This window comes from Nonomuraea polychroma (assembly GCF_004011505.1).
GTDB lineage: Bacteria > Actinomycetota > Actinomycetes > Streptosporangiales > Streptosporangiaceae > Nonomuraea > Nonomuraea polychroma.
In genome coordinates this window covers 9830577-9886155 of the sequence record NZ_SAUN01000001.1, presented here as the reverse complement: position 1 = coordinate 9886155, position 55579 = coordinate 9830577, and the positions used below count along the sequence as shown (strand labels likewise).

General features: G+C 66.3%; 58 protein-coding genes, 1 tRNA gene and 3 pseudogenes (2 of these 62 only partly in view). 32 read left to right on the top strand and 30 right to left on the bottom strand.

Annotated elements, in window-relative coordinates; genetic code table 11:
* Positions 1–66, top strand: a tRNA-Pro gene (locus EDD27_RS45775) (it extends 8 nt beyond the left edge of the window).
* A 134-nt stretch (positions 67–200) separates the two neighbouring features.
* Here the strand turns inward: EDD27_RS45775 and EDD27_RS56095 are convergent.
* Positions 201–458: a tyrosine-type recombinase/integrase gene (locus EDD27_RS56095; protein WP_206641953.1), complete on the bottom strand. Its 258-nt coding sequence runs from the start codon at positions 456–458 to the stop codon at positions 201–203.
* 15 nt (positions 459–473) lie between these two features.
* A complete protein-coding gene (locus tag EDD27_RS56090; protein WP_206641952.1) occupies positions 474–659 on the bottom strand; it encodes a hypothetical protein in 186 nt (61 codons plus the stop codon).
* Positions 660–786: 127 nt separating this feature from the next.
* Here EDD27_RS56090 and EDD27_RS45765 point away from each other — a divergent pair, with 127 nt between their 5' ends.
* From EDD27_RS45765 to EDD27_RS45735, 7 genes are all read left to right on the top strand, one after another.
* The gene (locus EDD27_RS45765; RefSeq protein ID WP_127938663.1) at positions 787–999 is read left to right on the top strand and encodes a hypothetical protein; all 213 of its coding nucleotides are present in this window, start codon (positions 787–789) and stop codon (positions 997–999) included.
* 370 nt (positions 1000–1369) lie between these two features.
* The gene (locus EDD27_RS45760; RefSeq protein ID WP_127938660.1) at positions 1370–1819 is read left to right on the top strand and encodes a hypothetical protein; all 450 of its coding nucleotides are present in this window, start codon (positions 1370–1372) and stop codon (positions 1817–1819) included.
* Between the two features lie 6 nt (positions 1820–1825).
* The gene (locus EDD27_RS45755; RefSeq protein ID WP_127938656.1) at positions 1826–2752 is read left to right on the top strand and encodes a hypothetical protein; all 927 of its coding nucleotides are present in this window, start codon (positions 1826–1828) and stop codon (positions 2750–2752) included.
* Between the two features lie 284 nt (positions 2753–3036).
* Positions 3037–3297 carry a recombinase family protein gene (locus tag EDD27_RS58140; protein ID WP_277750805.1) on the top strand — a complete coding sequence of 87 codons (261 nt, stop codon included), beginning with the start codon at positions 3037–3039 and terminating at the stop codon, positions 3295–3297.
* A 102-nt stretch (positions 3298–3399) separates the two neighbouring features.
* Complete coding sequence (locus tag EDD27_RS45745) at positions 3400–4707, top strand: MFS transporter (protein WP_127938653.1); 1308 nt, start codon at positions 3400–3402, stop codon at positions 4705–4707.
* A complete protein-coding gene (locus EDD27_RS45740) occupies positions 4704–5111 on the top strand; it encodes an aminoglycoside phosphotransferase/kinase family protein (RefSeq protein ID WP_127938650.1) in 408 nt (135 codons plus the stop codon). The genes EDD27_RS45745 and EDD27_RS45740 overlap by 4 nt, the downstream gene beginning before the upstream one ends.
* A gap of 214 nt (positions 5112–5325) precedes the next feature.
* Positions 5326–6297: an ISL3 family transposase gene (locus EDD27_RS45735; RefSeq protein ID WP_241564924.1), complete on the top strand. Its 972-nt coding sequence runs from the start codon at positions 5326–5328 to the stop codon at positions 6295–6297.
* Between the two features lie 141 nt (positions 6298–6438).
* Here EDD27_RS45735 and EDD27_RS45730 read toward each other — a convergent pair.
* A pseudogene (locus tag EDD27_RS45730) lies at positions 6439–7329 on the bottom strand (IS1380 family transposase); the annotation flags it as partial.
* 671 nt (positions 7330–8000) lie between these two features.
* Here EDD27_RS45730 and EDD27_RS45720 point away from each other — a divergent pair.
* The gene (locus EDD27_RS45720; protein ID WP_127938638.1) at positions 8001–8561 is read left to right on the top strand and encodes an SMI1/KNR4 family protein; all 561 of its coding nucleotides are present in this window, start codon (positions 8001–8003) and stop codon (positions 8559–8561) included.
* A 25-nt stretch (positions 8562–8586) separates the two neighbouring features.
* Here EDD27_RS45720 and EDD27_RS45715 read toward each other — a convergent pair.
* From EDD27_RS45715 to EDD27_RS45700, 4 genes and pseudogenes are all read right to left on the bottom strand, one after another.
* A pseudogene (locus EDD27_RS45715) lies at positions 8587–9814 on the bottom strand (ISL3 family transposase); the annotation flags it as partial.
* Between the two features lie 138 nt (positions 9815–9952).
* A complete protein-coding gene (locus EDD27_RS45710) occupies positions 9953–10339 on the bottom strand; it encodes a hypothetical protein (RefSeq protein ID WP_127938635.1) in 387 nt (128 codons plus the stop codon).
* Positions 10340–10399: 60 nt separating this feature from the next.
* Complete coding sequence (locus tag EDD27_RS45705) at positions 10400–11086, bottom strand: hypothetical protein (RefSeq protein WP_127938632.1); 687 nt, start codon at positions 11084–11086, stop codon at positions 10400–10402.
* Positions 11083–12093: a 2-hydroxyacid dehydrogenase gene (locus EDD27_RS45700; RefSeq protein WP_127938630.1), complete on the bottom strand. Its 1011-nt coding sequence runs from the start codon at positions 12091–12093 to the stop codon at positions 11083–11085. The genes EDD27_RS45705 and EDD27_RS45700 overlap by 4 nt, the downstream gene beginning before the upstream one ends.
* A 1736-nt stretch (positions 12094–13829) precedes the next feature.
* Between EDD27_RS45700 and EDD27_RS45695 the strand changes: the two genes are divergently transcribed.
* The gene (locus EDD27_RS45695; protein WP_127938627.1) at positions 13830–14009 is read left to right on the top strand and encodes a hypothetical protein; all 180 of its coding nucleotides are present in this window, start codon (positions 13830–13832) and stop codon (positions 14007–14009) included.
* A gap of 23 nt (positions 14010–14032) precedes the next feature.
* Here EDD27_RS45695 and EDD27_RS45690 read toward each other — a convergent pair whose 3' ends face one another.
* The 7 genes from EDD27_RS45690 to EDD27_RS55035 all read right to left on the bottom strand — a co-directional run bounded on the left by EDD27_RS45690 (position 14033) and on the right by EDD27_RS55035 (position 22969).
* Entirely contained in the window at positions 14033–14947 is a 915-nt protein-coding gene (locus EDD27_RS45690) for an IS982 family transposase (RefSeq protein WP_127938624.1), read from the bottom strand.
* 437 nt (positions 14948–15384) lie between these two features.
* Positions 15385–15867: a hypothetical protein gene (locus tag EDD27_RS45685; RefSeq protein ID WP_127938622.1), complete on the bottom strand. Its 483-nt coding sequence runs from the start codon at positions 15865–15867 to the stop codon at positions 15385–15387.
* Between the two features lie 634 nt (positions 15868–16501).
* Positions 16502–19108, bottom strand: coding sequence for a glycoside hydrolase family 2 protein (locus EDD27_RS45680; RefSeq protein ID WP_164904086.1), 2607 nt, complete (start codon positions 19106–19108; stop codon positions 16502–16504).
* A gap of 41 nt (positions 19109–19149) precedes the next feature.
* On the bottom strand, positions 19150–20985 hold the full coding sequence (locus tag EDD27_RS57440; protein WP_241564605.1) for a galactose-binding domain-containing protein: 1836 nt from the start codon (positions 20983–20985) through the stop codon (positions 19150–19152).
* Between the two features lie 273 nt (positions 20986–21258).
* Positions 21259–21696 carry a hypothetical protein gene (locus tag EDD27_RS45670; RefSeq protein ID WP_127938617.1) on the bottom strand — a complete coding sequence of 146 codons (438 nt, stop codon included), beginning with the start codon at positions 21694–21696 and terminating at the stop codon, positions 21259–21261.
* Between the two features lie 829 nt (positions 21697–22525).
* Complete coding sequence (locus tag EDD27_RS45665) at positions 22526–22750, bottom strand: hypothetical protein (protein ID WP_127938614.1); 225 nt, start codon at positions 22748–22750, stop codon at positions 22526–22528.
* 48 nt (positions 22751–22798) lie between these two features.
* Positions 22799–22969 carry a hypothetical protein gene (locus EDD27_RS55035; protein ID WP_164904085.1) on the bottom strand — a complete coding sequence of 57 codons (171 nt, stop codon included), beginning with the start codon at positions 22967–22969 and terminating at the stop codon, positions 22799–22801.
* Between the two features lie 396 nt (positions 22970–23365).
* Between EDD27_RS55035 and EDD27_RS45660 the strand changes: the two genes are divergently transcribed.
* Positions 23366–24253, top strand: coding sequence for a hypothetical protein (locus EDD27_RS45660; protein WP_127938611.1), 888 nt, complete (start codon positions 23366–23368; stop codon positions 24251–24253).
* Between the two features lie 76 nt (positions 24254–24329).
* Here EDD27_RS45660 and EDD27_RS45655 read toward each other — a convergent pair whose 3' ends face one another.
* Positions 24330–24767 carry a transposase gene (locus EDD27_RS45655; protein ID WP_127938608.1) on the bottom strand — a complete coding sequence of 146 codons (438 nt, stop codon included), beginning with the start codon at positions 24765–24767 and terminating at the stop codon, positions 24330–24332.
* Here EDD27_RS45655 and EDD27_RS45650 point away from each other — a divergent pair.
* The 7 genes and pseudogenes from EDD27_RS45650 to EDD27_RS45620 all read left to right on the top strand — a co-directional run bounded on the left by EDD27_RS45650 (position 24766) and on the right by EDD27_RS45620 (position 30180).
* Positions 24766–25092, top strand: coding sequence for a transposase (locus tag EDD27_RS45650; RefSeq protein WP_127938606.1), 327 nt, complete (start codon positions 24766–24768; stop codon positions 25090–25092). The genes EDD27_RS45655 and EDD27_RS45650 overlap by 2 nt on opposite strands.
* Positions 25089–25781 (top strand): IS3 family transposase, encoded by a 693-nt coding sequence (locus EDD27_RS45645; protein WP_127938604.1) that lies wholly within the window; start codon positions 25089–25091, stop codon positions 25779–25781. Before EDD27_RS45650 ends, EDD27_RS45645 begins: the two co-directional genes overlap by 4 nt.
* A gap of 91 nt (positions 25782–25872) precedes the next feature.
* Positions 25873–26958, top strand: coding sequence for a tyrosine-type recombinase/integrase (locus EDD27_RS45640; protein WP_127938282.1), 1086 nt, complete (start codon positions 25873–25875; stop codon positions 26956–26958).
* Entirely contained in the window at positions 26924–28828 is a 1905-nt protein-coding gene (locus tag EDD27_RS45635) for a tyrosine-type recombinase/integrase (protein WP_127938284.1), read from the top strand. Before EDD27_RS45640 ends, EDD27_RS45635 begins: the two co-directional genes overlap by 35 nt.
* Complete coding sequence (locus EDD27_RS45630) at positions 28825–29124, top strand: hypothetical protein (RefSeq protein WP_127934058.1); 300 nt, start codon at positions 28825–28827, stop codon at positions 29122–29124. Before EDD27_RS45635 ends, EDD27_RS45630 begins: the two co-directional genes overlap by 4 nt.
* 53 nt (positions 29125–29177) lie before the next feature.
* Positions 29178–29405, top strand: a pseudogene (locus EDD27_RS45625) (integrase core domain-containing protein); the annotation flags it as partial.
* Positions 29406–29520: 115 nt separating this feature from the next.
* On the top strand, positions 29521–30180 hold the full coding sequence (locus tag EDD27_RS45620; RefSeq protein ID WP_127938599.1) for a DUF6461 domain-containing protein: 660 nt from the start codon (positions 29521–29523) through the stop codon (positions 30178–30180).
* 318 nt (positions 30181–30498) lie between these two features.
* On the opposite strand, the gene EDD27_RS45615 is transcribed toward EDD27_RS45620, so the two are convergent.
* Positions 30499–31206 carry a hypothetical protein gene (locus EDD27_RS45615; protein WP_127938596.1) on the bottom strand — a complete coding sequence of 236 codons (708 nt, stop codon included), beginning with the start codon at positions 31204–31206 and terminating at the stop codon, positions 30499–30501.
* Between the two features lie 1042 nt (positions 31207–32248).
* Positions 32249–32806 carry a hypothetical protein gene (locus EDD27_RS45610; protein WP_127938593.1) on the bottom strand — a complete coding sequence of 186 codons (558 nt, stop codon included), beginning with the start codon at positions 32804–32806 and terminating at the stop codon, positions 32249–32251.
* A 202-nt stretch (positions 32807–33008) separates the two neighbouring features.
* Here EDD27_RS45610 and EDD27_RS57435 point away from each other — a divergent pair, with 202 nt between their 5' ends.
* The 5 genes from EDD27_RS57435 (at position 33009) to EDD27_RS45575 (ending at position 36827) form a co-directional block, all read left to right on the top strand.
* Complete coding sequence (locus EDD27_RS57435; protein WP_241564604.1) at positions 33009–33359, top strand: FAD-dependent monooxygenase family protein; 351 nt, start codon at positions 33009–33011, stop codon at positions 33357–33359.
* Between the two features lie 630 nt (positions 33360–33989).
* On the top strand, positions 33990–34139 hold the full coding sequence (locus EDD27_RS55030) for a hypothetical protein (protein WP_164904084.1): 150 nt from the start codon (positions 33990–33992) through the stop codon (positions 34137–34139).
* A gap of 257 nt (positions 34140–34396) precedes the next feature.
* Positions 34397–34912, top strand: coding sequence for an RNA polymerase sigma factor (locus EDD27_RS45595; RefSeq protein WP_164904083.1), 516 nt, complete (start codon positions 34397–34399; stop codon positions 34910–34912).
* The gene (locus EDD27_RS45590; RefSeq protein ID WP_127938588.1) at positions 34912–35553 is read left to right on the top strand and encodes a hypothetical protein; all 642 of its coding nucleotides are present in this window, start codon (positions 34912–34914) and stop codon (positions 35551–35553) included. The genes EDD27_RS45595 and EDD27_RS45590 overlap by 1 nt, the downstream gene beginning before the upstream one ends.
* Positions 35554–36620: 1067 nt before the next feature.
* Positions 36621–36827, top strand: coding sequence for a hypothetical protein (locus EDD27_RS45575; RefSeq protein WP_127938583.1), 207 nt, complete (start codon positions 36621–36623; stop codon positions 36825–36827).
* 113 nt (positions 36828–36940) lie between these two features.
* Here the strand turns inward: EDD27_RS45575 and EDD27_RS57430 are convergent, their stop codons facing one another.
* Entirely contained in the window at positions 36941–37936 is a 996-nt protein-coding gene (locus tag EDD27_RS57430; protein WP_127938581.1) for an AraC family transcriptional regulator, read from the bottom strand.
* An 828-nt stretch (positions 37937–38764) separates the two neighbouring features.
* Positions 38765–39715 carry a serine hydrolase domain-containing protein gene (locus EDD27_RS45560; RefSeq protein WP_206641951.1) on the bottom strand — a complete coding sequence of 317 codons (951 nt, stop codon included), beginning with the start codon at positions 39713–39715 and terminating at the stop codon, positions 38765–38767.
* 210 nt (positions 39716–39925) lie between these two features.
* Between EDD27_RS45560 and EDD27_RS45555 the strand changes: the two genes are divergently transcribed.
* Positions 39926–40429 carry a hypothetical protein gene (locus EDD27_RS45555; protein ID WP_127938578.1) on the top strand — a complete coding sequence of 168 codons (504 nt, stop codon included), beginning with the start codon at positions 39926–39928 and terminating at the stop codon, positions 40427–40429.
* A 312-nt stretch (positions 40430–40741) separates the two neighbouring features.
* Here the strand turns inward: EDD27_RS45555 and EDD27_RS45550 are convergent, their stop codons facing one another.
* The 4 genes from EDD27_RS45550 to EDD27_RS55025 form a co-directional block, all read right to left on the bottom strand.
* The gene (locus tag EDD27_RS45550; RefSeq protein ID WP_127938577.1) at positions 40742–41008 is read right to left on the bottom strand and encodes a hypothetical protein; all 267 of its coding nucleotides are present in this window, start codon (positions 41006–41008) and stop codon (positions 40742–40744) included.
* Positions 41005–42060, bottom strand: coding sequence for a winged helix DNA-binding domain-containing protein (locus EDD27_RS45545; protein ID WP_206641950.1), 1056 nt, complete (start codon positions 42058–42060; stop codon positions 41005–41007). Before EDD27_RS45545 ends, EDD27_RS45550 begins: the two co-directional genes overlap by 4 nt.
* Entirely contained in the window at positions 42057–43169 is a 1113-nt protein-coding gene (locus EDD27_RS45540; protein ID WP_127938575.1) for an epoxide hydrolase family protein, read from the bottom strand. Before EDD27_RS45540 ends, EDD27_RS45545 begins: the two co-directional genes overlap by 4 nt.
* Positions 43170–43725: 556 nt before the next feature.
* Positions 43726–43944, bottom strand: coding sequence for a hypothetical protein (locus tag EDD27_RS55025; RefSeq protein ID WP_164904082.1), 219 nt, complete (start codon positions 43942–43944; stop codon positions 43726–43728).
* A 595-nt stretch (positions 43945–44539) separates the two neighbouring features.
* On the opposite strand from EDD27_RS55025, the gene EDD27_RS55020 reads away from it, so the two are divergent.
* The 4 genes from EDD27_RS55020 to EDD27_RS45525 all read left to right on the top strand — a co-directional run bounded on the left by EDD27_RS55020 (position 44540) and on the right by EDD27_RS45525 (position 48260).
* Complete coding sequence (locus EDD27_RS55020; RefSeq protein WP_164904081.1) at positions 44540–45055, top strand: DUF5825 family protein; 516 nt, start codon at positions 44540–44542, stop codon at positions 45053–45055.
* An 11-nt stretch (positions 45056–45066) separates the two neighbouring features.
* Positions 45067–46113: a methyltransferase gene (locus EDD27_RS45530; protein ID WP_164904080.1), complete on the top strand. Its 1047-nt coding sequence runs from the start codon at positions 45067–45069 to the stop codon at positions 46111–46113.
* A complete protein-coding gene (locus EDD27_RS55015) occupies positions 46110–46253 on the top strand; it encodes a hypothetical protein (protein WP_164904079.1) in 144 nt (47 codons plus the stop codon). Before EDD27_RS45530 ends, EDD27_RS55015 begins: the two co-directional genes overlap by 4 nt.
* 144 nt (positions 46254–46397) lie before the next feature.
* A complete protein-coding gene (locus EDD27_RS45525; RefSeq protein ID WP_127938568.1) occupies positions 46398–48260 on the top strand; it encodes a RiPP maturation radical SAM C-methyltransferase in 1863 nt (620 codons plus the stop codon).
* A 454-nt stretch (positions 48261–48714) separates the two neighbouring features.
* On the opposite strand, the gene EDD27_RS58135 is transcribed toward EDD27_RS45525, so the two are convergent.
* Positions 48715–48942 carry a hypothetical protein gene (locus EDD27_RS58135; RefSeq protein ID WP_277750804.1) on the bottom strand — a complete coding sequence of 76 codons (228 nt, stop codon included), beginning with the start codon at positions 48940–48942 and terminating at the stop codon, positions 48715–48717.
* 56 nt (positions 48943–48998) lie between these two features.
* Here EDD27_RS58135 and EDD27_RS45515 point away from each other — a divergent pair, with 56 nt between their 5' ends.
* On the top strand, positions 48999–49331 hold the full coding sequence (locus tag EDD27_RS45515; protein WP_127938565.1) for a hypothetical protein: 333 nt from the start codon (positions 48999–49001) through the stop codon (positions 49329–49331).
* A gap of 438 nt (positions 49332–49769) precedes the next feature.
* On the opposite strand, the gene EDD27_RS45510 is transcribed toward EDD27_RS45515, so the two are convergent.
* Both EDD27_RS45510 and EDD27_RS45505 read right to left on the bottom strand, forming a co-directional pair.
* Complete coding sequence (locus tag EDD27_RS45510; RefSeq protein WP_127938561.1) at positions 49770–50669, bottom strand: aminoglycoside phosphotransferase family protein; 900 nt, start codon at positions 50667–50669, stop codon at positions 49770–49772.
* Between the two features lie 343 nt (positions 50670–51012).
* Positions 51013–51243, bottom strand: coding sequence for a hypothetical protein (locus tag EDD27_RS45505; RefSeq protein WP_127938559.1), 231 nt, complete (start codon positions 51241–51243; stop codon positions 51013–51015).
* A 171-nt stretch (positions 51244–51414) separates the two neighbouring features.
* On the opposite strand from EDD27_RS45505, the gene EDD27_RS45500 reads away from it, so the two are divergent.
* Positions 51415–52074: a response regulator transcription factor gene (locus tag EDD27_RS45500; RefSeq protein WP_127938556.1), complete on the top strand. Its 660-nt coding sequence runs from the start codon at positions 51415–51417 to the stop codon at positions 52072–52074.
* The gene (locus tag EDD27_RS45495) at positions 52074–53192 is read left to right on the top strand and encodes a sensor histidine kinase (RefSeq protein ID WP_127938553.1); all 1119 of its coding nucleotides are present in this window, start codon (positions 52074–52076) and stop codon (positions 53190–53192) included. Before EDD27_RS45500 ends, EDD27_RS45495 begins: the two co-directional genes overlap by 1 nt.
* Positions 53193–53233: 41 nt before the next feature.
* Here the strand turns inward: EDD27_RS45495 and EDD27_RS45490 are convergent, their stop codons facing one another.
* Entirely contained in the window at positions 53234–53428 is a 195-nt protein-coding gene (locus tag EDD27_RS45490) for a hypothetical protein (protein WP_127938550.1), read from the bottom strand.
* Positions 53429–53542: 114 nt separating this feature from the next.
* Here EDD27_RS45490 and EDD27_RS45485 point away from each other — a divergent pair, with 114 nt between their 5' ends.
* Positions 53543–53920, top strand: a complete 378-nt coding sequence (locus EDD27_RS45485; protein ID WP_127938548.1) for a VOC family protein — start codon at positions 53543–53545, stop codon at positions 53918–53920.
* A gap of 376 nt (positions 53921–54296) precedes the next feature.
* Here EDD27_RS45485 and EDD27_RS55010 read toward each other — a convergent pair whose 3' ends face one another.
* The 3 genes from EDD27_RS55010 to EDD27_RS45475 form a co-directional block, all read right to left on the bottom strand.
* On the bottom strand, positions 54297–54464 hold the full coding sequence (locus EDD27_RS55010; protein ID WP_164904078.1) for a hypothetical protein: 168 nt from the start codon (positions 54462–54464) through the stop codon (positions 54297–54299).
* A gap of 1 nt (position 54465) precedes the next feature.
* On the bottom strand, positions 54466–54888 hold the full coding sequence (locus EDD27_RS45480; protein ID WP_127938546.1) for an organic hydroperoxide resistance protein: 423 nt from the start codon (positions 54886–54888) through the stop codon (positions 54466–54468).
* A 599-nt stretch (positions 54889–55487) separates the two neighbouring features.
* Positions 55488–55579: the final stretch of a helix-turn-helix transcriptional regulator gene (locus EDD27_RS45475; RefSeq protein ID WP_127938544.1), read on the bottom strand. The gene runs 730 nt beyond the window's last position; 92 of the gene's 822 nt are visible here — the last part of the coding sequence; the start codon falls outside the window, past its right edge — the gene reads right to left on this strand; its stop codon occupies positions 55488–55490.

The window sequence follows — 55579 nt, the reverse complement described above, 5'->3', positions numbered from 1 at the left end:
AGCGCAGCTTGGCAGCGCGCTTCGTTCGGGACGAAGAGGTCGTGGGTTCAAATCCCGCCACCCCGACGCCGTTTGACCGGGTAGAGGGCTTGATCTGCTAAGCGGGTCGGGCCCTTTTCCGTTTCTGGAAGTCGATGGGAGCCAATCGGGGAGCCAACTCACTCGGACTCAACCCGTCGGCTTGTCGCCGAAGATTGTGTTCATGGTGTGGCGCCCTTGGTGATCACCGGCTTGAGCTGGTGCCGGTAGACCGCTTCCGTGACGCTGGTGCCCGCGTGCCCGACGAGATCGGCGATGGTCTCGATGGGTACGCCCTGGTCACTCATGATCGAGACGAACGAGTGACGCAGTTCGCGAGGTGTCCGGTCGGTTCCGATGCCTGCGTTCTTCGTGATCTGCCGGAACGCCCGTCGAACGTTCGCCGCGTCGAGCGGGGTGCCGACGTTCGTGCAGAACACCAGGTTGTGATCTTGTCATGCCTCACCCGCCTTGAGCTTGTGGGCGGCCTGGCGCGTGTGGTGTTGCCGGAGTGCCTCAGCGGCGAGCTCGGCCAGTTCCAGCGTGCGACGTGACTTGCGGGTCTTGGTGTCACCTCCTGCTCGGTCGGCTCGCCACACGTAGATGGCGAACCTGGTGTGCTTGAACCCTGCCTCGGTCACCGGTTGCCATGCCTTGAGGCTGGGGATCCAGGCGACGACGTGATCCCAGCGCAGTGCACGGGCTTCCTCGGTACGGACGCTGCACGTACTCCCCGCCGGCTCTGAGACGTGGCAGACCCTGGCCTGGGTGCTCGGCAAGCACGGCGCCGACCGGATCGCGGCCGCTCTGGGCGTCGGGGCGGCCGATGGCCCCTACCCGTGGGGCTTCGTGTCCGGGCCCAGTGAGAGCATCGTCCGCGACGGCGTCCGGCTCGACAGCGGCCGCTACCCGCCCCGAGGCCAGGGCGAGCCGTTCCGAGGCTGCGGCTACACCGCCGAACTGGACGACGAAGACGCTTAACCACCAGCTCCCCTTGTGGTCCTGGGATTGAAAGGTCGCTGACACTCCGGGCCGAACGCTCGCCTCTCGGGTAGGGGCGGGCTTGGTAGGGCGGATCACTACGAGCCGCCCTACCAAGCGAACGCTCCAGATCCCGGGTCGCAGGGGGCGCCCGTCGCAGTCGTGTACTCGCCCGAACCCCGCACGTGCGGCACGCCCGCGACTTCCAGGCAAGGCCACATATAGACAAGACGCCCGGGAGGCGATGAACGGTTGGGGCATTCCCGAAATCCGTACAGACATGATCATCTACGGCCGAGCATACCGCCGATATACCACCGCTCCCTACGATCCTTTGACGGATGCAAGTCAAGGTAACGGAAAGGGCATCATGCGACTGAGCACCATACTTCGGCATGCGGCGATCGTGGGGACCGCGGGACTGACGTTGTCGATCGTCGGCGCCGGCGGCGCTTCCGCCTCTGCGTCGGCTGACAAGACTCTCAGCGGCAGTTGCTCGTCGGACCCCAAGGGTTACAGCGGCTCGGCGCGCTACTACTACAACAGCGCAGGGGGTGACGTCTTCACCAAGTTCACGTACACGATTGGCGGTCGCGCTGGATCGAAGACCGACGTGGCCATCGATGTCTATTCGGACAAGAACAACGCGGTCGACAAGTGGCACGGCGGTTGGGGCACCGACAGCGCCAAGGTGGGCACGAAGAGCACGACCGTCCACATCATCAGCCCGGCGAAGGACAAGGTCTACGTGAAATTCTGGGTGCGCTGGGACCTTCCGGGCCTCGACCCCACGTGCAGCTTCCAGACCAAGCGGATCTAGCGGCCGATGAACCACCGCGCACTTGTCGCGTCCCTGCTGGCGCTGGTGGCGGTCACGTCGTGTTCCACCGGCGGTGAGCAGGAAATTCCACCGGTCTTCGTCGCCGCCTCCTCGACCGGGGCGATCGTGTACGACCCGCAGACCGAATCGCACCTCGGGTACGCCTCGGACGGGCGGCACGTGTGGACGGACAAGCAGGCTGCCGTCTGCGCGGCCCGGTGTCCTGAAGCGGCCTTCTCCACCGCTACCCGGAAGGTGCTGAGCCGGCGGGGCGATGCGGACACGGTCGTCGCCGAGGGAGGCACGCTCCAGATCCAGCGTTCGGACGGCAAGAAGGAGAGCCATCAGGTCGCCGGCGCGGAGAACGTCCTCTGGCGGGAGAGCCCCGACCGGACGACGGCTCTGCTGCTCTACGCCGACCCCACGCTGCCCGGCGGTGAGATCCTGCGCTTCCAGCGCGACGCTCACGGATGGAGGGCTACAGGGGAGCGCGTGCCCGCTGGGGGGTTCTGGGGTGGCTGCGTCGGCGGAGACTGGGCGGTCCTGACCGGCGAGCGCGGAGGGATACTCAAGGACGGGACCGTCGTTCCCCTTCAGGTCAATCTCGACCAGCCCGGGGAATGCGTGGCCGGTACGCGAGGGGGCGCGGTGGTGTCCCGCTACGTCGACCAGCGCGGAACCCATCACACCGAGGTTCGCGGCATCGACCCGAGCGGGCGGCAGACGTGGTCGCGCGATGTCGCCGCTCGGGCCGGTGTGATCGCCGATCCGTCCGGTACGGCGGTCGGCCTGGTCCACGATGGTGAGCTGGAATTGCTCGACGTCAAGGGGGAGGTCCGCGAGCGGCGCGAGGACGTCGTCGCGGCCAGCTTCACTGAGACGGGCCGCCTGGTGACGGTGAACGCCGACGGCAAGGTCACCTGGGCTGCATAGAGCTCACTCATCCGCGTGTCACACGGCGTGTACGCCTGTGCGAACGTGCCGGACCAGTTCGGCCAGCCCACAAGCCTCATCGCTGTGCAGCGAGATCTCATCGGCGTGACGATCCCAGCGCTGTAGCACCCACACCACCTGGGGCGGCGCATCGTTCGGAGGGCCCTGAGGGGCGCTCGCTTCGGTCGACGGCCTCAGGGCCGTCACCTCAGCGCGAACCTGACCCATCCACTGGCCAAGCTCCTCCGGGTCAACGAAGATCACGACCCCGGCGGTGGCTCGTGGTGAACACCACCGCCAAGAACCTCGCGCTTCCCCAAGGTTCGCTGCTGGAGGGATCTCTCGGCGAGGACCCGCTGGCGGCCGAACCCGCGGGCCCCTCGAGAGCGCTCGTCGGCTACGCCCGCGTCTCCACCCGCGGCCAACTCCTGGACCGCCAGATGGCCGCCCTCACCACGGCGGGCTGTATCCGCATCTTCGCCGACAAGAGCTTCCGTTCGCCCCTTGGTGACCGCAGTCGCAGGCTTGTAACGCCGCGCGTGTAGCAGCAAAATCAGCACACATCCCGGTCGCCGGGGCGAGGTGACACGTGTCACCGGCCCTTGGCGCTGTTTGGCGTCTCCGTTCGCCTTTCCGGGAGTTCTGCTGTGTCCGCTCGTCATTCTTCACTGCTCCGTGTACGTGTCCTGGTTGGACGCCTGATCGCTGCCCCGTTCGGCAGGAAATCTCAACGGTCGAGGTCAGCTCCGCCTGCTCCGAACTCCGCTGATCAGACTGTCAACCGGAATGTCCGCCTGCTGAGCTGGCTCAACTTCTTCGGCGACTTCCGCATGTACGGGCCGATTATGGTCATCTACTTCGCGCAAGTCACCGGCTCGTACACCGCCGCCGCCAGCCTCCTGGCGGTGAAGATGCTGTCTTCGGCAGCGTTCGAAGTCCCTACCGGGGTGCTCTCCGACCGCCTCGGCCGACGCGGCACGATGATCGCCGGTGCCGTCGTCATGGTGGCCGCCCATCTCGGGTACGCCGGCGCTTCGGGCTACGGCCTCCTCCTTGCAGCTGTTGTGCTGGAGGGATTGGCGACCTCACTGTGGAGCGGCAACAACGAGTCTCTGCTCTACGACACGTTGCTCGAAGCCGGCCGGGAGGAGGAGTTCCCCCGGCACTCGGGCCGGGTGAACTCGATGTTCCAGATCGCGCTCGCACTGGCGGCAGCCATAGGTGGCGTGGTCGCCGGCGCGTGGTCGCTGCGTGTGGTGGTCGCGCTGTCGGTCGTGCCGCAGGTGCTGTGCGTGCTCATCGCCTTGCGGGTCCGGGAACCGCGGGTGCAAGGCGCGCTGGAATCGAACGTGCTGGTGCATCTCGGATCGGCCCTGCGCGGCATCCGCCGTAATCCGGTGCTCCGCCGGATGACTCTGGTGTCGGCGCTTCGTTACAGCAGCGAAAGCGCGGCCCAGTTGTCGCCTGTCTTCGTGGCAGGGCTGTGGCCGCTCTGGGCGCTGGGCCTATGGCGCACCTTCGGCCATGGCGTGGCCTTCGTCGGCTTCCGCGTCAGTGGTTGGATGATCGGCCGGGTGGGCGCGGCCCGCACTCTGCTGTTCGGTGAGCTGTTCGACAACGTGGCGAACCTCGTGGCGCTGGTCAAGCCGACGGTATTTTCGCCCGTGCTGCTTGGGTCACCGGCCTACGGCATGTCGACAATCGCCCAGCAGACGTTGCTGCAGCGCGAGTTCACCGACCGGGAACGCGCGACGATGGGTTCGCTTGCGTCGCTGCTCGGCAGAGTGCTCTACGCGCTCGTCGCCCTGGGAGCCGGCCTGGTGGCAGACCGTTGGGGCATCGTTCCGGCGTTGCTCGCGATCCAGGCGGTGGTGCTGATCGCACTTCCGCTCGCCTGGTGGGTGCACGCGCGCGCTTCTTCGCTTGCCGCGGGCGCTGGGACGGTGACGGGATGAGCGCCTTCTCGGCCCCGGCCAGGCCTGCTGTCGATGTCGCAGTGCTGCAAGGTGAGATCGAAGCGATTTTCGGCTTCCGCTGCTCGGTGCCCTCTTTCGTCGCCGGCGGGCAGGACACTGATGCCTCGGTCCTGCGAGCCACGACGACAGAGGGCCAGGAGGTCGCCGTGAAGGTATCCCGCCGCGCAGGGCGTCCGGGCGGCCTGCTGATGTCAGACCATCTCGCCGAGCTGGGGCTACCGGAAATCCCGGCCCCTTACCGGTCCCGCAGTGGAGTGCCGTACAGCGACTGCCACGCGGGCCGGTTATCCGTGATCCCTTGGATACCTGGCCGCGCCGGCGCCGCAGGCATGACCCACGCTGCTCAACGTCCCATAACTGCGCCGATGTATGCGGCCATCTAAAGCTGGCTCTGGCACAAAGATCGTGAAGAGGTGACCGATCGTGATCGGAGTCGCGATTCCGTAACCAGCCAGGCATGGATGCGGCCGCATTGCCAAGATCAGGTTCGATCAAGAATCCGATCACCAACGAGCGGCCGCGAGGGCTATTGTGCTGCATCGCCCGGCAGGCGTGGAGGCCTGCTGCCTCGAACTTCTCGGGCAGTTCTTCCCGCACATGGACAACGTGCACGTCCAGACCGTCTCCCGTGCTGGGAGCGAGATTCTCATCCAGGCCCGTACGCGAGACGGTGAGGCGGAGTGTCCCTCGTGCGCCACGCGGACCCAGCGGGTGCACAGTCGCTATCGACGCCGTCTCAGCGATGTGACCTGCGGTGGCTTGCCAGTAGTGATCGAGTTGGAGTCTCGCAGGCTGTTTTGCCCCAATGTCGGCTGCGCCGCCGAGACCTTCGCCGAACAGGTGCCCGGCTTAACACAGCGGCATGCGCGGCGCACCCCGGCACTCAAGCTGGCACTGGAGCACATAGCGCTTGCCTTAGCCGGTCGAGCCGGGGCCAGACTCGCCGCCAAGCTCGGCATCACGGTGTCCCGCTCGCTGCTGATCCGGCTGCTGCGTGCTCTACCCGATCCCGAGATCGACCAGGTCCGCGTGCTGGGAGTGGACGACTTCGCCAAACGCCGAGGTCACTCCTACGCCACAAGCCTGGTCGACCTGGAGGCCGGTAACCCCATCGACGTGCTGGACGATCGCCAGGGCGACACGCTCGCCGCCTGGCTCCGGCAGCATCCCGGAGTGGAGGTCATCTGCCGTGATCGCGCCGGATCCTACGCCGAAGGCGCCGCGGCTGGCGCTCCTGAAGCGATCCAGGTCGCTGATCGTTTCCATCTGTGGAAGAACCTTTGCGACGTCATCGTGGCCACGGTCCGCGCCCACCGCTCGGACCTGCGAGAGTCCACCCCCTCTGCCGACGCCCGCGAGCATGATGAGCTCGACGTCGAGTCTCGCCCTGCCGTTACGGCATTGCCGGAGTCCCACACCGCGGTGCGCACCCGGGAACGGCACGCCGCCGTCCACGACCTGCTCGCGTGCTGTGGTCAGCATGCTGGCCCGGCTGTCGCGTCGGGTGGGCGGGGTTCCACGGGCCCACGGGTGTTCCCTTTCTTGGTCGCAGGGACAGCCTGTGGCTGATCAGGTCGGGGCCAGCAGGGCTTGCAGGCGGCTAAGGGCGGTGAGGATGTCGCCGGCCCAGGGCCATCGTGCGGCAAGGCGCAGGCGCAGACGGCGGCCACCGCGCACCAGCAGTCCGGCCACCGCGAACAGTCGCAGGCGCTTGCGGGCGATGACGCGCATGCCCTTGGGCCAGCCGGACAACTCCAGCAGGCCGGTGAGTTCGGCCACCCAGGCGCCGGGCCGCACTTGCCAGTCGGCATCGTAGGCGGGCGTCCACGCAGTCTTCGGCAGGCGCAGGACGGCCTGCCGGATCTCCTCGGTGAGGGTGAACCCGATCGAGTACGACAGCCGCCTGCCAGGTTTGGTGAGCCAGGTCAGGAATTCGTGGGTGCCGCCGCCGGAGTCGGTGCGGATCAGCACCTGGCACCGGCGATGCCTGGGGAGTTGGGCCAGCGCGTGGCGGGTGGCTTCGATGTGATCGGCGGCGGTGTTGGAGCCGGCGTTGCCCGGCCGCAGCACGATGGCCAGCGGTTCGCCGGACCCGTCCGGGCCGTGGTCGGCGAAGACCGTCATCGGGTGGAAGCCGAAGGTGTGTTTCCAGGTCGGGGCGGCGTGCTGTTTGTCGGAGTGGGCGATGACGATGGTGGCGTCGATGTCAAGGGGGATTAGCTCGCCGTCACTGCCCGGCGCCATGGTCCCTGCAAGTTCCCGGGCGCGTTCGCGGGCGAGGGCGCGGGCTGCGCGCAGGGCTTTGAGCGCTTTGGCCTCATCTTGGGCGAGCCGGTCGATCAGGCGGGAGACGGTCGAGTCGGAGGCGACCGGGCCGAACAGGTCGGGCTGGGCGCGCAGCAGGGCGATGTCGGCCAGGCAGTCACCGCCAAGAGCGAGGCTGGCGGCCAGGTCGGCCACGATTTTCCCGGGGTCGTGCACCGCGCGCTCGGGCCGAAAGCGTTCCAGCTGCGCGGACAAGGCCCGGTCCAGGCCGGTGACGCGCAGCGTCTGCAGGAGCATCAGGGCGCCCGCGTGGGAGAGGAGCCCCGGCAGCGTCAGCGGATGCGGTGATCTTGCCGCGTGAAGCGTTACTCTTCACTTGGAAAGTGCCTTCTGATCTGGCGTGGACAGGACTCTCGACAAGCCCCATCCTCCCAGTTCAAAGGCACTTTTCTTATGTGAGCGATCAAGCCTGGCGAAATTCACCGTGAAAGCCTGAGGCTAGGCTCCAGCAGTAGTGGCTACGACGGTCGGCACCCAGGATCGTATTGTCAGGCAGTTTCATCGAAGTGCGAAAAGCCGCAATAGGTCCGCTTGCTCCGGGGTTACTGAAAGTGCCGGGTTATTTGCGCTCGGGTAAATCTCAGCTGCTACCCACTGCGCTGCTCGAACGCTAGAGGCGACCCCGATCCTGACTCCGCGCGCACGCAGCCCCGCCAGCAACTGCTTAGAGCGTGTTTGAGAAGAGTCGTCCATATTCGATGCGGCAGTGTGACGGCGGTCCAATATGTCGCCAGGGTGGTCGGGTGCCGTGGCTTCGTCGTTACGCCTCGCGCTTGACCGACGCGCAGTGGGAGTCGACGATCGGGTCCCTCACCGGGTTCGAACACCGGTGGTCGCCCGGAGAAACATCCGCGGCGGAAGGTCGTGAACGCAACCCTTTACATGTTGCGGTCCGGCTTCCCTTGCGGTACGTACCTGTCGACCTTCTTCGTCAAAGGACCGTTCACATGCCTTCCGCTGTCTCCTGGATCATCGAGCTCATTCCCCCGCAATCCACCCCAAGATCCCGAAGCTGGGAGCCTGTAGAGAACGAGCTCGGCACCCCGCTGCCCACCGACTACAAGCAACTCGCCGATATTTACGGCGCCGGACTCTTCGATGAGACGATCTGGCTCCTCGAACCTGGATGCCACCACGAGATCTACGACCTGAACTTGGCGTCCGTAGTCAAGGAACGCGACGAGGTGCTGGCCGACCTCTGGGAGTTCGAGGACAAGCCCGCAGAACTCCATGAAGACGGGGCGCGTGTCCTGCCCTGGGCCTTCTGCGAAGGGAGTGGCCACTTCCTCTACTGGCTCCTCCAGCCTGGCCAGGCACCGGACGATTGGACCGTCATGCTGAACGAAGGCCGCGGCCCCGAATGGGAGAGTCACCGCCTGTCCTGCAGCCGGTTCCTCTTTGCCGCCATGACCGGAGACATCGACTCCTTCTACTTCGACGGCCCACTTGCCACAACTCACCGGTTCCAGCCCATCAGGGACTGTACGGTCTTCGGCTCTGGCCCGTAATCGGTGGTGGCGCCGGTTCGGGTCAGGCGGCCGTGAGCTCCCGCACCAGCTGGGTGTCGCTATCGCGCAGCCGGTCGGGATGGGGCAGCAGGAGCCGAGCCAGGCGGCGCGGGGTGGTAACGGGCCGCTCTCCTTCGGCTCGGCCCTGGGTGATGTAGCGGTAGAGCAGGTTGAGGCTGCCGGTGTAGCCGAGCTCTTTGATTTCACGGAACAGCTGTTGGACTGCAACGGCCGGCTCGGCGGCGCGCCGTTCGCGCAGGTGATCGTGGTAAGGATCGACGAGCGTGGGCCGATAGCGCGGAGCGCGGCGCAAAGCCTCGGGCTTGTGGGTGCGGGCGTAGCGCTTGACGGTGTTGAGGGACAAGTTCAACCGACGGGCGCACTCCAAGAGGCCGACGCCTTTGTCCAGCAGGTCGTGGATCTGCTGCCAACGCTCACGGCTGGTCTGTTCATGGACGCCGGCGGGCCGCGTCGGGTTAACCGTGGCCCGCCGGCGCTGTGGGACCGAACCTCAGCGAGGGTCTTGTCGCAGAAATTCGCCCACAGGTGCCACCGGTCCCCGACCTGCACTGCATCCGGCAGAGCACGTCGAACCACCTCACCGTACGCGCCCGACCCGTCGCGGCAGACGATCTCGACCCCAGGGTGGGATCGCAGCCGCGTCTCCAGCACATCGGCACCGCGGCCGGGCAGGACATCGATCCGCTCGCCAGTCTCGGCGTCGATCAGGATGGTGGCATAACGGTGCCGGCGCTTGAGAGCGAAGTCATCGACACCCAGCACGCGGGGGATCCGCAGCGGCAGCCGCGCCAGCAGTCCCAGCGCTGTGGACCTCGAAATCGTGACGGCCAGGACCGCCGACAGCCGAGCACCCGCTCGGCCGGCCAGTTCCTTCACCACCGCACCCAGCTGGCCGGTGAGCCTGCTGGTTCGACGCTGGTAGCGCTCGAGCAGCCCGGGAACCTGCTCACGGAACGTCTGCCGAGGGCATCCCCACTCCAGGCAGACCAGACGCCGTACCTGTAGCGACGCCACCACCCGCCGCCCGTCGACCGGGACATCCGTGACCGTCCGGCTCACGTAGCCGTGCACCCGACCGCTCAGCGCCCCGCACACCGGGCACGGCACCGGCTGGTCGCGAGTACGAGCCATACCCGAATGAGGTCGTCCTCGTCCTCCACTCCCTCGATGACCAGGGCAGAAGCCCCGCAAACACCACACCCGCAAGATCGTCGATCTTCAGCACGGCCCAGCCTGGCAGGGATCACTCAGTGCCACCACCGATTACGGGCCAGAGCCGATCACTGGACAGACCCTTCTCGGCTTGCCGATATGTGAACTTAATCTCGCTATCCCTCCTATTCACCGCCTGACATTATGTGAGAGGGCAGTCAGTGCTGGTAGCCAGCCGGATGCGAATCTATCCATTCTGGCCCCTGAAACTCAACCTGGGCGATGCGCCCGGCCTGCCGATATTGAATATTGTATCTTCCGGCCGGCGTGCCTTCCCTGACGCGGAATGTAATGGCGGGAACGAAGCCATTTTCGTCGGCTTTGGTGCTATCGGGGCCACTGAGCCCGGGATGGAAGATACTGATCGCCAGGTTTGGGATGAAGCCCCCTCCAGCAACGAATAGCGTCGTTCCCGTGGGCCCGGTTGTTTTCTCTATCACAATATACGGCTCGTCCTGCCTGATCGAGGCGCTTGCGGTAGGAGCCAGCGCTCCCATCACCGTGACTGTAGAGGCCATGGCCATCATGATGGCGTGCTTGATCATTCGCCTTTGTCGCATGAGAAAAGCCCTCTTATGGTGGGTAGCTAGGCTCTGCGAAGTGGATCATTTTCCGGTCATGGACGCTTGTGAAACGTCTCCCACGCGGGGTAGTCGGACTGTGCCGTCGGTCAAGATCGCCAGTAGCCGGAGCGTCATGGCGAGCAGGAAGCATGTGAAGCTCGCCAGTTCCGCGATCTCCTCCGCAGTCTGCTCGACCCGCTCCACGTCGATGGAGTGCGCGTGTATGTCGATGGAGTCCGACGCCACGGCCACTACCGCGAGCAGCACGCCCGCACCGAACAACACGAAGGCCAACCGATCCGGCCGGAAGAGGCGTAGCACTTGAGGCAGCAGCGCGAGACCCGCGATGCCGTACAGGATCAGGATGAAATCGCCGGGCGCGCCCCACGGGATGGGGGACACACCGCTGGGCGCCAGATAGCCGTCGCGCACTCGCTCATGCACGGCGAACCGCTCGTCGAGTGCGAGCCAAACGAAGCCTGCCGCCAGCAAGAGCCACAGCCGCGCCGCTGGTTGGTCACGCAGATAAATGACCGCTGCCATGAGTAGCGCCACTCCCGCGCATAGCACGAGCATGACGCTCTCGAGCCAGGTCATCGGCGTCTGTTCAGGCGCGAGCCACTCCCAATACCGGGGCCAGCGCATGGCCCCCAGGACGACCACCCACATGGCGGCGAAGAAGGGAACGCCTATCAGCGTGGCCCACCGGACACGTTCCTTCCTCGTCATACAGCCACCTCCCCAATGGTCACGGGGTTCGCCGGCCGTACGACGTCGACGGGCGAACCCAAGGCCATGCGCCGGATCGACTCTGCCCACATCGCCCCACCCCGCTCGAGCACCTCGTCAGACCACCACGCTGAGTGGCCAGTCTGTACAACCCGACCTTGGATGAGCAGGTCCGCGTGCTCCTCCGGATCGCAGATCACATCATCGACGGCATAACCACGCAGGCGTCCCGCCCGAATTGCGGCGAGGACGGCCGTGTTGTCAACGAGCGCCGGACGACCGGTATTGACCAGCACGGATCCTTCACGCATCAGCCGCAACTGCGGTGCGGCGACGATGGGCCTGCCATGACGAGCAGCTGGGCAGTGCAGGGTCACGGCATGTGCCCGGGTGAGCAGCTCACCAAGATCCGTGACTGTCACATGCGGCGGCGGGCACAGGTGACTCCGAATGTCGGTCGCTACGACACGCATACCGAACCCCTGCGCCAGCCGGGCGACCCGGCTGCCGATGTGGCCCAGCCCGACGACGCCCAGGGTGCGCCCAGCCAACTCGAAGCCCCTGAGCGAGATGTTGGGCGGAACCCGACCCCGCGACCGGTCGTGAGCGAGGTGGATCCGGCGCGACAAGGTAAGCAGCAATCCTATGGTGTGTTCGGCCACCGAAACGGTGGAGTAACGCGGCAGATAGGTGAGGACAACGCCATGCCGATCCAGCAGATCGACGTCGATGAAGTCGTAGCCAGTGGCGTAGACGGCCATGCCACGCAGCCCAGGCAAAGCGGTGAGCAAGTCATCATCGATGGGCGGCGCGACCTTGGGTGTGAAAGCCACGATCTCCGCTCGCGCGAATGCGCTCAGGGCGGTTTCGCGGCTCAGCTGACGATCGCTAGCAAGATACGTGACGTCGGCGACCGCCTCCAGTCGCAGGGCGTCCTTCGGCGGCAAGGTGCCCCGGCCCTGAACTGACGCCACCACCACGCGCGGCCGTTCGCGTACGAAATACATACGTGGCCCCCCAACATCCCGCTGTGTCCTTACCTTGCGTTCGCAAGATCAATCACTGAGAAAACGCAATCGACGAAATTCCGGTGCATGTCCCCGGCGCTCGGCCACGTGGTGACCACCTTGCGCGCGTGGCGGCGCGTCGGCCAGGGAGCAGTGGGAGGGGCTTGGTGACGTCAGAATACGCCGCCGATCGTGGAACCCTCCCGTGCGGTGCGTAAACCGCGACGGCCGTAGTTAAGGGCCGACGTTGCCAAAGGGAATATATCCGCAAATTTGCGAAAATCCCATATTATATCCAGCAATCCATTCGCCTGTGAGTTTTTCGGTAGATTCTTTAAGTTCTTGGCAATTAACCCTTGCGTCATTGATACCTGTCGAGTAGCCATGTGCATGTGTGCAGCCCATTAGGGGGCGCTTGCAACCCGGTTCCGGAAAAGTCTGTGGGAAGTCTGACGCTGATGCCGTACCGGATGGTGCCAGCGGTACTACGAGTACAGCCAGCAGTGCTAGGCCGATCAAAGCAACACGCGGTATGGCCTCCATGGGTTCGCCTCCGACGAAGGTCGATGCACGGCAGTGCCTTTCGTTGGTTTGCTGTGGAGGGCCCTTGTCTCACGCCTCCGGTCGTAAAGGCCCTCCGACGCGAAGGGCTAGTTCAGGAAGCAGTACCAGGAATACGGGTCGGACCTACTCCGATGCGCAGCGAGCGCGTGCGGGTTGTTGTACTGCCACCTGCACGCTCGAACCATGTCTATGCCCACGCGTTTGGATGCTTTGTGGCACTTCCATCCGTAGGCGTTGTGTTGTACGAGTACGACTCCCCAGTATCCGATTGACTTGCAGTAGCCGCCGAGCTCCACACCGCCGAGTATTCTCGGCTGGGATGCTCTATCTGTTGCGGTTACCGAGTGCTGCTGCATAGCGCTGGGAGTGGTCGAGGTAGCCTGCGACGTTGCGGGAAGTGACATCGCAAGGGTGGCAAGGAGTGCTGAACCGAGCAGCGTCTGAGACGGTTTCCGGTACATTCCGGGCCTCCTGTTTTCTACCGCCGTACGGGGCTGGCTCCTTTCATGTCGGCTGCGCTTTCACTCCTAATGGTCGGATTGCCGCCGGGTGCCTGTCCAGACTCTTTGACTGCTATCGAGGCTGTTGGAGCCGAAGTCGATGGTGAGGCGATAGGAGCGCTTTACTGCGGGTGCGCGGGCATGGGCAGACATCTGGCACGCGCATTGTCGGAGGCAGCCCACGCCGGATGACCAACGACACCTTGAGCCGAACCGAACAGGCCTGCGCCGCTCTCCAAGCCGACGGCCAGGTCGTCACCTTCGCCGCCGTCGCCGCCCGCACCGACCTCGGCCGCACGACGCTCTACCGCAAACCGCCGCACGCGCCGTCATCGAAGAACACCGCACCCGCTCCACCAACGCCACAACACTCACCGGCCTCGCCACCGAGACCTCGACCCTGCGCACAGCCTTGGAAGCACCGATGCCGCCACCACTCGCGGCGGAGGGGTCGGGGCCCGGCGCCCGGCCACGGCAGCTCAGGGACGTGGCGCCGCACCCGGCCCGCAAGCTGAGCCCCGGCGAGCGGCGAATCCTCGCAGCCACCTTCGCCACCGCCGCCGACGCCACCGCCCGCCGCAATCCGCACGCTTCTACTACTTCGGGCGGCCGAACGAGCCGGGGCTGCGCGGCGGCCAGGTCACCTTCGGCCAGGACATCACCCTCGACAACGTGCGGTTCGTACGCGACCTGCGGGTCAGCGGACCCACCAAGCTCACCCCAGACGGCCGCGCCACCGCCACGCTCCGTGCCGAGACCGGCGGGCGCACCCACGAGGTGACGCTGACCTGGACGGCGTTCGGAATCCACCCGTCCCTGTCCGGCACCTTCGACGGCATCCCCTTCGACTAGATGATTGATTCCAAGCCGTCGGGTCAGTGGTCGTAGGCGGTGAGGGATCGGGCGGTGGGCTGGCCGGTCTTGTCGTTGTGCCAAATCACGGCGGTGAGGGCCAGGACGCGGGTGATGACGCGGATCACCACTCCGGCGATGGTGCGTCCGCCGTGGCGTTCCAGGTCGAGTTGGCCCTTGAAGGTTTGGTTGATCGACTCGATGGTCTGGCGCAGCGGTTTGAACAGGTGCGCTCCGGCTCGTGGCGGTTCACCCTTGCGGGCCTTGCGCAGCAGGTGCGCCTCGGCGTCGGCCAGGGCGGCTTCGAAGTCGCGGCCGTAGTACTGCATGTCGGCGATGAGGTCTTGGCCTTGGTGGCGGGCCAGCAGGTCGGGATCGGCCTGGAGCATGGCGAGCAGGGTGGTGCGCTCGTCGGCTTCGGCGCCGGTCAGCGCGAAGGCGATGGGCAGCCCGCCCAGCGTGCACAGCAGGTGCAGGCGCAGGCCCCAGAAGAAGCGCGGGTGGGAGGGGCAGTAGCCGTACTCGGCCCAGCCGGCCAGGTCGCTGCGCTGAGCGGTCTGGCGGGAGCGGCCACACTCGACGGGGGTGGAGTCGGCCACCCAGACATCATCGCTCCACAGCGAGGTGTCCCGGCCGAGGACGCGGATCATGTGCAGGACGAGGCCGGTGGTGGCGCGCAGGCGTTTGTTGTAACCGCTTTGGCCGGGCAGACAGGGGAACATGCCGGCCAGGTGGGCGTGGGCGCAGCGCAGCCGGCGCCGTTCGGAGGTGAAGCCGAGCAGTGCCGACAGCACCGCCAGCGTCACCAATTCGGCGTCACTGAGCACCGGTTTGATCTCCACGCGGGGGCGTTCCGGGGCCAGGTCCGGGAAAGCGATCAGCTGATCGTCGATCTTCACGTACAGTGCAGTCGCGAGGGTGTTCAGGTCTTTCGTCACAAATCGATCTTGGACACCCTCGCTGCATGCCCGCAGCCAAACGGCTGATCTTCACCCCTTGGAATCAATCATCTTGGGCACTCCCGCGATCTTCCCCGGGGCGCGGGCGCGACCTCCGCGACCTGGGCTCACGAGCAGGCGCGGCGGCCGAACCCCATCCTTCGCGGCCCGGCCGCCGCGCCATCGGAAGTGATCAGACATGCACCAGTGGCAGCCTTATGTCCCCCAAGGGCTCTTCTGCGTGGCTGAAGCCTCCTGCTGCGAGGAATTCATCTTGTGCCAGGAAGGCGCCGAGTTCTTCGTCCGCCGCCAAGCCGCGGACGGGACCTATGAGGAGACCGCCAGGAGCCCTTACTCTCGCGCGGCCAAGGCGTGGAAGGACCTGGCCGCGACACACCGGCATGAGGCGAGGGCGGCATCGTGATGATCTTGGCTGGTCAGATGCTCGCCGTGCTGTGGCTCACCGGCATGCCGGTGAGCATCGTGCCGACGGCAGAGGCCATGGACAGGCTCACTGAGCGTGATGCCCGGCGGATGCGTGACGGCTGCCGCTCTGGCCGCCGCTCCCAACTGCGATCGCAGCCCTGCTGGAGACCAGCTTCGAGCTCTATGTCCTCTACTTCGGTCACAAGCGCCGCCTGCTGCACAAGGGTGGGCGCGCGATCACCACCGCGCTCAGTTTCGGCTGGACGTTGCCCAGCACGACGTCGGTCGGTCGGCTGCCTCGAACTCGCTGACTTCGACCTCGGTCTGGACGGCAGCTTCGGATCGCGCCGCTGCTTGACCATGTCTCGGAGGCCGTCGACGAGATGGTCAAGGTAGCCGCCCTTCACGTAAGGCTTCAGCAGCTCGCGCGCACGCTCCGGGGACGTTCTGCCGGCCTCGGCAAGGACAGACCAGTAGGCCGAGTAGGTCTCCACGACCAGGTCGTGGGGTTTGGTCGGGCAAGGCGTAGGTGGGGCTGCCGTGGTGGATGCGGTGGCCGGTTTTCGGGGCGGCAGGCTAGGGGGAGTTGTGGCTTGGCATGCTGCTAGTGCCATCGGCGCGAGCGCGAGTGCCAGGACACGCCCTCAGTTCAGCACAACCATTCGCATCTTTACTACAAGCGCTTACTCGGATGCGAAGAGTAGCATACGATTCGCAAAGCCCTCATCAAGGCGGTGAACAGCAGATTCTTTGGAGCGTAATCAGGTCCATCCGACTGCCGACACCAGCCATGTTCTCCACGACCTTTATGGACCCCTGCGCGATGATCGGCCTCAGGCCTCGGTCCCAGGGGCTCGCGCAGCTGGAACCAGCCCTCGACGGACCCGCCGTACGACTTGCACAAGTTTCGCGGGGTTGTCCTCCACTGTCGTATCGGCATGCACGATCACGCACCCTGGGCGCTGCCGCCGCCAATATCGCCGCCCTCCACCACAACAACACCCTGCTGCGCGAGGACCTGGCACCCGCGGCGGCACCATCGTTCCCCTGCTTCGGCGACAGGGCCAGGAGCTGCCAGCCGTCATCAACTCCCCGGCTGATCAGGTCAAATACCGCTGTAGTGAGCCTCTAACGGTGTACCGGAGTCGACGTGGTAGATACGTTGTAGCCCCGTACCCTCAGGTAAGGCAGCTGCCCGTGCAGCGCGGCCGTCTCGTAGGTCGCGGTGATCCTGGTGGATTCGCCGGGCCAGAGCGAGAGGTAGTTGTCGCTGTAGATGACCGGCAGGACTTCCCTGCCGTTGTCGCCCGCCGTGATTTCGGGCCGTACGAAGAAGGCGAGATTGGTTGGGCTGGCATTGGTGAGCGTGACGGTGACGGTCTCTCGACCGCCGGACAGGGAACGCGTTGCCGCGGCCTCAAGGTGCCGATTGGAAGCCAGCCTGTTGAGGCCGCTCAGGTCCGCGAAACCGTCGATCTCCGTCTGGTAGTGGTTATCTGCGTTGCCGAGCGCGTCAGGACGCGTGGAGTACCAGTAGAGGTTGTCACTGACACTCGAGCCGTTGGCGTCCCGGAGCTGAAGCCGCAGGAAAAACGTCCTCGACAGGCCGGTCAATGGAGGAATTTTCAGCACCCGCACCGAGGCATTGGCCGGGGAGGAGACCTGAGCGGTGGCCGTGTACTTCCGCGTCAGAGACGGGATGTCATAGACACTCGCCGTCGCGGTCAGTGCCGTGCGAGCCGCGAGGGTCGAGTTGACCACGTGCACGTTCCGCGTGAAGTAGTCATAGCTAATATGGATCGGCTCGGTGGCCTTCTTGGCGCCGAAGTATCCGCCGCCTGGCTTGAAGTAGTAGTCATAGAGGTTCCAGTGGAGCGACGGCCACGCGTTGTTCAGCATCCAGAAGATGGTGCCGAACGTCTGGGTGTGCTGACGTGCGCTCCAGGCTTCGAAGAACGATCGAGTGGTCTCGTAGTTCTGCAGCTCGGATTTCCTGGAAAAGTCGTCGGCGTCGTCGGCTTTGCCGTATCTCTTGTCGACTCCGTCGGTGAACGGGGTGATGTGGTCGAAGGGGGTGCCCGGCTTGCCCGCGTGGTAGTCCCAGACCGTGCCGATCGGCCACCGGTCGTCCGGGGGGATGAACCGTTCCAGGCTTTCCAGCGGTGGAGGGGCTTGCGTGCCTTGCTCCGCGGTGGTGCCGAACGCACTGCCTGATCGGCTGGAGTCCCACCACAGCACGGGCGGCTCCCATACATAGGGCCCGTCCATCTTCATGCCGGCGTTGGGATCTGCCCAGCTGGCGACGCTGTCCAGGGTGGGATTCTGCCAGTGCAGCATGCGGGCGATGCGCTTGTAACCGTCCAGCCGTGCCTCAGTGGGGGGCCGGTCGCTCCCGTAGGTCCACAGGAAGCTGCTGGCGTGATGACGCAGTGCTCTCATCTGGCTGTCCAAGGAGGCGTAGGCCACTCGTTCTTGCTCCGGAGACCAGCTCCTGTCGTTCTCCCAGGCGCTGCAGCAGACGAAGCCGGACATGAGCATGATCCCGGCTCTGTCGGCCAGGTCGTAGAGCTCCTCGTTGCCGAGAGTGCCCTCCAGACGGAGGGTGTTGAGGCCCATGTTCTTGGTGTAATCGATGTGGGCCTGGTTGGTTTTGGTGTCCCAGCGCTGGAGCAGGTCCCAGACGTATCCGCCACCCCGGAACAGGATGGGACGGCCGTTGACCTTGTAGCCGGCGAAGGATGTCCCGTTGACCGTGGTGCGGTGGCCGGTGAACTGCCGGACGCCGAAGTCGATCGACTTGCGGTCGGACGTCGATCCCGAGACCGCGGCGGTCATGGAAAGTCTGTAGAGCTCCGGCCGGCCGAAGTGGTGAGGCCACCACAGAGCGGGATTGGCGACGTGGAGCTGTGGGTGGGCGTTCGTGTCGAAGGTGACGTTCCTGCGTTTGCCAGGGTCGAGCGTCACCTCCTTGCTGAAGGAGATCGTGGGCCGGCCGGTCTTGGAGATGGATCCGCTGATGGTCGCGGTCACCGGGGTGTCTGTCGCGTTGATCGCGTCGACGTACACGGTCAGGTCGGCCGCGTTCGTCGCGGGCAGGGGGAGGGTCGTCTTGACATACGGATCCCTCAGCGCGACAGGGCCGGTCGTGTCGAGAAGCGTCTTGCCCCAGAGACCGGCGTTCATGTCGGGGGCCTCAGGGTTCCAGTCGACGGTGCAGAAGGAGAGGTCCTGGCAGTCACGCGCCGGTGGGGTGACCCGGATGGCCAGCGCATTCGTTGTGTCAGGACGGATGAGCCGGGTGACGTTGTACTCGCGGCTCACCATGGTGCCGACCGCGTCGGGATCGAGTCGCCGTCCATTCAGCCAGATCTGCGCGCGGTAGCTGATCCCCTTGAACCGGAGCCAGTACACCTGTCCCGCTGAGGTGCGGACAGCGGGGAACTCACCTCGGAACCACCACTCTTGCTGGGTGAGGTCGGGGACTTTTCGGAGGTTCGTCCCGAAGAAGATGTTCTGGTGGACGCCGTTTGCTACCAGGCCTGCCAGCACAGTGGAGGGAAGGGCGATCGGATGCCATCCCGCGGTGTCGTAGCCGACCTGGGAGATGGCGGCTCCGGTGTCGGTGACGTCCTGCGCTGATCGGAGTGACCAGCCTCGGGTCAATTCGGAGGAGCTGACGGTGACGACACCGCCGGTGCCCGCGACACCGAAGCCGACGATCAGCGACAGGATCACGATCAAACAGCCGAACGGCGCACGTCGAGGGCGACGGCCGGTCATGTGCCGTAGACCTGCATCTCATAGAGCGAATACCCGAACCTGGTGCCCCGTTCCGTCCCGTACATGCGAACGTATCTGCCCGTGCCGGAAAGGCCAGTCAGATCGTCCTCGTTGCCATCGCCGGCCGTGGTTTCATAGACGGTCGTCCAGACGGCGGCGTCGTTCGACACCTGGATCTGGTAGGTCTTCCCGTACGCCGTCTCCCAGAAAAGTCTCACGCGGGAGATGTTCTTGGGCGATCCGAGATCGATCTGGAGCCACTGGGGATCCGTGAACTCGAGGGATCCCCATCGAGTGGTGAAGTCGCCGTCGAACGCCTTTTCCGGCCCCAGCGCCGCCTTCTCGATCGACGACGACGTGGCGGGACGGGCGAGAGAGAGCAGGCTCTCGGCAGCCTCGGTCTCCGTGGTTTCGTAGAACTTGATCGTCACGTTCCACTCCCCGGAATTGTCCTCAACGAAATCGTCATTTATGCCTAGATAGAGGCGTCCGGGCCCGGCTGTCTGAACGGAAGCTTCGCGGCCTACCTCGAATACGTCGCCATCGCCGACCTTGCCAATGAGCGAGTAAGGATGAAGTCCTGGTCCAGGAAAGTTTCGACCGTATGGCGCTATCGAAGAAGATTGACCTTGCGGGGAGTAGATATCGATATTTGGATCGAGCGTCTCTGACGTTTTTACCATTCCGTCAGAGACAAATTCAAGCCGCCCGTTCCCAACATTGATTCCCGAATCAATCCAGTACTGATTGGCCGGGACTATACGCGTTTCTTCGAATGAGAGATTCGCCTGTGATGTTGCATCGGGACTACCAATCGGAGCTTGAGTCGTTTCTGTCCCGCCTTCGTTCGTGGATTCATCACTATTAATATTCACGAGGACGACGATGCTTGTCAGTGCGAATAGGATAAGGAGCGTCACGCTCAAGACCAAGACATTCGACAGCCGCCTCCGTGATCCATGCGTTTTCCCTTTTGCGGGGGACCGCACGTCCGAGTCGGTGTCGTCGTGCGGTACAGCCGGGGTGAAGTTTTGCGGCCTGATGGGCGGGAAGGGACGGCGGACCAGCGCAAGCAGTTCCGCTCCTACCTGGCGAGCTGTTATTGGTCCGGTATTCGCGTCGGTCGTCCCCTTAGAGTCTAGGGCATCCTTCCGAGCCCCAAGAGCGGACTGAATCAGCTCTGCCACCGCGACTCCTCCGGCAATGACCATGGCACCGAGAACGAGCCAGAATCCGCTTCCGGTGAGATCCATAGCGCTGTATCCCAGCGCCGATATTCCGGATTGATCGAGGAAGTACTGAGCGTAGCTGAGGGCAATGACATAGATGAGCACAACCAGAATGGTGAGGGCTAGCACGGCAGCAGATACATTATGGCGGGTGTGGGATGTTACGTTCGATCCACAAAGCCGCAACCCTGCACAGACTATAGCAACGCCGGCTGCTGGAACCAGCCAAAGGACTTTCTGCGTGGCCTCCTCGGAGGGCATGTTAGCCAAATCCGAGGCAGTAAACGAACCTAGGATGGGCAGAGTACCCATGGGTAGCGTAAAAAAGAAGAGCAGCGTCAGGATTCCTGCGACGAGAAATGAGACGGCAGCCAGGCCTCTGCCTGTACTCGTGGCCTTCGGTTCTTGGGGGCGGCCACCATGCGATAGGGGTCTGGTGGTCTGGGTTTCGAAACTCTCGGCGGCCTTGGCCGAATCGGCAAAGTCGGCGGCTCGCGACAGAAGCCGCTCCTTGGCAAGAGCAAATTCCTCGTCTGTGAGGCAACCGTCGGAGTGCAGCTGCGCCAACCGCCTGAGCTGACGCACTATATCGATATCACCCATTGGAACTCCAGGGCCATAGGCCTCGGATAACAGCGTCAGTGGTCCGCTTCCGCTCCTTCTGCCACGCTAACCAGCAGACATAGGCTTAGACAGGACCACCTGTTCGAATCTGACGCGGATATGGTGAATCTGCGAAGTTCTCGGGCCGTGCGACGCACGATCATGACGCCAACGATGTTGGACGCCCCCAGCACACCGGGAAGCCCAGGCCAAGAGCAAATTATGCGCTGATTTCAGGCGCTTCGGACAAGACCATCTGCAAGTGCCCGATTATCAGCGCTGACCTTCCCCGTAGAAATGGGGGCTCTCCACCGCCTGAACGGGATCATCACCAGGGCAGATCGTTCCGTACTTCACGCAGTCCTTAGGGATGATGGTCCCTCCTACGAGCTCTTCGCCCAACTGGACCGCCGGATTGAATACGTTCGGAACGCCTGGAATTTTTCCGATCTTGCTCTCGATCGCTTCTTGTGCGCCGTACTCGACCGCTTTCTTGATCGGATCAGGCTTGTACGATTCCACCTCTGGACTGGTCTGATACTTGTCTGGATGCCAAGGACCGGAGCGCCCTGGTTCGGTTCCGGATTTCGTAAGGCCCGACGGGCCATCCTGGTCCGCCTGCTGCGCCGAGGGTGCCGGTGGGTCATCGTTGTCTATCCAGGTGGCCGCTGAGGCCGCGCCTACGTTTACGCTAAAAGCGAGCGTTATCATCGCCGCTGATGATATAAGCAGCGGGAAACCAACTTTTGCACTGCATTAGCCAGTCACCCCCCAGGTCCGAGCGTTAGGTGCTGTTGCCACTCATATACGTTAAGGAATATACGTCATCGTTTCGATCTTTAGTCTTGCCGCCGTGGCATGTCCAGAGAAGCTGGCATAACATTGCCCGCCCAATCTGAAATTTTACGAAAAGCGCTGCTCCCCAATTAACTGGTGTGACCCTGACACCTGAGGAAGACGTAGATAGCGCCCCGCACCACCCCGACAGTGGGGCGGCACGACTGGCCCCAGGACGGCCGGTCGACCTCTACCCCGCAGCGGGGCACGGAGCACACCTGCCCTGGTGCGGGTACACCGAAGAGCACGCCGCCCCGTACGAGGTCCGGGTACGCATCTGGATCAATCCAAAGGAGCTGACCTTCGCTTTCCATCTCCTCGCTCCCGAGTCGGCTCGTCAGACGACCGAAGGCTCATCGCGTTCCGCACCAAGGTCAAATCGAGACCCGGACAGGCCATCGTCGATACGCCTTGAGCCCAGGGCCCCTGGTTTGAGCCGCCCCTGGGCCTCGTCATGCTGTGGGAACCGGAGGTTCTGTCGCATCACGGCCCGTCGAAGTTCTCAACCTTCGTAGCCTTTACCGCCGTCTATCTCAACGTGCAATGCATGGCCGGTGGAGATTTCGGGCCCGGCGCCACAGATGCCCGATCTCCGTTCGTCGTCGGCGCCCCACCCACGACCGTTCAGGGCCGCATCGGCGGAGATCCAGGCCTCCTTTCGAGTTCGGGCACCAGTATTTGGCGTCAACTGCGCGAGTGACGCTCAGCTCCTCGCGAGGGCGGCCGCCACGAGAGCCGTCGCGTAGGAGGTGCCATAGATGGGCTTGCGCACCCCGCTCCGATAGAGCAGATGGCCGACGGGGTCGTTCGGCGTACCGCCGAAGGCGTACACCATTCTGGGCGGATCACCGGGCGGCACGTCGCAGTTGTACTTGGTGGGCTTCCCGTTGCCATCCCGCGCCACTGCGACATATACGCTTTTGGCCACTGAATCGCCCCGACTTCGATGGAGATGCTCCACCGAAGCCGAGGCGATTCAGTTCGCCGCGTACTGCGTGCAGGCGAGCCCGTACCCAGCAAGGTCGAGTACCAGCAGCCGGCACTCTCGGGTGAGCAGCGGCGCAACGGCGGGCCAGTTCAGCGCAGGACCGGCGAGCCCCACCAGGAAGCGCCGGAGGGCAGCCTTGGCTCCATGCCTCACACTCACGGCTCGTCCCGAGCGGCGATTTCGCGTCCCCACCTTCAAGGCATACCAGACGGAGACACATCCTCAGTGGACGTGCAGGACCTCAACCTTGGGCGCCTTCGGCTGCTCGGCGTTGGCGCGGCGGCCAGGGCGAGCATGTCGTCTCTGGCATCAAACCATAGGCGTGGCCCGTAGGGTCGACGCGGCGGGCAGACGGCAGCACGTCTAGCCCGCCGCCGGAGCTGCGATCCAGAGCCGATTCGCGGTACGCAGGTCGGCGACGGCAAGGGAGTTGCCGCAGCCGAGGCTAACGCAGCGGGGCCTCCCGGCACGCGGGCTCATCGGAATACCTGCTAGCTCTGATTGTCCGCAGGTGATAGAGGAGAAAGCATGGCGGAGCTTGGCAGACTTGAAACGGTGGCCTTACGTACGATCTGGCCCAACGAGGCCAAGGACTTCACCCCATGGCTCGCCGACAACCTTGACGTCCTCGGCCAGGCCGTTGGACTCGCGCTCGAACTGCGGCACCGGGAGTATGCCGTCGGCCGATACGCTCTCGACCTCCTGCTCCAAGACGCCCAAGGGCGCGTCGTCGTGGTTGAGAACCAGCTTGAGCAGACCGACCATGGGCACCTCGGACAGCTGATCACGTACTGCGCCGGAACGCAGGCCGAAGTCGTGATCTGGATCGCCCAAACCCTGACGGAAGAGCACGCCGCCGCCCTGGAATGGCTCAACGCCAACACTGTCACCGGGACGGGATTCTTCGGCGTCGAGGTCGAAGTGCTTCGCATCGGAGAGTCCGCCCCCGCCCCTAACTTCAAGGTCGTGGTCAGACCCAACGACTACACCAAGAGCACCCAGACCAGCCGCCGCCGGGCCAACGCCTGGTCCTGGGAGGCGTACGTCGAAGAGCTGCGCGTCCCGCTCGAGCGGGTGGAGGTCGGCCGACGTCTGCTCGAGGCGATCATCAACGAAATCGAAGAACGCGGGCTCGCCTGGCAGCCGGTCATGAACAAGGGGTACGTCGCCATCCAACGCCCGGGCGGCTACAACGTGTTCACCATCGACGTGTACTGGAACCGCGCGCCACGACTCGCGGCGAAGCTGCCCTCGCCGCCCGACACACTCGCCCTAGCCAACCCCTATCCGCATCTGCAGGACGTGTGGACCGCTAACGAGCGCGAATGGGGCTGGACGATCCCGCCAGGCACCGAACTACCGGACCTCGACCCGCTCTTCGACCTCGTGACACCCCTCCACCCCGCCTCCGGCCCCATGCCCATCCCATCGGAGTTAGGGTGATCTCTCCCGGAGAGGGGATGCCCACCTCCTGCCAACGACACCAGGGCACCGGCAAAGTCGGTTGAACGGCTCGTGATCACGTGAGGCCGAGGAGGGTCAGAGGGCGGGTGGCGTCTCGGGAGAGGTGTCGGATGGCTTGGGCGAGGTTGGTCGCGCCGGTCAGGCGCAGGGCGCCGATGGCGAGGTTGCGCAGGACAGCCATGTTGCGGCGTGCGTTGCCGGTGCGGGCTTGGGAGTGGTCTTCGCCGTAGGCGACGTCGCGAACGTAGTGGAGCCGGTTCTCGATGCTCCAATGGCCGCGAATCCACGTCGCGAGCTCGGTCGGGCCGGCCTGCCAGGTGGGCAGGCTGGTGATGGCGTAGACGGTCACGGTCCGCCACTTGTCCTGGTTCAGGTCCCTGACCTGGCGTTTGATCTGGATGGCTTGGAGCGCGTGGGGAAGAGCAGGCCGGCTTTGACGGTGAATCGCCCCGGGTTCGGTGGAGACTTGATCTCTTGAGAGGATCGAGTCCATGCCAGGTAAGTCTCCCTACCCCGCCGAGCTGCGCCGCCGTGCGGTGCGGATGGTCGCCGAGGTGCGGCCGGATTACCCGACCGAGTGGGCCACGATCAACGCGGTCGCGACCAAGCTCGGCATCGGCACCGCGGAGACACTGCGTGCCTGGGTCCGCCAGGCCCAGATTGACGAGGGCGGCCGGCCCGGCCGCAGCACGGACGAGTCGGCCGAGCTGAAGCGGCTGCGCCGGGAGAACGCTGAACTGCGGCGGGCCAACGAGATCCTGAAGGCCGCCTCGGCTTTCTTCGCGGCCGAGCTCGACCGGCCACACACGCACTCGTGACCTTCATCGACCAGCACGCCGAGGTGTTCGGTGTCGAGCCGATCTGCCGTGTCCTGACCGAGCACGGCTGTCCCATCTCCACCAGCACCTACTACGCCGCCAAGAGGCGTTTGCCCTCGGCGCGGGCGGTGCGCGACGCCGAGCTGGATGAGCACATCACTCGCATCCACGCCGACAACTACGGCGTCTACGGCGCCCGCAAGGTCTGGCAGCAACTGCTGCGCGAAGGGCATCGGGTGGCCCGCTGCACCATTGAACGACGCATGCGCGCGCTCGGCCTGCAAGGCGCGCGCCGAGGCAAGAAGATCCGCACCACAACGCCCGGTCCAGGACACGAGCGAGCGGCCGACCGGCTGCAGCGCGACTTCACCGCCTCCCGGCCGAACGCCACCTGGGTGGCCGACTTCACCCACGTTTCCGCCTGGTGCGGGGTGGTCTACGTCGCGTTCGTCGTCGACATCTACTCCCGGGCGATCGTCGGCTGGGCCGCTTCGCAGACCAAGCACACCACCCTCGTGCTGGACGCCCTGGACATGGCCCTATGGCGGCGTGAGCGCACCGGCCACCCGGTCGGGCCGGGGTTGATTCATCACTCGGACGCGGGCAATACACGTCTTTCCGGTTCACCACCCACCTGCTGGCGGCCGGCATCGACGCCTCCATCGGCACGGTCGGCGACTCCCTCTTAACCGGCTAATACGTATGTTTCCCCAGGTCAGCGACTCGCCGTGATCTGCTACCTGCTAGCCGGATGAGGTCATTGCGGGTACATCTGTTCTCATGATCGAACAAGGACTCCGGCTGGAAGCACATGAGGGTAGCTGGATGCTGGCCGGACCGTCCGCCGGGCAGTTCGTCCTGGTCGATGAGTATCTGGCGTATCTGGCCGACCGGAACTACTCGCCCAAGACCGTCCGCTCCTACGGCTATGACCTGCTGGCGTTCTGCCGCTGGCTGGCGACCGAGGACGTGTCGCTGGGTGAGGTGACGACCGAGACGCTGCTGAAGTTCTTGCACGCCTGCCGTGAGGCCAAGGTTCCCGGGCGTCGCGCCGGCCCGAACGTGGTCACCTTGTCGGGCCGTCGGATTGATCAGTACGCCGCCACGACGATCAACCGGCGGCTTGCGGCCATCTCGGGGCTGTTCACGTTCGTCACGATGCGCGACCCGGAGTCGATCAACCCGGTCCCGAAAGGACGCGAGGCGCGCTGGCGGGTGGCCGGCGAGCGGTCCGGGATGCTCGCGCACACGATCCGCCGCCCGAAGAATCGCTCCTCGCTACGACTGCGCGAGCCCCGGCGCCTGCCCAAAGCACTGTCCCAGACCCAGGCGGCGGAGCTGCTGGCCAGCTTCCACACCTGGCGCGACCGAGCGATCGCGGGCCTGATGCTGTATTGCGGGCTGCGCTCGGCCGAGGTGCTCGGCTTGAACGTCGCCGACGCCGACATCGGTGGCCGCTGGGCGAGCGTGCTCGGCAAGGGCGATCGACAGCGGCGCGTCCCGTTGGACGCCGACGTCGCCTCGGTCATCCAGGTATATCTGCTGGCCGAGCGGCCCGAGTCGACCGAGCAGCGGCTGTTCCTGGTGGCCAAGGGCCCCAACCGGGGACGACCGCTCACGGCAGCAGGGCTGCGCACGATCTTCCGCTATCACCGCGCCGTCAGCGGGATCACCGCAGGTCATCCCCACGCGCTGCGGCACACCTTCGGCACCGCACTGGCCGAAGCCGGAGTCGACCTGGCGGTGATGCAGGCGTTGCTCGGTCACGCGCACGTCGACACCACCGCCCGCTATATCCATCTGGCACCCGCCCACGTGAAAGCCGAGTTCGATGCCGCACGCAGCCGCATCCGCGCCCAGCAATAGCCTGCACGCCGACTACCTCGACTATCTGCAGCGGACCGGGCGAGGCAACCGTCCCTATCAGCAGGCCGCGCGAGTGTTCTTCGAGCGTTGGCCCGACCCCGGTCGCTGGGCCGCCGAACCGTTGGAGATCCGCTTGTCGGCCGATGCGCACACTCGGCCGATCATCACCTTCCTCATGCTGCACCGCGGACTACGACCCGGCTACGACTACCTGCTGGAACGCAAACTGTCCACGTTCTGGCGAGAGATCGAGGACTCGCCCATCGCTGCGGGAGTGCAGCGCTTCATGACCGCCGCCGAGGACCTCGGCTTCTCCTTGCGCGTGCGTCTGGCCACCGGCTCTCAGGTGCCGGCCCGGCTGCTCATCCAGGCCGGACCCGTCCTTGAACAGCTCACCCTGGCCGACCTGGAAGAGTTCGCCGCCGCCTGCGTCGCCCGCAGCGCCCGCACCGGCAAGGACCACCGCCACTACCTGTCCGCGCTCAGCAACGCCCAGCGAGTCCTGTTCCACCTGGGCATTATCGACACGCTGCCGAGGATGGGCGGGCCGGTCCCCTTCGAACAGCGGCTGGCCGAGGTGGCAGAACCGATCCGCACCACGATGATCGCCTACCTGGAACGCAAGCGCGCCACCTGCCAGCCCAAGACCGTCTCCGCGATCGCCACCCGGCTCAAACACTTCGGCCTCTTCCTCACCCACATCGATCCCGGACTCACCTCGATCGCCAAGCTGGACCGGCAGCATCACATCGAGCCCTACCTCACCGCCCTGGTCGACGCCGTCAACCCCAAGAACGGCGAAGCCATCACCGTCGCCGACCGCTCCCGCCGGGTGATCGCGCTGACCGGCTTCCTCACCGACATCACCGAGTGGGGCTGGGCCGAGGCACCCGCCCGCAAGCTGGTGTTCCGCGATGACAACCCCAAGCTCCCGCAGGTGCTGCCCCGCTACCTGCCCGTCGATGCCGATCGCCGCCTGACCGAAGAGCTCCGCGACCGTCCCGGCAACCAGCTGGCCGCCTGCGCCCTAAGGTTGCAACGCGCCTGCGGGCTACGCATCGGGGAACTCCTGGACCTGGAGCTCGACTGCGTCCATGAAGTTCCCGGCCACGGCAACTGGCTGAAGATCGGCCTCGGGAAGCTGGAGACCGAACGCATGGTCCCCCTCGATGAAGAGATCCTCGACCTGATCGACCGCATCATCGAGCTCCGAACACACGGCAGACCCATGCCACATCCCCGCTACCGGCGTCCGGCTCAGTTCCTGTTCACCCACCACGGACGCCGCCTCGGCCAAGGCGCCGTCCGCGCCGAACTCGATCGCGCCGCTCAGCAAGCCGGACTCGGTCACATCACCTCCCACCAGCTCCGCCACACCTACGCCACCGCTCTGGTGAACGCCGGAGTCTCGTTGCAGGCGCTGATGGCGTTGCTCGGACACGCCTCCGCAGAAATGAGCCTGCGCTACGGACGGTTGTTCGACACCACAGTCCGCGCCGAATACGAACGAGCCCTCGACCTGGCCAAACAACAAGCCCGCACCCCAGCCCCCGGCCGGGTCCACCTGCCCCTGGCCGACATCACCGGCGGCAAGGACTGGAAAGACACCCCGCTGATCAAACCCAGAATGGCCGGCGGCTTCTGCCTACGCGCACCCGCCCAAGGCGCCTGCACCTACGCCAACATCTGCGAACACTGCCCCAGCTTCCACACCGAACCCAGCTCGCTGCCCATCCTCGCCGCCCAGCGTGTCGACGCAGACGCGCTCGCCCAGGACGCCGAGAATCGAGGCTGGATCGCCGAAGCCGAACGACACCGCCGACTCATCACCCGACTCGACCACCTGATCAGCGAGGCCCACGCCGGATGACCAGCAGCGACACCCTCCACCGCGTCGAGAAGGCATGCGCCCAGCTCCACCGCGACGGCCAACCCGTCACCTTCATCGCCGTCGCCAACCTCACCGGGCTAGGCCGCACCACCCTCTACCGCAGTGCCACCCTCCGCGCCATCATCGAGGAAAACCGCCGCCGCGCCGCCACCAACGGCACCCTCACCGGCCTCCTCGACGAAATACGAAACCTCCACACCGCTCTGGAAGCCGTCGCTGCACGCGTCCGTCGCCACGAAGAGCAACTCCGCCGACTTACTACCCGGGTCAGCTGAAAGCGTTACCCGGCCAACGCCCAAAACCAGCGTCATTAGCCGGATAAGCCCTCGACAACACCCTGATGGAATCACAGATCGGCCTCTACAAGACCGAGCTGATCAAGCCCCGAGGCCCGTGGCGCAGCCTGGCCGACGTGGAACTGGCCACTGCCGAATGGGTGGCCTGGTTCAACACCACCCGCCTGCACTCCGCCATCGGGCACCTCCCGGCCGAGGAGTTCGAGGCGATCTACTACGCTCAACACCACCCCAACGAAGCCCTAGCAATCAACCGCTGAGGTCTCCATCAAAGCCGGGGCGGTTCAACTCTCGGTATCAACGTTGAGAGGAATGCGCATCAATCTGTCGTACGTGATCGCTACGCTGGGTGCCCTGTCAAACGAGGAGTAAGCGGTGGACCCGGTCACGCCAGAGATGATCGATTACTACACGCGCCTTTTGAAGGATCTTGATGACTCTGCCGCCGTGAATGACCACATGAACGTCAGCGACGGGATGTTGTGGATGGTGGTGCGGGGTCGCGAGGCGCCCTTGACGGTCATCGAGGTCGTCTCTCGGCTGGGCGCCGATCCCGGCCAAGCCGTTCCACGCCACCCGCTCTGCCTTCCCGATCCCGGGTATGTGGCATTGGAACAGACTGATCAGGGCGTGATCATCGTAGCGCCAGGCGGCTGCTCACCTGCGACTCCGGAGGCGTGGGCCCAGCTGACCAACAATGCTGAGGCATGGGGCTTTTGGTGGCTGGTCAACAACGCCAACGAGTTGTTCTACGCCGCTGACGGCGTCCTCGTCACGGCGTTGAACATCCTTTATCCCCAGCCTTCGGAGTGCACCGGGCACAACCCGCAAGAGTTGGATGCCTATCTGGGCGCACTTCGAGCGCTGGCCGATCAGAAGAGGACAGACGACGAAACCGGCGAGCGGCCCTCCAATCACTACCGTGACTGGGAAACGGCCCTGGCAACCATGGAAGCGATGAGTGGCGTGCGTCTGGACGTCGGCAGGTTCACTCAAGAGCAGCAGTCTGTCCATGCTCCGGTATTGGACTGTTAGAAAAGAGCAGGGTCCCCGTCTTCACGGGGCCGGGTCCTGGGCCGTGAGCGTCGCGTGTAACACCCGCTCTGCGGCTCCTCAGACGACTCCTGTCCGCGACCACGTGCGCTGGCCACCTCAACGCATCCGCCCACGATCGAGGCCGGGGCGTAGTGTGCATGTCGCCCAAGCAAATGGCGTGCGTCGCCACCCGCTCCGACCGTGAAGATGTAAGGGTGGCGCCTCAGATCGTAGTCTCACCTGCGCTTCGACCGGCCAGGGTGCCCGAAGCCGAACAGTCGGCCACGGTGCCAGCATCTGCACAGCGCGGCCCCGATCTCAGCGGATAGCTGCGACCACTTCCGCCGCCACGGCATCGATCATGGCCTGAACGACGGCGTCGCCGATCGGGTTGCCGTCGCGCACCGTGCGTGTCGGGATGTCGGCGCCGCGGGCGATGATCGTGACGATCACGTTTCCCTTGCGCAGGACGGTCTTGCCCTCGCCTTGCCGTGCCCCCGCGATCGTGGTCACGTAGTACACGTAGTAGCCCTCATCGAAGTGCTCGCCCGCCTTCGCCGAGCCGACCTGCTTGATCGCGCGCTTCACCGAAGGCGTGCTGGCGAACTCGCTGGGCTGCCGGTAGTCGTTCTTGCTCTTCCTCGCGAAGGTCATCTTGGCGTACGTGTCGGTGGAGTTCATGCGGGCGGGGCCCGCTTCGTAGAAGATCTTCAGATCCCTGATCCTCAGCGGTGGCGCACTGCCGGGATCATTGCTCCACTTGCACGCCGGGTCGAACCTGTCCGCCTTCTTCATTCCGAGCCTCGATCGGGTCGCCGCAGACAGGACCCGGCAGGGATCGTCCGGCACCTCATAGCCGGCGCGCTCCTCGGACGGTGTGGCGGCGCTCTCCATCGCCGAAGCAGATTCCCGCAGCGGCAAAGCGACCTCCGTCGGGCTCGCGGGCGCCGGCTGTGCCGTTGGTACGACGCCGCATCCGCCAGCAACCCCCACGACCAGCACGACGCCCAGCAACCTCTTCACCATGGATTCCTCCATAAGCCGGCCAGAGTCGGCAATACGCGATGACCCCGCGTGTGCGGAACTCGCCACCATCCGGTCTTCACGCCGCCTCGGCGGTGAGCTCTGTCGCACCCGGAAATCGAGGCTGCTGGTCCCATGAGCGGACAGCAGATCACACTGAATAATGACTCGGACCTGCCGTGACTGCAATCAAACTTTCGGGGGCCGCGTAGAAGGCGGAGTGAAGGACTGGTTCTACGGTGCGATCAGTAATGTCGAATTAGCTTCCGAAAACGTGCGAGGCTCTCGAAGAATTGGCAAGATGCAGATTATGCCAACGCGGGGTGGAAGCTTTCTCGTGACCATGGAGGGAGGAAACGAAGACGACTTCCAGACCATGCTGCTGAGCAAGCAGGTGGTCGTCAGAGGCCGAGGTCCCGATCCCAACATACTCACCGTTGTTCGTTTCTACGCAGATGAACGCCTGACAGTATCTCCGCTCGTGGCTGCAAGTATCGAACTTCCGGACGGACCGATGGATGGAGTCATCATGCTAGGCCGCTTTTTGTGTCCTGGCCTGCCTACCCTCCGGCGCCGGCTTACCGGGTCATCTCGGCACATGTGCACCTGCCGACAGGTGGTAACGCTACAAATCCGTCCGATCACACTACGACATCGCGGACATCAACACGCGCAACGCTCTCTCATATCAGCCCTGGACCAAGCGGCTCCGCCGCGCACTGTCCCGGACCCAATCGCGGATCCCGAGCGGATCGTTGACTTGAACACAGGTCGACGAGATCGACTCGGAGGAGACGTCCACGAATGCTCACATACTGCTTGAACTGCATAGATGCAGTTTCGGCAGGCGCACCGCCGCCCGCATGGAGGCCGACCTCGCGTACGTCCACGGCCCCGACTGGAACGGCTCCCTCCCGAGGCCGCCCACCTGGGCCGCTGCCCAGGACCAGACGTCAGTCCCATGCCCGGCGATCCAGCCGGAACGGGGGAACCGGTGGTTCGCCTGATGGGGCGCCTCGGCCAGGCCCGGGGCGCCCGGCACTGTCTAGCCCGCCTGCCCGAACTGGTAGAGGAGGGGGCCGTCGAGCTTCCACCCCGGCTCGTTGGCCAGGATCTTCTGGGTGTGCGACTCGATCGCGAGGCGCCACTTGTTGTTGTTGGACAAGCGGAACACCTTCACCTCGCCTCCGGCGTCGGCCGAGCCCGGCGCGTAGCCGAGAATGCCCTCATACCGGAACTCGCCCGAGGTCACGAGCTTCTCCCGCTCCGCGATGGAGGCGGTGACGATGTAGGACGCCTTCTTCTCCCAGCGAAGCCGGAAGAGTGGCTTGCCGCCGGGGAAGGAGGCGCGGGATACGTAGTAGAGCGGGGTCCGCGTCGTCGACCAGCCGTGCTTGGTGATCGCGTTCTGCTTCTCCGTCTCACTGGCGGTGTAGAAGAACCCGCCGTCCTTCGTCACCAACTCGTAGACCTTCACCCGCTGCTCGGCGACGCTGGTGGCGGACTTCCCGGCGGTGGCCGAAGCCTGCGTGGCGACGCCGAGAGACAGCGTCGCGCCCAGCGCCACCGCCAGGCCGAGGCCGAGGCCGACGGGGCGGGTCATGCGGCCGAATGACAAGGCCATTTACTAAATTCCCTCCGATGAGCTGACACAACGGGCGTCAAGCTAACAGCGCGCCAGATGCCGTTGAGATCATTTCGAGTAACGTGGAAGTGTTCGCGATGAGCCTAGCCGCGCACAGCGGCAGGCAATATCCGCATTACGTCTGATCCACTGCGCATTCGGGATGGCGGAATGACCGCCCGTGTCCCCTCACAGGACGGTGAAGCAGTCCTTCTGCGTCCAGATCCAGCGGTCCTTGTCATTGTCGACGAACACCCGGCGGTGGGTGCCGCCGACGTTCGACCTTGTGATCGGCGCGGACGGCGCCTGGTCCCGGGTCCGCCCGGCAGTCTCGTCCGCGACGCCGCACTACACCGGCGTCACCTTGGTCGAGACCTCCCTGGACGACGTCGACACCCGCCACCCCGAGCTCGCCCGGCTGATCGGCGACGGTTCCATGGCTGTGTACGGCGTAAACCGCGCCCTCGTCGCCCAGCGCAACAGCAGCGGGCACGTCAAGGTGTACGCCCAGTCCCGCGCGCCGCTGGACTGACACACGCACCTGGACCGGCATATGCGCCTGAACCGGCGCGCGGGCCGGGACGCAGGCATGGACGCGGGCCTGGACCTGTCCGACGTCGAGGCCGTGCGATCAAGCCTGCTGGCTCTGTTCGACGGCTGGGCCGCTCCCGTCCTCGACCTCCTGCGCCACGGCACCGCTTTCGTCCACCGCCCCCTCTACGTCCCGCCCGTGTCCCACACCGACCCACGTCCCCGGGGTAACGCTATGGGTGACGCCGCCCACCTGATGCCCCCATTGGGGGTGGGCGCGAACCTCGCGATGCTGGAAGGTGCTGAACTCGCCGCCAACTCCTGCGGCAGCCGCGTCACCTCCTCCGGCAGCAGCGTCTCCTACAACGCAATCTGTTGTCCCGAGACCCGTAGCACCGGCTACCACCCTTCGGCGGAAATGACACCGACGTCATTCTCAACCGGTCGAGCCTCCCAGCACTGTGATTGCCGAGGTCAGAAACACGTACCTCGGGGACTTCTTCAGGGGCAAGTAGCTAGGTTATGACCTACGCACCCGACGAGCTCCTCGCCTCCACCGCTCCCTACGACGCGGAATATCGGCCCGGCTACGATCCCGCCTTCTACGAGCTGCTCGCCGAGCGCTTCGGTCTTGATGGCACCCAGCGAACGGCTCGCCAACCGCGCCGCCGAGGGAAAACGCAACGTCCAACCCGCCCGCCTCATCGAAGGGCAGCGCACCTTCGGCTGGCGTGAAGCGCTCAACAAGCTCGAGATCGCCTACCCGGTAAGGATCAAGTAAATCAGGCAAAGAGCACTCTTCATTACTCAGAGTAGAACTCTATGCACTCCGCGCGACAAGTTCGGATCGTCAAGAGAGCAAACGTGGCCTGACGCGGCATTAGCTGCGGAACACGGGAGACAGATTCACGTCCTTTGCAGCCTGGTCGAGGCCGGCAAAGGCAGAGGAGGCGTAACGGAATGTTCGAACGTCTCCAACTCTTGGGTGTGAACGAATCAGCGGTCGAATCGAAGGAGCCCCTTCGCGCCGAGGGTCCGATGGCCGAGTTCGAGGCCGTGTATCGGGCGAACTTCGGGGTGGTGGCCGCGTTCTTCGCGCGGCGGGCCGTGGATCCGCAGACCGTCGCGGATCTGACTTCCGACACCTTCGTCGAGGCGATCATGTCCTTCCCGTCGTTCGATCCGGCGCGGGGCAGCGCGCGGGCCTGGCTGCTGGGCATCGCCCGGCGGGTGTTCGCCCGCCACTGCGAGGCGGCCACCCGGGTAGGCGATGTCACGCTCCGGCTGGCCGGCTACCGGCCCATCGATGTCGATGAGACGGCGGAGCTGATCCAGCGGATCGACGCGGCCCGCGAGGGACGCGTGCTGCTGGATGGGCTCGCCGGACTGTCGCCTGCGGACCAGGAGGTTATTGAGCTTGTGGACATGGTCGGCATGGCGCCCAGAGAAGCGGCGGCAGCGCTCGGCACCTCCTCAGGAGCGGTGCGGATCAGGTTGTTTCGGGCGCGCAAAAAGCTGCGCGCCCTGACAGAGCAGGGAAAGGGTGAGCAGTGATGGGCAGGTTCGAAGAGCAGCTGCTGGACAGGCTGGTGCAGCAGCACGGAGCGACGCTGGCGCAGGCCCGACGCCCCGCCCCGTCGGCCGTGCGGCGGGTCGTGACCTCGCGGCCGGTGTGGATCGGCAGCGGCACGCTGGGCCTGGCGGCGTCGATCGTCGTTGCGACGGCGCTGTCGGCGGGCGCGCCGGCGTTTGCGGTGAGTCAAGGCGCCGACGGGTCGGTGACCGTGTCGATCAGGGACATCGGAGCGGTGGACGCGGCCAACGCCGAACTGCGCAAACTCGGTGCACCAGTGGCGGCGGTGCCCATGACGGCCGACTGCCGGGACACAGTCACACTCGAGAACGCCTTGCCCCAAGGAGGTGGCGTCGACTTCTCGACCAGGGGCTCCGTCTCGAGCACGGGGGATGGCGAAGGTGAGGTCACCGTCCTGGTAGACGGCGTACCCGAGGGCACCACGCTCCTGCTGGCGGCGAAGAAGGACGCCGGGATGTTGACTCTGGCCATCGCGGGGTCGGTGCAGGGGCGCGTGCCGAACTGCCTTCCGGAGCCGCCACCCGCACCGGGTGCTCCGGCGACGGGCGTGCCCGGGACCGATGGCGGCCAGCCGACCGCGGGGAGCCAGCAGGACAGTTAGGTCGTGCGATCAAGCCCGATATCACCGCCCTGCGTGGACATTGTCGCAGCCAGGAGCAGGGACGGTGGTATCGGGCGGCCGGATGAGATCCGCGTCGCTGCGCTGACCAGGACGTCGATGGCCACGCCCCACATAGCGTCACCGTTGGACGACCTGATGATGTAGTGCGCGGAGATCTGGGCGCTGGGATTCTGGAACCAGAAGATGGATCCAGCGTAGGAGCCCTGCGTCACGTGGATGATCACGCGGTCGAAGCGTTGGAGAAAGGTCGGCTCCGGTTCTGCCCGAAGTCGCTTCATAGCTTTCGTGGATCGGCTCACGCTGGAGACAGCGGGGGCCGGAGCCACACAGAAGGGAGCCGACCGTCATGAAGAGTCTGGCACTTTCTCCGGGGCCGATCCATCTGGGGATGGACACCTCCAAGAACGTCATCGTGGTGGGCATCTTGCGGCCGGGTGCGCGGCGGCGGTCGCGAAAACGGGTCCGACGGGCCGCGCCGGCGGCCTTGATCCGTCGCACCAGTCAATGCCGAGCGAGAGCATCGCCACTGTCCGTGGTCACGGCACACACTTTGCGCCAGAGCCAACAGGTAATGGCCGCCGGCGGCGACGATCCACAGGGCGTGGGCGTGCTGGGCGTGGGCCGTGATCTTGAGGTCCGGCAGGTCCGGCAGGTCCGGCAGGTCCGGCAGGTCCGGCAGGTCCGCTCGGGCAGCAGGGGTGTGAACACGGGGATCTTGTTGCTGGTGGCCTCGACCTGCCGCTGGGTCACGACGATCTGGGGTGTCGTGACGGGTGGCGGTCGGCAGGTGAGTCACGCCTTGGCTGGTGTGTGCGCAGGGGTCTTGCCGTCCACGGCCAGGCCAGCGAGCCGGGTCCGGTCCGTGGGTGGGCTGCTTGTGGTGGCGGGGCGGGGTGCAGGCAGTGAGCGAGGCCAGGTGGGTGCAGGTGGCAGTGTCCAAGGCGTCGCCGTCCAGACGGGACGAGTAGCCGTCCCAGGGTGCTGGCGGCTGACCGTATGGTGTCGGGTAGTCGGCTCGGGCGCGCAGGTCTGGGTCGTATCCGGCGATGAACCGGGCGATCTTCGCCAGGGAGGTTGCTCCGCCGAGTACGGCGAGCAAGGATAACGCCAAGCGGGCCGAGCCGGTAGCGGCGTCCCCGGCGGCTGCGTGGGTCCGGGACCGTGTCCAGGACTTCGGCCAGGGCGGGCAGATCGGGCGGGTCGGCGACGGTGACGTGCTCCAGGTGGCGGGCGAGCACGTCGATCGGGGATGATGGCACGCGAACGCAGCCCCTTCTTGATCGACTGGCTCAGACAATCAACGATCATTGGGGTCGTCGTTTGTCCTCTGCAGCCCTGATTGCGCGGCAAGGCAATGCGCGAGGCCTCACTGTGACCCGTACAGGGTGCTGGAGGGCGATCGGCCATATGTCTCCCTGTAGAGGCAGGCGAAGCGGCCCAGATGCGTGAAACCCCAACGCATGGCCACTTCGGTGACAGTGGTCCGAGCGCCTGTCTGGGCGATGCGCACCAGGTCGGCATGGGCGTGCGCCAGTCGCACCTGGCGCAAGTAGGCGAGAGGCGTAGTTTGCAGGTGAGTGCGAAAATCGTGTTGCAGGGTGCGGACGCTCACCCTGGCCGCAGTGGCGATGTCTCCTAGGGTGATCGGTTCAGCGGCGTGTTCTTCGCAGAAGCGGCGCGCGCGTCGAAGTGCTGCGGGGGTCGCTGGGGCACCAGGGTCACCTAGGTCGGCAGAGTAGGTATGGGGTTGTGACCAGAGCAGAGTGTGCAGCAAAAACTGCTCGAAATGATGTTCGGCGAGAGATGAGGCCGCAAAGGGAAACGGTTGGCCTGCCTTAGCCGGGCGGGAAAGTGCGGTGAGTGCTCGCCCCAGGGGGCTCTCGTGGGTGACTTGCGGCTCGAAGTACATATCTTTTTTCGGGGCATCACCGAGCTGATCCTCAAGGACCCGATAGATGAGCACCTCAGGAATCTGGATGATCATGACATCGTGATCGACGCTCCAGTTCATGTCGATGCGCTGCCGAGGGCCGATGATGGTAAGCGGTGCAGCGACATCCTGGCGCCCGACCGTTAGTCGTCCACCACCGATCAACGGCACGTGAATGTTGTAGAAGTCGGGCAGCTCTAGGACTTCGACACGGATTTCTGCCCCGTACGCCAGTGTGTGCCAGACGAAGTTCCCGGAGTGCAGAAGCCTGTACCGGCCACCGTTTGGATGGGTGTTGATGACCTTGAGGCCGTGCGGTGAGAAGTTCTGCGAGACCTGCACTCGCATTTCCTCTACGTCACCTTTGAACATCGAGCCATGCGCGGATGAACCCGGAAGGCTTCCCAAGCTTCGTGATCTCACTTCATTCATGGTCTGGATCCCTCGCTCCAGTAAGCTGGACCTAGCCAATTGGCTGGGCAGAGGCCCGCCAAGCGATCTGGCCTGTGTATTCTCCGCTTCGATCTAATCTATGTATAACCGGTTATAAGTCCGCAAATGGAATCGCATGTTGTCCAGAATGCGCCGCCGCCTGCAGCGCTCGGTGAGTAATCCCCGCCTGGGAGGGCATTGGCAGCGGGCGCGGCGAGAACTGCCGCGCCGACTGCGATGACCGCAGCGACCGCAAAAGACCGAAGGCGTGGAGGCGCATTTCTTCCTCCTGAATCAGGGGCAGCCGACGGACTTGCCGGCTGCCATCCCAGGCGCGCTTTCTCCTTGTTCTCGGGTCATTGACCGGCAATGTCTAAGGCCGTGCCTCAGATCTGCGCAAGGGGCCTTTCCCTTCCGTCCCCTCTCGAATTCGACGACCGGCGCGTAGGACTGCCGTAGGAGCGCTGGGCCAGGCCCTGCTGGCCGGGGCGTCGTAGGCTTTCCACCCGGCCAGTGCACCGCGCGGGCGGCGGCCGGCAGCAGTTGCTGGCGGGCGTGCTCGGTGCGGAAGCGGCCCCGGCACAGCGCGGCCACATCGTTGCGCAGCTACTGGATCAGCCTGTGCGGCCGTGCTGGCCTCGTCGGTGATCACGGCGAGGCGGCCGCCGGGATTGCCCTTGCGGGCGGCAGCGTCGAGGCCTCCAAGGAGGGCTTCGCGAATGGCTTCCCGCTCGGTGTCGGGCAGAGCCATAACGGCGATGAACGCGAACAGCATCCGGCAGCGCATGCGCGAGGTGAAGACCGATCCCATCGTCCAAGGGCTCGGGGTCACAAAGCTCGGACCAGACCCGACGTGAGCTTGTTGTTGATGTCCTCGAGGTTCCATTTCCCCGCCCGATACGCCTGGTTGGTGATCCAGAACACCATCGCCCTCTTGTCGGGGAACCGGGCGAACTCGCCGAAGGACCAGTCGTTGCCGCCGTCATGTTCGGCGACGCGGCCGTGCTCGGTGCGCGGGAGCACTCCCCAGCCGTAGCCGTAGTACACCTTCGCCTTCCGGTCGGTGAGCACTCGCGGGGTGAACAACTCCGCCTTGGCCCGGCGGGACAAGATCGTGTCTGTCTCCAGAGCCCGATGCCAGCGGTACATGTCGCGGGCGGTGGAGAGCATGCCGCCGTTGCCACGCAGGTACCAGTAGGGGCCATCGGCCGCCCAGGGATGCTCGGTGGGCCGCCCTCGTCTGTTGCCGTGCTTGTCGTATTCGATCGCGATCTGGCCTGGCGCCCAGCGGGGCAGCACGTATCCCGTGCTGGTCATGCCGGCGGGGGCAAAAAGGTGCTCAGCCAGGAACCTTTCGTACGAGCTGCCGGACACGCGCTCGACGATGGCGGCCAGCAGACTGTAGCCCACGTTGGAGTAGTGGAACTCGGCTCCCGGCCTTGACCGCAGCGGTGACGCGAGGGCGCGTTGCACCATCGCGTCGCGGGAGACGGGGGCGTAATCGTCGCCGAGGTCACGCAGCCCGGAGGCATGGGTCAGCAGATGGCGCACGGTGATCAGACGCTTGTCGGCCGGCACCGGACCCAGGTGGGCATCGATCCGGTCGGTGGTGTGCAGCTTGCCCATCATCTGCAGCTTCATGATCGCGGCTGCGGTGAACTGCTTGGTGATCGACATGACGTCGTAGGCCGTGTCGCATCGAGCCGGGGTCTTGGTCTCGCGGTCGGCCAGACCGAACCCGGCGCAGTGCACGAGCTTGCCATGGCTGGCCACGGCCACCGTGCCGCCCGGCCCCGTCGGTAACGTTCGATCAAGAAACGACTCGATCCGTTGATGGACCGGGGCAGATGACATAAGTACGCCGGCGAGGGCTGCGCGGAACCAGGTGAAGATCATGCCCTCGACGCTGGCCGGTCCGCGGGCCCGAACTCAAGGAATGTGCTGTTCCAGCTTGTGCGGATCTGTGCGACTCGGCTGTACTACCAGGTTATGAGCACCAGATCAGACGAGCGGTCAGGATGTCCCGACCCCGCTGCCACGCACACCGACGCCGAGTTCGTGGCCGCGCTCCAACGGCTCAAGGCCTGGTCCGGGCGCAGCTACCGCGACATCCAGTCCCATGCGCAGCGGGCCGGCCACCACCTGCCGTACTCGACCGCGGCCGGGATGCTCAAGCGCCAGACGCTGCCCCGCGGGGAGACGGTTACGGCGTTCGTCCGCGGCTGCGGTCTTGACGAGCAGGCGGCCGCGGCGTGGAGCGCCGCCCGCAAGCGACTGGACATGGGCGTGCCACCGGAACAAGAACCGGAACAAGAACCGGAACCGGATTCCGACCGGCCGCGACCGCGACGCCGCTGGCGGGCTGCCGCCGTCGCGGCGGCAGCGACGATGGCCGCCGCTCTGGTGATCGCCACCAATGTTCACCAGACCGAAACCGAGGACATCGTTGTCCAGTCAGATGTTCCGGCACAGCACGTGCGGGTGCTCGACTGAGCTTGTGCTTTAAGTGCGCCACGAGCGCGGAAGGTGAGGTCGTTGTGTAGGTGACCTTGCTGGATGCGGTGCAGTGCAGGAGATTAAGGTCTGGCCCTTCGGCGTCGCCCTGCGGGGGAGACGTCAAACCGCCCTCAAGCTGCGTTGGCTGAAGACCGTCGTGGTGAGCGTTGAGGAAAAGGCGCACGTGATGCGTCAGATGCGGACCGCGAAGGCGAGCGCGAGCGAACCGTCGATGACGCGTCGAAACACGTAGATGACATCGAAACCGGGTGGTTAAAAGGGCCCGGGATGAGCCTGGCGGGTGCCCGTTTATTGGTCAGGTGGTGTCCGGCGTAGAGGCGGCGCGAGCAGCAGCATGTCCTGCTCCAGCCGCTCGTACAGGGAGTAGGCCAGGGTCTGTTCACCGTCCCAGCAGCCCGACGCATCCGCCGCGACGATCACGTGACTGGCGCACTCGCTGATGGCCACGACCCGGGCCTGCGCAAAGGCGGTTTCATACCCGCCCGCGCTGTCCTTGGGGAACTCTTCGAGGTTCGCCGGAGTGTCGGGCAGGATGTCTTGGCACCTCCCCTTCACGCAGTCCGGCTGTCGAGGAATCTGCGCAGCATCTCGGCCTCGGGCTCTACGGCGTCGCGCTCAGCCGACGACAGCGGCGTGAACGGCTCGACGTGGATCTCGCCGGCCCGCAGGCTCCAGATACCACGCCAAATACCGTCCACCAGCAGGGTGCCGGTCCTGGCGCCATTGCCCGGAGGCAACGGTACCTGGCGGTTGTCCGTGATCACGCGGGACCGGTCCGCGTGCGATAGCAGCAGGTTGTCGTATTCGGGCAGGAAGCGGGGCGGCGCGGGGGTGTCCGGGTCTGGCCTCGGTGCGTTGGGCAGGTCGAACAGTTCACGTCCTTCCTCGTCGCGGAACCGGACCAGGTCGAGCCGCTCGATGATCTCACGCAGCCGGGTCAGCCCGGACCAGCGCTGTGCGTCGGCGACGCTTGCGGGACCATATCCGTTCAGATAGCGGCGCACCAGATCCTCGGCTTGCGATTCGGGACTCGGACGTCGACCGAGAAAGGTCTCGATCGTGCTCCACTCCGCCCGACCTGACTGGCCCCACATGCCGCGTGGCGGGACCTGGACCACGGCCAGATGGTGCGTGGCCGCGTACGCCAGAACCTTCGGATCAATGTCCGGCCAGCGTTTCGCAAGCGCCTGCCCCAGCTCGGCGCGAGTACGCGGCTTGTCATCCAGGATGGTCCGGGCGTGCCCCAGCAACTCCGCCTGATCCACTCCATTGAGACGGCCACCGAAGTGGGCGGCGAAGTCCCTTGAGTGCACCGACTCGAAGAGTCGGTGCCAGCTCAGGCAGTCGCGGGCGCTGACCAGGTGCACGGTGTTGCGCATCAACTGCGCGCGTACGGCTGCCCGCTGCACGGTCAGCGCGGACAACTCGGCCGTGCGGAACCCTGCCAGTCGCGTCCACAGGCCGACGTACGGTGCGAGCGGCGCCTGCGACTGCATCCCCGCCAGGTGCTCAATTGCCTCCAGCGCCGGCAGCTCAACACGCTCCAGCAGGAACTGGCGCGCCAGCGTGGCCCGGTTCAGACCACGCCGACTCAACAGCTGCGTCACCTTAGACCGTCGAAGAAAACGGACAGGTCCTCGGCCAGCTGCTCGGGCGCCTCCATCGCCGGGAAGTGCCGGCCGCGGTCGTGCTCCACCCAGTGTGTGCCCTCGGCAGGGTCGATCAGGCGCCGCACCGTCGCGTCAGCACCGAACACCGAATATCCCTGCGGCACCGAAGGCGGGGCTCCCCAGTCCTGCGAGTGGGCCTGCTCGTACAGGAACCGGGCAGCAGACACGCCCGTGCCCGTGAACCAGTACACACTGATGTTGGTGAGCAGCTGGTCGGTGTCAATCGGCAGGCTCGTCCAGCTGTCGAAGCTCTCCGCGATCCAGGCGAGCTGCATGGCCGGCGAATCGGTCAGGCCGTACCCTATGGTTTGCGGGCGAGTATTCTGAATCGCCAGGTAGCCCGAGTCGTTTCGGCGGAAATCCTCCATCCGCTGCAGGGCTAGCTTGTCGATCGCATCCTCCGGGTTCAGCTTGTCCGCCAGCCACGGTACGAAGGTCGCGCTGGCCGCCGCGGTGTACGGGTCGGTGACGATGTGGACACCGGCTACATGCTCGCCGTCCAGCCCGCTGACCGTGCCCGAGATGGCGGAACCCACGTCGCCGCCGTGCACGCCGTAGTGTTCGTAGCCGAGCCTGGCCATCAGTTCCACCCAGGCCCGCGCGGTGCGGCCCATCGCCCAGCCGGGCTCCCCGACCGGCGCGGAGAAGCCGAAACCCGGCAGGGACGGGATCACGACGTGGAAACCGCGCTCCAGCAGATCTGGTATCAGCTTTTCGAACTCAACGAACGAGCTCGGGTAGCCGTGTGTGATCAGCAGCGGGAGCGCGTCCTGCCGACTGGACCTCACGTTCAGGAAGTGGATGCGCTGGCCGTCGATTTCGGTGGTGAACTGCGGGAACCGGTTCAGCCTCTCCTCGGCGGCCCGCCAGTCGTATTCGGTGCGCCAGTACTCGGCTAGGTCCTTGACCCGGTCCAGCGGGATGCCTTGGCGCCAGTCGGCGTCGCGCATTTGGTCCGGCCAGCGGGTATGGGTGAGCCGGGCGATCAGGTCGTCGAGGTCGGACTGCGGGATGTCGATCTGGAACGGCTCGATCAGTTTGCTCATGTCTTTCTCCAAGCACGTGGTCTTGCTGTGGGCCCACTTCTTCGCGCGCAGGAAGCGTACTCAGGCGAGCCGTTGTTCGTAGAGCTGGTCGCCCGGCCGCGGGAGGTGCCCGATATGAAGGGCACAATTACCCGTGTTTTCGAGATTCCGGATAGATATCGCATCGGACGCGCGGTGACACAGAACGCGGTGAATCACGCGTCCGATGCGCTGGTTAAGGCGCGGTGATGGCGCGGCCCTCATCGCCGCGTTCGCCGACGAGCGTGACGAGGCCGGCCGCCGCCTGGTCGTGCGCAACGGTCACCACGCCCCGCGCGAGACAATGGGCAGCAGCATAAGCGCCCAAAGGCGCCAACCTGGCACGCGACCTCCCATGAACCGCACCGACCCGATGCCGGTCGATGGAATGCCGGACACGCGAGACTGGCCGGCGCCTTTGACTATGGAGGTCCGGCTTCGCCAGCGAAACCTCGGTCCGGACGACGACGCCGTCAAGCGCCACCCAGAATCAGCCCGGCTACGAGGCAGGGCACGGCAGAACCTCAGTTTCTGCGGCTCATCCGAACTTCATGGATGCCGTGGACACGCCTCCGCCGTTCGCCCAATGGCGGGAGTCAGGGGCGGCGAGAATCGAATAATCGCGGTTCTCTACCGAGAAGTCGCGGTTGTCGGCTGAGAAGTCGCGGTTCTCGGCGCTCGCCGGAGCGGCGGCAAACGCGAGTCCAGCCCCGGTGAACGCTAAGGTCGCGGCCAGGGCGAGAACGGTCTTGCGCACTTTTTCTCCTGATGCTCGTGTCTCTCGGTCTCCTGCGGTGGATCGTACGGAGAGCTGGAATGCCGGGCTATCCGGTAAGTGAGCGGCCTGCGGCGCGATCCGGATACCGGACGATCGTTTCCGGAACGGGCCGCGCGTCACGGGCGTGCAATTTGTCGTCCAACCGGTGATTTCACGGCCGTCTGTGAGGTCACTCGCCACCGTGGCGGAGCTTCCACGCGTTCCGCCGCGTTGACGCAGGTGCGACGGAGGTCGGAGATGGCGTCTCAATTACCGGCCGCGGCGAGGGCCGGAAGTTCACCCGCGGTGGTCCTGCAACGGGCGCACGATGACCTGCTGGACCTGGCCGCCTCGGGTCGCGTCCCGGCACCGTCACCGACGTCGCGCTGCGCTGAGGGTTCACGCACACGGGCCGGGTTCTCGAACGTGTACCGCGCGGCGTACGGCCGGTCTCCCTCGGCCACGCTCAAAGGCGCGCGTTGACCAAGGCAGGGATGTCCGTTTTGCGCGGCAGGCTCCGCACTTAACGGATAGACCTCGAATGATGATCGGGTCAGACTTCTCATGACTCGTGCATCACCCGCGTGGAGGTCGCGTGACAAGAGCCCAGCCGCTTTCCCTGGAGGACGACCTCCCCTCGAACCTGGCCGTCCGATGGGATGACGCGCCTGTCGCGCTCGGCGCTGTCGCCGCGCTGCGCGACGCGTTCGGCACGGGCCGCGTGCTGAACTGGCGCGCCGAGGCGATGCCGCGGACCGTCGTCCCGCTCCTGTGGCATCTCCCGCCTCCCGAGAACGCGGCACCGGATTTCGCTGAATGGCGCTCGGTCTTCCGGCCGGGGCTGTGCTACTACCGACGCGGGCCCGGGTTCGTCCAGGTCAAGGACGTGCGGGACCCGGAGGAGGCGGGGAGCTTCACCATCGACGAGCCGCACGTCCTGAGGGCGTTCCTCCGGTGCCTCCGGCCGACCGCGCTCACCGACCTGGACGCCCTCGAACGCGACGCGGCCGAGGCGTTGCTCGACGAACGGCTCCTGCTGCGCGCCGGCGACCAGGTGGTCGTCCTCCCCTACCGCATGCGGCGCTGGCCGGTGCCCGCAATGGGGCTGTGAGGGGCGAGCGGATGAGCACCAACGACGAGACCCAGGGCGCGGCCGAGGCGGGAGCCCGGGCCGAGCTACTCAAGATGATCTTCGGGTTCCGCTTCTCCCAGGTGGTCCACACCGCGGTCCGGCTTGGGATCGCCGACCACCTCGCGGACGGCGAGAAGACGGTCGCGCGGCTCGCCCAGGCGACCGGGACGCACCCGCCGACCCTGCACCGGCTGCTGCGCGCACTCGCGGCCTTGGACATCATCATCGAGACGGCCGCCGATTCGTACCGGCTCGGCGCGCTCGGACGGCCCCTGCGCTTCGGGGCGGAGAACTCGGTGACGGCCCTGACGCTGAGCGCCGGGGACGACATGGCGTGGCGAGCCTGGGGGGAGCTCACGCACAGCGTCCGTACGGGTGAGCCCGCCTTCGACCACCTCGCCGGAATGAACAACTTCGCGTACATGGCCGGCCGTCCGGAGCTGGCGGCGGCCTACCACGAGGCCGCGCGGCGGGACACCGCCGACCTCGCTCCGGCGCTGGCCACCCACGTGGACTTCTCGCGGTTCAAGAAGGTCGTGGACGTGGGCGGCGGGGCGGGCGCGCTACTCGCCGAGATCCTGCGCCGCGAGCCCGGCGTGCGCGGCGTCCTCTTCGACACCCCCGCCGGTCTCGCGTCCGCGCCGCGCGTCCTGGCCGAGGCGGGCGTCGCGGAGCGATGCGAGATCGTCGCGGGAGACTTCATGGAGGAGGTCCCCGAGGGGGGCGACGCCTACGTGCTCAAGTACGTCCTGCTCGACTGGGACGACGACGGCGCCCGGACGATCCTCGCCAACTGCCGCCGCGCCATGCCCGAGCACGCGGCCCTCATCGTCGTCGAGCTCATGCTGCCCGATCGCCCGGACTCCTGGACGGCCGTGGGAGACCTCGACCTGCTGGTGACCACGGGCGGCAGGGAGCGCACCGAAGCGGAGTTCGAGGCGCTCCTGCGGTCGGCGGGCCTCGAACCCGCCTCGGTGCGGGCGCTGCCGGACGAGGCCCATTTCAAGGTGATCGAGGCGAAGGAGGTGAGAACATGATTGCCACCACTCTGAAGAAGACCCGCATCCGGCCGTCCAAGTACTGCCGTTCGGTGCGGATCACCATGGGTCAGGCCCGGAAGGACGCGGCCCCCGCGGGTGAGGCCGTCTCGGAACGTCGGGCGCGCGGTACCGACTGAACGACGAGGTGACGGCGAGAAGGCCACCGAGGCGCGGACCGGCCTTCTCGCTCCCTCGACCGGCCTCCCCGGCTGACCGGCGCCCGGCGCCCGGCGCCCGGCGCGCCACCGGACCACCTTCGTGTCGAATGGAGCGGACGCAAGATGCGGCTGACACTCGCGGCGATGCCCTGGCAGGCGATCAACCGGCCCTCGCTGCCCCTCGGGCTGCTCCACGGCCTGGTCGCGCGGGACTGCCCGGAAGTCGAGGTCACCGAATACCACGGCGGCGTGCGCTGGGCGGAGCACCTGTTCGCGGCCGACGCGACGCCGCCGTCGTACTACACCGAGATCGCCGACACCGGGGTCTTCCATGGCCTGGGAGACCTGATCTTCGCCGGATGCCTGTACGACGACCCGGGCCGGGGCGCGGACGCGCTGGAGCGCGTCGCTGCGACGTACAACTTCGACGCCGCAGGCATCCTGCGGATGCACGAGCTCACCACCGGATTCGTCGAGGAGGTGGCGGCCGAGATCCTGGCGTCCGGCCCTGACGTGGTCGGGTTCTCCACCACCTTCATGCAGAACGCGGCCAGCCTCGCGCTCGCCCGCCGGATCAAGGGTCTGCGGCCCGAGGTGACCGTCGTGTTCGGCGGCGCCAACTGCGACGGGCCGATGGGCGCCGCCCTGCACCGCAACCACCGGTTCGTCGACCTGGTCGTCCGCGGCGAGGCGGAACAGGTGTTCCCGGCCCTGCTCACCCGGCTCGGCGAGGACGCCCTGCGCGGAGACTTCGCCGACATCCCCGGCGTCTGCTGGTGGGACGGCGACCGCTCCGTGGCCAACGTCCAGCCGGCGCACAGCGTGCCTCCCGGCCTGATCCCCATCCCTGACTACACCGCCTGGCAGGACGCGTTCGAACGCTCGCCGCTGCGCGAGTACCTCACGCCGGAACTGGTCGTCGAGAGCTCGCGCGGCTGCTGGTGGGGCGAGAAGCACCACTGCACGTTCTGCGGCCTCAACGGATCGCTCATGCGGTTCCGCAGCAAGTCCGCCGAACAGTTCTGGACGGAGCTGAGCACCCTGGTGGAACGCCACCAGATCCTCGACGTGATCACCGTCGACAACATCCTCGACATGGGTTACCTGAAGACCCTGCTCCCCCGCATGGCCGAGGCCGACTGGGACCTGCGAGTCTTCTACGAGATCAAGTCCAACCTGCGCGGCGATCAGATCGCGGCGCTCGCCGAGGCCGGGATCGTCCTGCTCCAGCCCGGGATCGAGAGCCTGAGCGGCAGGGTGCTCGGCCTCATGGACAAGGGGGTGGACGGCGTGACCAACGTCCGGCTCCTCCGCGACTGCGAGGACAACCACGTCACCTGCGAGTGGAACTACCTGTACGGCTTCCCCGGGGAGCGGCCCGAGGACTACCTCAACGTGATCGACCAGATCCCGGCGCTGGTCCACCTGCAGCCGCCCTCGTACTCCCAGCGCATCATCCTCGAACGCTACAGTCCCTACTTCGAGCGTCCCGAGCTGGGCTTCGCCCGCCGCGAGCCCGCCGCCTTCTACCGCGACATCTATGACCTCCCCGAGAGCGAGCTCGCCGACCTCGTCTACTTCTTCGACTGCGACGACGCCGGGATCGGCGAGGACGTCGTGGCGGACCTCATGGCCGCGCTCCGCCGGTGGCGGCGCGACTACCCGCACTCCTCGCTGGTCGCCGAGGACGACGGCGCCGAGATCTTGATCACCGACCATCGCGCGGGATGGCCGGGGGCCCGGCACCGGTTGACCGGCTGGCGGGCCAACGCCTACCGGGGACTGCGCCGACGCCGCACGGTCAACGGGCTGTGCTCCCACCTGGGGGAGCTGGGCCATGACGTCGGCGCCGCCGCTGTCGAGGCGTGGCTGCGCGACGCGCTCCGGGACGGCCTCGTGTTCGTCGACGACAGCGCCTGGGTCGCGCTCGCGACAGCTCGGATCCCACAGAAGGTGATCATGAGCGAGGCCGCCGCAGCCAGGTAGCCGTCCCACCCAGCGGCCGGCCCGGCTCAGGACGCGGTGGGCAAGGCTTTCCCCTCCGGCTCGGGGACGTGGCTGCGCTCGACAAAGTCATGCGGTCCCCCTCGAAAATAGGATCGTGCACTGGCCTGGGCTTCTCTGCTGACTCAAGCCGCGCGGGTGTGCTCGTTGATGAGGCCGCCGAGGATCGGTTTGCGCCGGATGCGTCGCGCATCAAGGTCGTATTTCGCGGTGCCGGGCCCTGCGCGTGGTCATCCCGGTGGCTCAGGCGGTGCGCTTGGCCCAGAAGTGCACGCCGATCGGCCCGAACAGCGACAGCGCGGTGGCTTGGGACGACTGGCTCTGCCCAAGGTGCCGGAGGGTGGCGACGTTCTTGGTCGGCAGAGTGCCGCCAGGACCTGACCCCGCGGTGGGGTGGAACCACTTCTGGCTGTCGGTGTTGTCGTTACAAGGTGCGCTACTTCACCGCGGCCGACCTGGTTGAGACGCGCTCTATCGGGGTCTGGCCGACAACTCCGTCGGCCGCGTGATCGAGAACCTGCTCCGCGACGACCTCGTGATAGACGAGGTGGGCTTCGCCCCGCTGGACGACACCGGCGCGCAGTTGCTCTTCCCGTTCGTGGACGCCGGAGGCCGGGACGGCCAGGAAGCGCTCGACGATGTCGGCGGGCCCCGTCCACAGCACGGAGTGTTCCTGGCTTTCCAGCCAAAGACGCCAAAGGTGTCGGCCGGTAGGAGTCGATGAAGATCTCCGTGAGCGCGTCGAAGGCTCTGGTGCTCGATTCGCTGCTGCGCTCGCCTTCGCCCAGTGCCCTGGCGGTAGCCGCGTGGGCGATGTACGAGACGCTGATGCCCCACGCCCTGGGCGGCGGGCGAGCTCCGGCGTACGCGCGGCGCTGCTGGGTTGCCGACGCGCTGGGCGTTAACGAGAAGACCTTGGATGGCGCACGCCGCCAGCTGTTGGCCAGCGGCCCGGGCGGATCTGCTGTCGGCCTCCCTCACATCCGATCAGCGCATTTCCCCGGCCGCGTGGCGGTTGTACGCGCTGGTGCTGGCCAACCAGCGCAAGGCTGACCAGCTGAAGGCCTCCGCCGGCCACCGGGGCGGCTTGCTGGGCGCCTCGGCCGATACCGGCCGGCGCAGGCTCCGGGAACTGGAACGCGCGGGCCTGGCCGAGGTCACCCAGCGCCGCGGCGGCCGCCGAGTACCGCCCACGACTGGGTCGAGCACCCGGCCGCGCTCACCGACCAGCTGCGTAAGGGCGGCACGCTCGTCCCCCGGCACTGGGACCACCGCAAGTTGTACCACGCTCTGATGGAGGCTCTCGTGGTGCTGGGCGAGGCTCACCCAGGCAACGGGCTGGACGAGCTGGCGGCACGGCGCTGAAACCCCGTGTGCTTTCTTGTCCTGTCCGCGTGAACGTTGCGAGTTCCGGACTTACTTTGCGAGAGACCTTGCGACGTTCGGATCGGCTCTGCGACGCAATGGAGGGTGCGATTGCCGATGGAGTGCCTAGCCGATGAGGGCCTCGGTGATCTGACGGGTGGTCTGCGCGGCGACCCGGGGATTGACGGCGGCGTAGGAAATGTAGGCGTTCAGGCCGGTGGCCAAGGCCCAGCCGCGGCCCCGGGTCCAGGTGGCGTCGTCCACGCCGAGCGCGGCGCGGAAGGCGGCCCGGCTCTCGGCCGACATCAGGGTGAAGGCGATGGTCAGGTCGCAGGCTGGGTCACCGATGCCGAGCCCGCCGAAATCGATGACCGCACTGAGGCGGCCGTCGACGGTCAGCAGATTGCCGGTGTGGAAGTCGCCATGGAACCAGGCCGGAGGGCGATCCCATGCGGGGGCGCTCAATGCCGCGTTCCACAACTCGGTCATCGCCGCGGTGTCGAACGCGCCGTCGACTTCCGCGATGGCGGCCCGCGTCGCCTGATCCCGGTCCGCCAACGGTGGGGCCGTGAGCTCGTAGCGGGTCTCCTCCGCCGGGATGTCTTCGGGCGCGAACCGCTGAAGGGCGGTCAGGAACTCCGCCAGTTCGACGGCCGCCCCGGACGAGTCGGCGAGCGCCTCGACTGTCGCCACCTCGCCCTCCAGCCAGCGGGACACTGCCCACCGCCACGGATAGCCGAAGTCGGGCTCACCCACTCCCATTGGTACCGGGATGGTCAGCGGTAGTTGTGGGGCGAGCCGGGGCAGCCACTCATATTCCTTCTCAGCCTGTCCGATGGCGCCGGCGTGGCGGGGCAGCCGGACGGACAGTTCCTCGCCCAGCCGGTAGATCACATGGTCCGAGCCGGCGGGCTCGAGCAGTTCCAAGGGCAACTCGGCCCACTGCGGGAACTGCGTATCGACCAGGTCCCTGACCAGTGCGGTATTGATCGGGGGACGGGTGTCCGCGGTTCTCGTGGTTGCCAAGAGCAGTTCCTCCGGTCGGCTCGCTCCATGCAGCGGGCGGCTGGCACTCATCACAGTGCACCTCGGGCTCGCCTGTCGACCGGATTTTTCGCTGAACTGGCCGGTTCTCGTGCATCGCAGACCCCCGAGTCGAGCACGGGGTCGAGCACGGGTGTGTAGTCCCGAGAGATAGTTGACGTTTCTGTCCCACGACATGTTTGGCGGATGCGCTAGGAAACATGACCGACCTTGCGGGGTCGGGCGGCATTGATGCTGCGGACGGGTCGGGTGGTGGTCCGTCGGACGGTGCGGGTGTCCTCGGGCAGGCACGCGCCCGCGCACCTCCGTGCGCGGGCGCGTTCGGTCATTTCGCCGGGACCGCCGGGACGGCCGGCACGCACAGCGGGCCGTCGCCAGGCTCCTGCTTTCCGTCGTCGGCGGCTGGGGCGGGGTTCGGCCCGACCGCCGACGTCAGCGGGCCGGGCGCCCCGCAAGTGCTGCCGTTGCCCGCCGAGGCGTACGCCACCCCGGCAGCGGTGAGCCCGCCCAGGACCAGGACAGCGATCACTGCCGCCGGCTTGAGTCGTGCTTTCATTCACTTCTCCTGTTCGTCGGTGTCCGAGCACCGCCCATTGAGCCAGCAGAGGCATTCGGCCAAGGTTTGGAAACCGGGTCATCGACGCGGTCCGCGAGCGAACGCCGGCCAAACACCGCTTCGGCCAGGATGGGCCGCAGAAGTGACGGGCACGGTGAAGGGAGTGGGCCGGTGCGGGTTTTGATTGCCGAGGACGAAGCACTGCTGGCGCGGACCCTGATGGCGGGCCTGCGTCGCGAGGCCATGGCGGTGGACCTGGCTCCCGACGGAGCCGCGGCGCTGGAGCGGCTCGCCGTCACCGCGTACGACGTGCTGATTCTGGACCGCGACCTGCCCCTCGTGCACGGTGACGAGGTGTGCCGGAGACTGGTCGAGAGCGGTGCGGCATGCCGCATCCTGATGCTGACCGCGGCGCGGACGCTCGACGACACCGTCAGCGGGCTCGGCCTGGGCGCCGATGACTACCTGACCAAGCCGTTCCGGCTTCCCGAGCTGGTCGCGAGGGTGCGGGCGCTGCACCGGCGCCCGGCCCAGACCCGCCCGCCGGTGCTGACCGGCGCCGGGATACGGCTCGACCCGCACACCCAGCGCGTCAGCCGTGACGGCCGTGAGATCCGGCTGACCCGCAAGGAGTTCGCCGTGCTGGAGATCCTGCTCGTCGCCCAGGGCGGCGTGGTCAGCTCCGAGCACCTGCTGGAGAAGGCATGGGACGAACACGCCGACCCCTTCACCAATGCGGTGCGGATCACCGTGCACTCGCTGCGGCGCAAGCTCGGTGACCCGCCCGCGATCCACACCGAGATCGGCTCCGGCTACCGGCTGGCGCCGTGATGCGCCTGCGCCCTCGCCTGACCATCCGGGCCCGGCTCACCCTGCTGTACTGCGCCACCTTCACCGCAGGTACGGCCGCCGCGCTGGCCATCGTCTACCTGCTGATGTCCCACCTGCTCACGCCTGCCGTCGCCCCTACGCCGGCCCTGTCTCCAGGCGGGACAGCTCCGGTGCCAACCGGCGCAGGAACGCAGGTGCTCGACACGCTGCTGCTCGCCTCCGGGGTAGCGCTGGTGGTGTGCGCGCTGGGCGCCGCGGGCGTCGGCTGGCTCGTGGTCGGCCGCATGCTCGCCCCCATCCGCCGGATCACCGCCACCGCGGGGCGGATCGCCGGCGGGAGCCTGGATGAGCGGGTCTCGCTGCAAGGGCCGTACGACGAGCTCACGGAACTCGCCAATACCTTCGACAGCATGCTCTCCCGCCTCCAGGCCGCCTTCGAGGGGCACCGGCGCTTCGCCGCCAACGCCTCGCACGAACTGCTCACCCCGCTGGCCACCAGTCAGGCCCTCCTGGACCTCGCCGCGGCCGACCCGTCGGCCTGTGACCCGTCTACGCTGCTCGCCGAGCTGACCGAGGTCAACGAACGCAGCGAGCGGATCGTCACCGCGCTGCTCGACCTCGCCCGCGCCGAGAACGGCGTCGCCGCCACGGCACCCGCCGACCTGGCCGGCTTCGCCCGCGACGCCATCGCCATCACGGCAAGGGAGGCTGCCGAGCGTGGCGTGTCGGTGACCGCGCGGCTCGACACGGTACTGGTGGACGGCGATCCGACCCTGCTGCGCCAGCTCGCCGTCAATCTCGTGGCCAACGCGATCCGGCACAACCACCCCGGCGGCCTGGCCACGGTCGAAGTCGGCACCGACCAGCGCCAGGCCGTCATCACCGTCACCAACACCGGCCCGCGGGTCACCCCAGAGCGGGTGGAGGTGCTGTTCGAGCCCTTCGCACGCGGCACGGGCCGGACCCGCCAGGGCGACGCGGGGCGGCCCGGTGGGCATGGCCTCGGCCTCGCGATCGTCCGCGCGGTCGCCACCGCACACCGTGGCACGCTCACCGCGACCGCCAATCCCGGCGGCGGCCTCACCGTGCATGTACGCCTCGCCCGTTCCATTCAATGACCGCTCCCGCGTACGATGACGCCCCCGTACGCGTCGGGCCGCTACTCCACCCGGGAGGTCGGGCAGATCCGCTCCACCCCGCCGGCAAGATGCCTGCGATACGTGGTGAACGGCAGCCCCAGCCGCGCGGCGGCCGACTCCTGAGTGGACATGCCGCGCAGGTAGGCGGCCGCGACCGCACGATGGTGCTTCTCACCGCCCCGCTCCTTGCACAGCGCGTCGATGACCTGGGTCATCCAAACCCTGAGACGGCATTGGAGGCGCGCATGGGCTTGACCCGATGTCCAGCCGTACGGACCAAAGCTGGTCCTGGCGCATGGGCGAGCCCCGAGGCGGGTACCGGGAACCGCATGGCATGCCGTATCAGTGAACTGGTGATCGACTGTCGAGACCCCGAACTCCTTGCCGCGTTCTGGTGTGACGTGCTTGGCTACGTCGTCCTCGATCGGGTCGAGGGCAGCGTCGAGATCGGTCCTGAGGACGAAGGCTTCGGCGGACTCCGGCCGACGATCGTCTTCAGTCCGAGCGACCAGCCCAAGGCCGGCAAGCTGCCGCTGCATATCGACGTGAATCCCACCGATCGTGACCAGGATGAAGAGCTCGAGCGCCTGCTGGCTGTCGGCGCCAAGCCCGCCGACGTGGGTCAGACGGGCGAGGAATCCTGGTACGTCCTGGCCGATCCGGAGGGCAACGAGTTCTGCCTGCTGCGTCGGCGCTTGAGCGGCTGATTCGTGAACGGATGTCTGGACCTGCTAGCCGCTAGCCTGCTGGTCGCGGGCTAAAACGGGTGCTAGCGGGGTGCTAGCGCTAGCAGGGTCAGGTGCTAGTGCTAGCACCTGACGGCGGCGTTCCAACCCACGTAGGCGAGGCGCGGCCCGGGTCCTCTCCGGTGTGCCGGCCGCAAGACGCGTTCTGCTCCTGCGGCCCGGCTTCTCGTGGTCCTCTGTCGAGCGCCGCTTCCATGCCGATCACTGGCTCAGCACCTCGGCGGCTTCCGCATCAGAACACCTGGGCCAGGCACCCCAGGGCGACGGCCACCACGATCGTGGCCACCGCCAGCGCTCTCACGGTTTTGGGGATGCGCATCACGATGCCCCTCCAGGTTCATAGGCAGTACCTCACGAGCCATTCGTCCGCGTCGTAGGCCCGCTGCGCGGGGTCCGGCGTGGTGGCTGCGCGCTCTTCGACCGTGTCCTCGAGCCGGACCCGCTCGGGCAGCCGGCCGAAGCGGGCACGCCGCGCGGTCTCGGCGGCGTCCTGCACGGGTCGCACCTCAGGCGGCTTTCGCGTTGATGGTGACCGGGATGTTGCCGCGGGTCGCCTTGGAATAGGGGCAGATCTGGTGGGCCGCGGCGCCGAGCTCCTCGGCCGTCTGCTGGTCCACGCCTCCGAGCTCCAGGTTGAGCACGGCGCTGAGGCTGAACCCGCCGTCGTCGCCGTGCAGGGTCACCTCCGCGGTGATGGCCGTGCTCGTCAGCGTGACCTTGCGCTGCGCCGCCGCCCTTCTGACCGCGCCGAGGAAACAGGAGCCCCAGCCCGCGGCGAACAACTGCTCCGGGTTCGTGGCCCCACCCGCTCCCCCGAGCTCCTTCGGGTAGGCGAGCGTGGTGTCGAGGAGGCCGTCGTCGGCCTGGACCCGGCCTCCGTTGCGGCCCTCTCCCGTGACGGTGACGACCCCGGTATAGCTGACAGCCATGGCTTTTCCCTTCTGGACTGGTGGACGTGCGCCGGGAACACATCGAGCGTCACCGGTTCAACTGGTGACGATACTGGCAGGCTTGCGCATCACCTGTCAAGACGGTGACGGCGTTAACGGAAGGGGGATGCGGCGGCCCTGCCAACGGGCGCGTAACCCGATCAAGACCCATGAGGCCGAGCGAGCGTAGCGGCACGGCCTCGGCGCACTCCCGATCGAGCGCCCCCTCATACCTCTCCCGCACCGTGCGGTCCGGCCGCTCGAACACGGTGTCCTGGGCCGGCAGACCGACGGCCAGCCCGAGCCGTCGCCGTGCCTCTCCCTCCGCAACCAGCGTGCCCTTGCCGGGCCGTTCGGGGCGATGAGGCCGGTGCGGCCGCCGACCACGGTGAAGGACAGGTGGCACGGCAAAGGGGACTAGCAGCCGCCGGGATCAGCGCGTGCCGGCGCGATCATCGGAGCGAGCAGCACGGACCGGCTTGACGCCAACCTCGCGGCCCTCGCCGTGATGCCGGTCGATCCGCCAAAGCCCATGGCTGAGAAGCAGCGGGTCTTACGCGATCCGCTGCGCCGTCTCCGCACAGCGCTCCAGGGGTGCGCTACCGGGCGGCGGTGGCGGCGAGCGTGCCGAGCAGCGCGATCGCGTCCGCGCTCGCGGAGCCGGGCTCGGCCTGGTAGACAACGAGCTGCT

What these genes read in the sequence shown, in the direction of transcription:
- EDD27_RS45710 (WP_127938635.1), bottom strand. Translation starts at nt 10,339, where the DNA reads ATGATCAAGCACGCCATCATGATGGCCATGGCCTCTACAGTCACGGTG.
- EDD27_RS57430 (WP_127938581.1), bottom strand. Translation starts at nt 37,936, where the DNA reads ATGAATGAAGTGAGATCACGAAGCTTGGGAAGCCTTCCGGGTTCATCC.
- EDD27_RS45740 (WP_127938650.1), top strand. Translation starts at nt 4,704, where the DNA reads ATGAGCGCCTTCTCGGCCCCGGCCAGGCCTGCTGTCGATGTCGCAGTG.
- EDD27_RS45615 (WP_127938596.1), bottom strand. Translation starts at nt 31,206, where the DNA reads ATGGTGAAGAGGTTGCTGGGCGTCGTGCTGGTCGTGGGGGTTGCTGGC.
- EDD27_RS45530 (WP_164904080.1), top strand. Translation starts at nt 45,067, where the DNA reads ATGAGCACCAACGACGAGACCCAGGGCGCGGCCGAGGCGGGAGCCCGG.
- EDD27_RS45490 (WP_127938550.1), bottom strand. Translation starts at nt 53,428, where the DNA reads ATGACCCAGGTCATCGACGCGCTGTGCAAGGAGCGGGGCGGTGAGAAG.
- EDD27_RS45595 (WP_164904083.1), top strand. Translation starts at nt 34,397, where the DNA reads ATGGCCGAGTTCGAGGCCGTGTATCGGGCGAACTTCGGGGTGGTGGCC.
- EDD27_RS45635 (WP_127938284.1), top strand. Translation starts at nt 26,924, where the DNA reads ATGCCGCACGCAGCCGCATCCGCGCCCAGCAATAGCCTGCACGCCGAC.
- EDD27_RS45640 (WP_127938282.1), top strand. Translation starts at nt 25,873, where the DNA reads ATGATCGAACAAGGACTCCGGCTGGAAGCACATGAGGGTAGCTGGATG.
- EDD27_RS57440 (WP_241564605.1), bottom strand. Translation starts at nt 20,985, where the DNA reads ATGGGTGATATCGATATAGTGCGTCAGCTCAGGCGGTTGGCGCAGCTG.
- EDD27_RS45540 (WP_127938575.1), bottom strand. Translation starts at nt 43,169, where the DNA reads ATGAGCAAACTGATCGAGCCGTTCCAGATCGACATCCCGCAGTCCGAC.
- EDD27_RS45590 (WP_127938588.1), top strand. Translation starts at nt 34,912, where the DNA reads ATGGGCAGGTTCGAAGAGCAGCTGCTGGACAGGCTGGTGCAGCAGCAC.
- EDD27_RS45705 (WP_127938632.1), bottom strand. Translation starts at nt 11,086, where the DNA reads ATGACGAGGAAGGAACGTGTCCGGTGGGCCACGCTGATAGGCGTTCCC.
- EDD27_RS45630 (WP_127934058.1), top strand. Translation starts at nt 28,825, where the DNA reads ATGACCAGCAGCGACACCCTCCACCGCGTCGAGAAGGCATGCGCCCAG.
- EDD27_RS45555 (WP_127938578.1), top strand. Translation starts at nt 39,926, where the DNA reads ATGAGCACCAGATCAGACGAGCGGTCAGGATGTCCCGACCCCGCTGCC.
- EDD27_RS45515 (WP_127938565.1), top strand. Translation starts at nt 48,999, where the DNA reads ATGAAGATCTCCGTGAGCGCGTCGAAGGCTCTGGTGCTCGATTCGCTG.
- EDD27_RS45670 (WP_127938617.1), bottom strand. Translation starts at nt 21,696, where the DNA reads ATGATAACGCTCGCTTTTAGCGTAAACGTAGGCGCGGCCTCAGCGGCC.
- EDD27_RS45760 (WP_127938660.1), top strand. Translation starts at nt 1,370, where the DNA reads ATGCGACTGAGCACCATACTTCGGCATGCGGCGATCGTGGGGACCGCG.
- EDD27_RS45700 (WP_127938630.1), bottom strand. Translation starts at nt 12,093, where the DNA reads ATGTATTTCGTACGCGAACGGCCGCGCGTGGTGGTGGCGTCAGTTCAG.
- EDD27_RS45655 (WP_127938608.1), bottom strand. Translation starts at nt 24,767, where the DNA reads ATGGACTCGATCCTCTCAAGAGATCAAGTCTCCACCGAACCCGGGGCG.
- EDD27_RS45495 (WP_127938553.1), top strand. Translation starts at nt 52,074, where the DNA reads ATGCGCCTGCGCCCTCGCCTGACCATCCGGGCCCGGCTCACCCTGCTG.
- EDD27_RS45505 (WP_127938559.1), bottom strand. Translation starts at nt 51,243, where the DNA reads ATGAAAGCACGACTCAAGCCGGCGGCAGTGATCGCTGTCCTGGTCCTG.
- EDD27_RS45735 (WP_241564924.1), top strand. Translation starts at nt 5,326, where the DNA reads ATGGACAACGTGCACGTCCAGACCGTCTCCCGTGCTGGGAGCGAGATT.
- EDD27_RS45755 (WP_127938656.1), top strand. Translation starts at nt 1,826, where the DNA reads ATGAACCACCGCGCACTTGTCGCGTCCCTGCTGGCGCTGGTGGCGGTC.
- EDD27_RS45720 (WP_127938638.1), top strand. Translation starts at nt 8,001, where the DNA reads ATGCCTTCCGCTGTCTCCTGGATCATCGAGCTCATTCCCCCGCAATCC.
- EDD27_RS45575 (WP_127938583.1), top strand. Translation starts at nt 36,621, where the DNA reads ATGAACCGGGCGATCTTCGCCAGGGAGGTTGCTCCGCCGAGTACGGCG.
- EDD27_RS45650 (WP_127938606.1), top strand. Translation starts at nt 24,766, where the DNA reads ATGCCAGGTAAGTCTCCCTACCCCGCCGAGCTGCGCCGCCGTGCGGTG.
- EDD27_RS55015 (WP_164904079.1), top strand. Translation starts at nt 46,110, where the DNA reads ATGATTGCCACCACTCTGAAGAAGACCCGCATCCGGCCGTCCAAGTAC.
- EDD27_RS45485 (WP_127938548.1), top strand. Translation starts at nt 53,543, where the DNA reads ATGGCATGCCGTATCAGTGAACTGGTGATCGACTGTCGAGACCCCGAA.
- EDD27_RS45610 (WP_127938593.1), bottom strand. Translation starts at nt 32,806, where the DNA reads ATGACCCGCCCCGTCGGCCTCGGCCTCGGCCTGGCGGTGGCGCTGGGC.
- EDD27_RS45480 (WP_127938546.1), bottom strand. Translation starts at nt 54,888, where the DNA reads ATGGCTGTCAGCTATACCGGGGTCGTCACCGTCACGGGAGAGGGCCGC.
- EDD27_RS45525 (WP_127938568.1), top strand. Translation starts at nt 46,398, where the DNA reads ATGCGGCTGACACTCGCGGCGATGCCCTGGCAGGCGATCAACCGGCCC.